This window comes from Bacillota bacterium (genome assembly GCA_012837335.1).
Classification (GTDB): Bacteria; Bacillota; Limnochordia; order Darwinibacteriales; family DTU012; genus DTU012.
Genome location: DURM01000058.1, coordinates 1 through 57,671, shown reverse-complemented (window position 1 = coordinate 57,671; position 57,671 = coordinate 1). Strand labels below are relative to the sequence as shown.

General features: G+C 46.8%; 58 protein-coding genes and 1 tRNA gene (1 of these 59 running past the window's edge). 12 read left to right on the top strand and 47 right to left on the bottom strand.

Annotated features, from left to right (window positions below):
- The 17 genes from GX019_08180 to GX019_08100 form a co-directional block, all read right to left on the bottom strand.
- Nucleotides 1-63: transfer RNA gene (locus tag GX019_08180), tRNA-Gln, on the bottom strand; it reaches 8 nt to the left of the window's first position.
- A gap of 82 nt (nt 64-145) precedes the next feature.
- Nucleotides 146-1,870, bottom strand: coding sequence for a DUF4445 domain-containing protein (locus GX019_08175; protein HHT37136.1), 1,725 nt, complete (start codon nt 1,868-1,870; stop codon nt 146-148).
- Between the two features lie 20 nt (nt 1,871-1,890).
- Nucleotides 1,891-2,595, bottom strand: coding sequence for a hypothetical protein (locus tag GX019_08170; GenBank protein HHT37135.1), 705 nt, complete (start codon nt 2,593-2,595; stop codon nt 1,891-1,893).
- Nucleotides 2,595-3,632 (bottom strand): uroporphyrinogen decarboxylase, encoded by a 1,038-nt coding sequence (locus GX019_08165; GenBank protein ID HHT37134.1) that lies wholly within the window; start codon nt 3,630-3,632, stop codon nt 2,595-2,597. Before GX019_08165 ends, GX019_08170 begins: the two co-directional genes overlap by 1 nt.
- A gap of 1 nt (nt 3,633) precedes the next feature.
- A complete protein-coding gene (purR, locus tag GX019_08160; protein HHT37133.1) occupies nt 3,634-4,473 on the bottom strand; it encodes a pur operon repressor in 840 nt (279 codons plus the stop codon).
- 1 nt (nt 4,474) lies between these two features.
- A complete protein-coding gene (locus GX019_08155; protein HHT37132.1) occupies nt 4,475-5,242 on the bottom strand; it encodes an NTP transferase domain-containing protein in 768 nt (255 codons plus the stop codon).
- A 13-nt stretch (nt 5,243-5,255) separates the two neighbouring features.
- Nucleotides 5,256-6,119, bottom strand: a complete 864-nt coding sequence (locus tag GX019_08150; protein ID HHT37131.1) for a 4-(cytidine 5'-diphospho)-2-C-methyl-D-erythritol kinase — start codon at nt 6,117-6,119, stop codon at nt 5,256-5,258.
- Between the two features lie 55 nt (nt 6,120-6,174).
- The gene (locus GX019_08145; GenBank protein HHT37130.1) at nt 6,175-6,606 is read right to left on the bottom strand and encodes a DMT family transporter; all 432 of its coding nucleotides are present in this window, start codon (nt 6,604-6,606) and stop codon (nt 6,175-6,177) included.
- Nucleotides 6,607-6,689: 83 nt separating this feature from the next.
- The gene (locus GX019_08140; GenBank protein ID HHT37129.1) at nt 6,690-8,282 is read right to left on the bottom strand and encodes a DUF3794 domain-containing protein; all 1,593 of its coding nucleotides are present in this window, start codon (nt 8,280-8,282) and stop codon (nt 6,690-6,692) included.
- A gap of 85 nt (nt 8,283-8,367) precedes the next feature.
- Complete coding sequence (locus GX019_08135) at nt 8,368-9,648, bottom strand: hypothetical protein (protein HHT37128.1); 1,281 nt, start codon at nt 9,646-9,648, stop codon at nt 8,368-8,370.
- Nucleotides 9,649-9,704: 56 nt separating this feature from the next.
- The gene (locus GX019_08130) at nt 9,705-9,971 is read right to left on the bottom strand and encodes a hypothetical protein (GenBank protein HHT37127.1); all 267 of its coding nucleotides are present in this window, start codon (nt 9,969-9,971) and stop codon (nt 9,705-9,707) included.
- A gap of 47 nt (nt 9,972-10,018) precedes the next feature.
- The gene (yabG, locus tag GX019_08125; GenBank protein HHT37126.1) at nt 10,019-10,900 is read right to left on the bottom strand and encodes a sporulation peptidase YabG; all 882 of its coding nucleotides are present in this window, start codon (nt 10,898-10,900) and stop codon (nt 10,019-10,021) included.
- Nucleotides 10,901-10,978: 78 nt separating this feature from the next.
- Nucleotides 10,979-11,851, bottom strand: coding sequence for a 16S rRNA (adenine(1518)-N(6)/adenine(1519)-N(6))-dimethyltransferase RsmA (gene rsmA / locus GX019_08120; protein ID HHT37125.1), 873 nt, complete (start codon nt 11,849-11,851; stop codon nt 10,979-10,981).
- 15 nt (nt 11,852-11,866) lie between these two features.
- The gene (locus GX019_08115) at nt 11,867-12,097 is read right to left on the bottom strand and encodes a hypothetical protein (protein HHT37124.1); all 231 of its coding nucleotides are present in this window, start codon (nt 12,095-12,097) and stop codon (nt 11,867-11,869) included.
- Between the two features lie 12 nt (nt 12,098-12,109).
- A complete protein-coding gene (gene dnaB, locus GX019_08110) occupies nt 12,110-13,489 on the bottom strand; it encodes a replicative DNA helicase (GenBank protein ID HHT37123.1) in 1,380 nt (459 codons plus the stop codon).
- Nucleotides 13,473-14,144, bottom strand: coding sequence for a DnaD domain protein (locus GX019_08105; protein ID HHT37122.1), 672 nt, complete (start codon nt 14,142-14,144; stop codon nt 13,473-13,475). The genes dnaB and GX019_08105 overlap by 17 nt, the downstream gene beginning before the upstream one ends.
- Nucleotides 14,144-16,021: an ABC-F family ATP-binding cassette domain-containing protein gene (locus tag GX019_08100; GenBank protein HHT37121.1), complete on the bottom strand. Its 1,878-nt coding sequence runs from the start codon at nt 16,019-16,021 to the stop codon at nt 14,144-14,146. The genes GX019_08105 and GX019_08100 overlap by 1 nt, the downstream gene beginning before the upstream one ends.
- Before the next feature lie 80 nt (nt 16,022-16,101).
- Here GX019_08100 and GX019_08095 point away from each other — a divergent pair, with 80 nt between their 5' ends.
- A complete protein-coding gene (locus GX019_08095; protein HHT37120.1) occupies nt 16,102-17,109 on the top strand; it encodes a peptidoglycan bridge formation glycyltransferase FemA/FemB family protein in 1,008 nt (335 codons plus the stop codon).
- On the opposite strand, the gene GX019_08090 is transcribed toward GX019_08095, so the two are convergent.
- Nucleotides 17,106-18,191: a D-alanine--D-alanine ligase gene (locus tag GX019_08090; GenBank protein ID HHT37119.1), complete on the bottom strand. Its 1,086-nt coding sequence runs from the start codon at nt 18,189-18,191 to the stop codon at nt 17,106-17,108. The genes GX019_08095 and GX019_08090 overlap by 4 nt on opposite strands.
- A 312-nt stretch (nt 18,192-18,503) precedes the next feature.
- Between GX019_08090 and galT the strand changes: the two genes are divergently transcribed.
- Together galT and GX019_08080 are read left to right on the top strand one after the other, a co-directional pair.
- Nucleotides 18,504-19,472 (top strand): galactose-1-phosphate uridylyltransferase, encoded by a 969-nt coding sequence (gene galT / locus GX019_08085; protein ID HHT37118.1) that lies wholly within the window; start codon nt 18,504-18,506, stop codon nt 19,470-19,472.
- A complete protein-coding gene (locus GX019_08080; protein ID HHT37117.1) occupies nt 19,469-20,632 on the top strand; it encodes a galactokinase in 1,164 nt (387 codons plus the stop codon). The genes galT and GX019_08080 overlap by 4 nt, the downstream gene beginning before the upstream one ends.
- A gap of 33 nt (nt 20,633-20,665) precedes the next feature.
- Here the strand turns inward: GX019_08080 and aroE are convergent, their stop codons facing one another.
- The 10 genes from aroE to GX019_08030 all read right to left on the bottom strand — a co-directional run bounded on the left by aroE (nt 20,666) and on the right by GX019_08030 (nt 28,450).
- Nucleotides 20,666-21,499, bottom strand: coding sequence for a shikimate dehydrogenase (aroE, locus tag GX019_08075; protein ID HHT37116.1), 834 nt, complete (start codon nt 21,497-21,499; stop codon nt 20,666-20,668).
- On the bottom strand, nt 21,499-23,430 hold the full coding sequence (lonC, locus tag GX019_08070) for an ATP-dependent protease, Lon family (protein ID HHT37115.1): 1,932 nt from the start codon (nt 23,428-23,430) through the stop codon (nt 21,499-21,501). The genes aroE and lonC overlap by 1 nt, the downstream gene beginning before the upstream one ends.
- A gap of 14 nt (nt 23,431-23,444) precedes the next feature.
- The gene (locus GX019_08065; GenBank protein ID HHT37114.1) at nt 23,445-23,891 is read right to left on the bottom strand and encodes a 50S ribosomal protein L9; all 447 of its coding nucleotides are present in this window, start codon (nt 23,889-23,891) and stop codon (nt 23,445-23,447) included.
- A 1-nt stretch (nt 23,892) separates the two neighbouring features.
- The gene (locus GX019_08060; GenBank protein HHT37113.1) at nt 23,893-24,843 is read right to left on the bottom strand and encodes a DUF2232 domain-containing protein; all 951 of its coding nucleotides are present in this window, start codon (nt 24,841-24,843) and stop codon (nt 23,893-23,895) included.
- 116 nt (nt 24,844-24,959) lie between these two features.
- Nucleotides 24,960-25,190, bottom strand: coding sequence for a 30S ribosomal protein S18 (locus GX019_08055; protein HHT37112.1), 231 nt, complete (start codon nt 25,188-25,190; stop codon nt 24,960-24,962).
- Between the two features lie 24 nt (nt 25,191-25,214).
- Nucleotides 25,215-25,598: a single-stranded DNA-binding protein gene (locus GX019_08050; GenBank protein HHT37111.1), complete on the bottom strand. Its 384-nt coding sequence runs from the start codon at nt 25,596-25,598 to the stop codon at nt 25,215-25,217.
- A gap of 19 nt (nt 25,599-25,617) precedes the next feature.
- The gene (locus tag GX019_08045; protein HHT37110.1) at nt 25,618-25,908 is read right to left on the bottom strand and encodes a 30S ribosomal protein S6; all 291 of its coding nucleotides are present in this window, start codon (nt 25,906-25,908) and stop codon (nt 25,618-25,620) included.
- Nucleotides 25,909-25,997: 89 nt separating this feature from the next.
- Entirely contained in the window at nt 25,998-27,080 is a 1,083-nt protein-coding gene (gene ychF / locus GX019_08040; GenBank protein HHT37109.1) for a redox-regulated ATPase YchF, read from the bottom strand.
- A gap of 32 nt (nt 27,081-27,112) precedes the next feature.
- The gene (locus GX019_08035) at nt 27,113-28,204 is read right to left on the bottom strand and encodes an ATPase (GenBank protein ID HHT37108.1); all 1,092 of its coding nucleotides are present in this window, start codon (nt 28,202-28,204) and stop codon (nt 27,113-27,115) included.
- 69 nt (nt 28,205-28,273) lie between these two features.
- Nucleotides 28,274-28,450, bottom strand: a complete 177-nt coding sequence (locus tag GX019_08030) for a DUF951 domain-containing protein (protein ID HHT37107.1) — start codon at nt 28,448-28,450, stop codon at nt 28,274-28,276.
- A gap of 135 nt (nt 28,451-28,585) precedes the next feature.
- Here GX019_08030 and GX019_08025 point away from each other — a divergent pair, with 135 nt between their 5' ends.
- On the top strand, nt 28,586-29,455 hold the full coding sequence (locus GX019_08025; protein ID HHT37106.1) for a hypothetical protein: 870 nt from the start codon (nt 28,586-28,588) through the stop codon (nt 29,453-29,455).
- A gap of 56 nt (nt 29,456-29,511) precedes the next feature.
- Here the strand turns inward: GX019_08025 and GX019_08020 are convergent, their stop codons facing one another.
- From GX019_08020 to GX019_07995, 6 genes are all read right to left on the bottom strand, one after another.
- On the bottom strand, nt 29,512-30,957 hold the full coding sequence (locus GX019_08020) for an aminomethyl-transferring glycine dehydrogenase subunit GcvPB (GenBank protein ID HHT37105.1): 1,446 nt from the start codon (nt 30,955-30,957) through the stop codon (nt 29,512-29,514).
- On the bottom strand, nt 30,957-32,303 hold the full coding sequence (locus GX019_08015; GenBank protein ID HHT37104.1) for an aminomethyl-transferring glycine dehydrogenase subunit GcvPA: 1,347 nt from the start codon (nt 32,301-32,303) through the stop codon (nt 30,957-30,959). The genes GX019_08020 and GX019_08015 overlap by 1 nt, the downstream gene beginning before the upstream one ends.
- 2 nt (nt 32,304-32,305) lie before the next feature.
- On the bottom strand, nt 32,306-32,689 hold the full coding sequence (gene gcvH, locus GX019_08010; GenBank protein HHT37103.1) for a glycine cleavage system protein GcvH: 384 nt from the start codon (nt 32,687-32,689) through the stop codon (nt 32,306-32,308).
- A gap of 21 nt (nt 32,690-32,710) precedes the next feature.
- A complete protein-coding gene (gene gcvT, locus GX019_08005) occupies nt 32,711-33,796 on the bottom strand; it encodes a glycine cleavage system aminomethyltransferase GcvT (protein HHT37102.1) in 1,086 nt (361 codons plus the stop codon).
- 240 nt (nt 33,797-34,036) lie between these two features.
- Nucleotides 34,037-34,552, bottom strand: a complete 516-nt coding sequence (locus GX019_08000) for a tetratricopeptide repeat protein (GenBank protein ID HHT37101.1) — start codon at nt 34,550-34,552, stop codon at nt 34,037-34,039.
- Nucleotides 34,553-34,574: 22 nt separating this feature from the next.
- Nucleotides 34,575-35,555 (bottom strand): hypothetical protein, encoded by a 981-nt coding sequence (locus tag GX019_07995; protein HHT37100.1) that lies wholly within the window; start codon nt 35,553-35,555, stop codon nt 34,575-34,577.
- A 143-nt stretch (nt 35,556-35,698) separates the two neighbouring features.
- Here GX019_07995 and yyaC point away from each other — a divergent pair, with 143 nt between their 5' ends.
- Nucleotides 35,699-36,217 (top strand): spore protease YyaC, encoded by a 519-nt coding sequence (yyaC, locus tag GX019_07990; GenBank protein ID HHT37099.1) that lies wholly within the window; start codon nt 35,699-35,701, stop codon nt 36,215-36,217.
- 31 nt (nt 36,218-36,248) lie between these two features.
- On the opposite strand, the gene GX019_07985 is transcribed toward yyaC, so the two are convergent.
- The 13 genes from GX019_07985 to rpmH all read right to left on the bottom strand — a co-directional run bounded on the left by GX019_07985 (nt 36,249) and on the right by rpmH (nt 47,985).
- Nucleotides 36,249-37,391, bottom strand: a complete 1,143-nt coding sequence (locus GX019_07985; protein HHT37098.1) for an AAA family ATPase — start codon at nt 37,389-37,391, stop codon at nt 36,249-36,251.
- A gap of 20 nt (nt 37,392-37,411) precedes the next feature.
- Nucleotides 37,412-38,245 carry a ParB/RepB/Spo0J family partition protein gene (locus tag GX019_07980; protein ID HHT37097.1) on the bottom strand — a complete coding sequence of 278 codons (834 nt, stop codon included), beginning with the start codon at nt 38,243-38,245 and terminating at the stop codon, nt 37,412-37,414.
- Nucleotides 38,242-39,006 (bottom strand): ParA family protein, encoded by a 765-nt coding sequence (locus GX019_07975; protein ID HHT37096.1) that lies wholly within the window; start codon nt 39,004-39,006, stop codon nt 38,242-38,244. The genes GX019_07980 and GX019_07975 overlap by 4 nt, the downstream gene beginning before the upstream one ends.
- Nucleotides 39,006-39,875 carry a nucleoid occlusion protein gene (gene noc / locus GX019_07970; protein HHT37095.1) on the bottom strand — a complete coding sequence of 290 codons (870 nt, stop codon included), beginning with the start codon at nt 39,873-39,875 and terminating at the stop codon, nt 39,006-39,008. Before noc ends, GX019_07975 begins: the two co-directional genes overlap by 1 nt.
- 148 nt (nt 39,876-40,023) lie before the next feature.
- Nucleotides 40,024-40,746 (bottom strand): 16S rRNA (guanine(527)-N(7))-methyltransferase RsmG, encoded by a 723-nt coding sequence (rsmG, locus tag GX019_07965; protein HHT37094.1) that lies wholly within the window; start codon nt 40,744-40,746, stop codon nt 40,024-40,026.
- Entirely contained in the window at nt 40,746-42,608 is a 1,863-nt protein-coding gene (gene mnmG, locus GX019_07960) for a tRNA uridine-5-carboxymethylaminomethyl(34) synthesis enzyme MnmG (GenBank protein HHT37093.1), read from the bottom strand. Before mnmG (GX019_07960) ends, rsmG begins: the two co-directional genes overlap by 1 nt.
- Nucleotides 42,595-44,466 carry a tRNA uridine-5-carboxymethylaminomethyl(34) synthesis enzyme MnmG gene (gene mnmG, locus GX019_07955; GenBank protein ID HHT37092.1) on the bottom strand — a complete coding sequence of 624 codons (1,872 nt, stop codon included), beginning with the start codon at nt 44,464-44,466 and terminating at the stop codon, nt 42,595-42,597. The genes mnmG (GX019_07960) and mnmG (GX019_07955) overlap by 14 nt, the downstream gene beginning before the upstream one ends.
- Before the next feature lie 7 nt (nt 44,467-44,473).
- Nucleotides 44,474-45,865: a tRNA uridine-5-carboxymethylaminomethyl(34) synthesis GTPase MnmE gene (mnmE, locus tag GX019_07950; protein HHT37091.1), complete on the bottom strand. Its 1,392-nt coding sequence runs from the start codon at nt 45,863-45,865 to the stop codon at nt 44,474-44,476.
- 68 nt (nt 45,866-45,933) lie between these two features.
- Entirely contained in the window at nt 45,934-46,566 is a 633-nt protein-coding gene (locus GX019_07945) for a protein jag (GenBank protein HHT37090.1), read from the bottom strand.
- Complete coding sequence (locus tag GX019_07940; protein ID HHT37089.1) at nt 46,567-47,190, bottom strand: membrane protein insertase YidC; 624 nt, start codon at nt 47,188-47,190, stop codon at nt 46,567-46,569.
- A gap of 23 nt (nt 47,191-47,213) precedes the next feature.
- Nucleotides 47,214-47,441, bottom strand: coding sequence for a membrane protein insertion efficiency factor YidD (yidD, locus tag GX019_07935; GenBank protein HHT37088.1), 228 nt, complete (start codon nt 47,439-47,441; stop codon nt 47,214-47,216).
- A gap of 26 nt (nt 47,442-47,467) precedes the next feature.
- Nucleotides 47,468-47,788, bottom strand: coding sequence for a ribonuclease P protein component (rnpA, locus tag GX019_07930; protein HHT37087.1), 321 nt, complete (start codon nt 47,786-47,788; stop codon nt 47,468-47,470).
- Nucleotides 47,789-47,850: 62 nt separating this feature from the next.
- A complete protein-coding gene (gene rpmH / locus GX019_07925) occupies nt 47,851-47,985 on the bottom strand; it encodes a 50S ribosomal protein L34 (GenBank protein ID HHT37086.1) in 135 nt (44 codons plus the stop codon).
- A gap of 618 nt (nt 47,986-48,603) precedes the next feature.
- Here rpmH and dnaA point away from each other — a divergent pair.
- The 7 genes from dnaA (at nt 48,604) to gyrA (ending at nt 57,354) form a co-directional block, all read left to right on the top strand.
- On the top strand, nt 48,604-49,971 hold the full coding sequence (dnaA, locus tag GX019_07920) for a chromosomal replication initiator protein DnaA (GenBank protein ID HHT37085.1): 1,368 nt from the start codon (nt 48,604-48,606) through the stop codon (nt 49,969-49,971).
- A gap of 252 nt (nt 49,972-50,223) precedes the next feature.
- Nucleotides 50,224-51,324 (top strand): DNA polymerase III subunit beta, encoded by a 1,101-nt coding sequence (gene dnaN, locus GX019_07915; protein ID HHT37084.1) that lies wholly within the window; start codon nt 50,224-50,226, stop codon nt 51,322-51,324.
- An 11-nt stretch (nt 51,325-51,335) separates the two neighbouring features.
- Nucleotides 51,336-51,542 carry a S4 domain-containing protein YaaA gene (gene yaaA / locus GX019_07910; protein HHT37083.1) on the top strand — a complete coding sequence of 69 codons (207 nt, stop codon included), beginning with the start codon at nt 51,336-51,338 and terminating at the stop codon, nt 51,540-51,542.
- A 1-nt stretch (nt 51,543) separates the two neighbouring features.
- A complete protein-coding gene (gene recF, locus GX019_07905) occupies nt 51,544-52,668 on the top strand; it encodes a DNA replication/repair protein RecF (GenBank protein ID HHT37082.1) in 1,125 nt (374 codons plus the stop codon).
- A 6-nt stretch (nt 52,669-52,674) separates the two neighbouring features.
- Nucleotides 52,675-52,920 (top strand): DUF370 domain-containing protein, encoded by a 246-nt coding sequence (locus GX019_07900; GenBank protein ID HHT37081.1) that lies wholly within the window; start codon nt 52,675-52,677, stop codon nt 52,918-52,920.
- 45 nt (nt 52,921-52,965) lie between these two features.
- On the top strand, nt 52,966-54,897 hold the full coding sequence (gene gyrB / locus GX019_07895) for a DNA topoisomerase (ATP-hydrolyzing) subunit B (protein ID HHT37080.1): 1,932 nt from the start codon (nt 52,966-52,968) through the stop codon (nt 54,895-54,897).
- A gap of 15 nt (nt 54,898-54,912) precedes the next feature.
- Nucleotides 54,913-57,354 carry a DNA gyrase subunit A gene (gene gyrA / locus GX019_07890; GenBank protein ID HHT37079.1) on the top strand — a complete coding sequence of 814 codons (2,442 nt, stop codon included), beginning with the start codon at nt 54,913-54,915 and terminating at the stop codon, nt 57,352-57,354.
- Nucleotides 57,355-57,671 lie beyond the last annotated feature (317 nt).

Genomic DNA, 57,671 nt, shown 5'->3' with positions numbered 1-57,671 from the left:
CCTGGATTCGAACCAGGGATCCCGGAGTCAGAGTCCGGTGCCTTGACCACTTGGCCACACCCCAATATCTACATATAAAGTATAGCAAATTGAATTTGTAAAATCAACTCAAAATATGAGATAAACTTAGAGGAATTATTCACCATTAATAATCGGGAAAGAACATGGCATCGGTAAAGTATTCCTGGAAATCAGCCCGTGCCGACAATTCGATGTATTTGATCCGCCGCTTGAGCTCTAATGCTTCCGCTTTAGCACTGCGGTCCAGCAGCCAGCGCTTAGCTCCCGCACCAGCACCATTGCCAATCTTCTCCACCCGCGCTAGCAGCTCTTTCGGAATCAAGCCAAGGGCGGCAGCGCTTTCAGGATTGATGTAGTTGCCAAAACCACCCGCCAGATAAACCCTGTCGACATCTGCCAATTCAATCCCGGACTCTTGAATCAGGATCCTGATTCCTGCCGCAACCGCACCGGCTGCCAGCTGATACTCCCGCACATCCCTTTGGGTCAGGAAAATATCATAGTTGGGAATAATTTGGTATGCGGGCTGCTCGCGGTATTCAACCAGCTCTTCCCTATTCTCGAAAGCTCCGGTAGGGGTCAGCCATCCGTTTGTGTACAGCGCCGCGATAATATCCACCAAGCCCGAGCCGCAGATACCGACCGGCTCTCTTCCGCCGATAGTCTCGTACTCAATCTGATTCTGGTTAGTGATCCGATAGGAAGCTACAGCTCCAGGCATTCCACTCATGCCGAAGGCAATTCGCGCACCTTCAAAAGCCGGACCTGCCGCCGCCGAGCAAGCAAATATCTGATCCTTGTTGCCCAGGACAATTTCGCCATTGGTTCCGATGTCCACCAAGAGCTTCCATCCATCGCAGTTAAAATCAGTCACCAGCAGATCCGCGATAATGTCAGCGCCGACATAGCTCGACACGGCCGGAAGGAGCTCTACGATACCATCTGGATTCATCGCTAGATTCAAATCTTTTGCTGCTAACTCCAGAGCATCGGTAAAGAACGGAACATAGGGAGCGTGGGCAATGCTGCCGGGGTTTACTCCCAAAAGCGTATGGAGCATCACCGTATTCCCAACCAAAACAGCATGATAAATCTGCTCCCGAGTGAGGCTGTGCTGATCACAAAGCTGGGAAATCCCGGTATTCAGGGCATTGACCAGCGCATCTGCTAACTTGGCGGTTCCATGCGGCTGATTAATCGCATGATCAATCCGGGTGATCACATCACCGCCAAAGCGGCTTTGGGGATTGGCGCAGGCATAGACGCCCACCTCCTCACCGCTTACCAAATCAATTAAATACATGACTAGCGTGGTGGTACCGATATCCACCGCAATTCCATAAGCTGGAGGGGGGGTTTTTGCTGAACATATATCGATGATTTTATCGCCAGCAGTTACAACGGATAAGTCAGTTTGCTGTTCTAGGGCTGACAGGCTCCTGAGAGCCGAAGGAACAGCTGTTCTTGTTCCTAACATGGAGTTAATCCGGCTGAGGTAATCTCGCTGATCATCAATTTGTGGGGGAGCTAAATAAATGGTCTCCAGTTTAATATAAGGATCAACCCGGAAGTCCTGCCCCCTATCCTCTGCTAAGATCTTCAGCTCTTGCTGGGGAATTAACTCCAGCTCTAAATCGCCGGTAACCTCGGTTCTGCATGCAAGCCGCAGCTTTGAATCTGATTGAGCTCCGATTATTTTCACCAGACACTTGCCGCAGCTTCCTCTGCCGCCGCAGGGACCATAGATATTGTAACCATTCTGATAGAGAACTTCGAGGAGAACAGCACCGGATTCACAATGGACCGTTTCTGTTCTCCCATCGAGATGGATCTTAATCCTGCATTTCACTCGTTCTGCTCCTTCCGACGTCACTCGCTCAAATCAAGATGAATGCCCCTGATTAAACAGTCAGTCATATCGCAGGCGGAACAGTCATGGCTGTATTTTGCCTGCGCGATGTTTCTGCCGTAACCGATTACCACAGACAGGGACTTAGATGGCTGCATCAAATAGGAAGCCGTTAAGCTGACTCCGATCTGCTCCGGGCGCAGGAATGCGAAAATCTGCTTCTGTTCCTCTAAAGGAAAAACAGCTGAACCGGGCGATACAAAACTAGACGTATTAAATCCCTGCTGCTTGAGCTCAGCGGTAAGCTCCTGCCACCACTGCTGCGCCACCATTTCCAAAACAAAGGAACCAATTACATCGAGAAGATAGCTGCCGAAAACATCCTGGTCAGAAACAGCTTTAATTCTTTTGTCCACATCAGCACCCAGGGTTATCAGACCAACCACCAGTCCATCGCATGCTTTGACAGTATCGTACAGCCGCTCGCTGCGGATGATCAGTTCATCCGCGAGCCGCACTTGATTTGGTTCCTCCACCCAAAAACTGCTCAGACGGTAAACCACCGCCGGATCGGCATACTCTACCGCAGCCTCAATGTACTCGTCAGTTAAATTAATCAGCTCCTGCGGAGCCAACTCAGCTTTGGGATAGCCGATCCCTTTTAGGACAATCTCCCGCGGCAGGCGGCGGCCTATACCGGGGTCAAATCTTTTGATTTTGACCATTAATACTTCCCGTATTCCTTAGCCATTCTGACGATCGTCTCAGCGTGCTCGAATCCTAAGTTAGCTGGATACTCACATCCGGTAGCCAGGATAAATCCACCGCCCGCTTTGTAAGTATCAATTTCTCGGCGGCATTCTTCCTCAAGTTCCTCTCGAGTGGCAGTTAAAAGCCAAGTAGGCGGAATATGTCCGATCAGGGTTACTTTGTCTCCATATTTCTCCTTAACTTCCTGGTGGGATTGACAGTCGTCGGGAATGTGGAGGTACGAGATCGCTGTTGGCTGCATGGTTTCAATTTGAGCATCAAAATAAATGCCGTTGCCGCAGTTATGGATCATGACCTGGCAGCCGTGCTTACGAATGCGCTCAGCAATCCGCTTTACATACTGGCCCTCAAATTCCAGCCACATGGCTTTGCTCATGATCGACTGAGAAGCGAAGAGGGTATCGAGCATAATGGCGTTTACACCTGTAGCAGCCAGAGCATCGACATAATCGAGCAGTGTTTCGGTAACAGCTGCCACACCATTCTTGACAGCATCAGGATCATCAAAGATATCCATAAACAGATTGCTCTGTCCCCGCATCATGCTTAATACGCCTAAAGGACCAAAGACAAACGCTACCACCGGTACTTCTTTCCCCTTGCTCTTAACTAACCGGTCGCAGAGCTGAACCATGCCGTTCATTCTGGTGGCATTTTTTAAACTGATCGGCTGCAGACTGCTGATATCAGCGATATTTTTCAACATATAGTTGTTATGATTGGGATGAGCTGCTTCGTTTTCCGGATAAATAATTTCTTGTCCAAAATCGGCAGCTTCTACCGAAAGGTCGATAAGTGTGCAGATAACATCTAAATCGAACTTCTCGGTAACCTTCTCATAGGCTTCAGCGCATACATCCATATCGGTGCTCCAGCGCGGATATGATGCATTCACCAGTTTTCTGGATACGCCGCATAAAAGCGGATAAACCGGAACTCGATCGGCTTCTTTATGCTGAAGTGTTAACGCTACTCTTTCAATCGGTTTCATGTTATTCCTCCCCACATTTCTTTTCTGTATTAGTGATAATCCAGGCCGATGGAGCGGCTTTAACTATGTGGTTGACTGGATCAACCTGCTTAAGGTTGATAAAAGAAACATAATCTTTAACTAGTTTTTCTGCGGGCCCCTCCATCTCAATCAACACACCCATACCCACAACTTCAGATTCAAATTCGGCCATCAGCTGCGTTAAGCCGCGCAGTGTACCGCCTGCCCGCATTAAATCATCCACGAGCAGCACCCGGGAACCCACGGGCAGTGCTCGGCGGGCTAGCGACATCGTCTGGATCCGATTCGATGAACCGGACACATAGTTGACTGTTAAAACCGAACCCTCGCTCACCCGCGATGTCCGCCTCACCACAACCAAGGGAACACTCAAATAGCGGGCGGTCATCACCGCTAGAGGAATCCCTGATGTTTCGACAGTTACTACATATTCCGGCTCCGCACCTGCAAACCGGTCGGCAAACATCTCGCCAATTTCCCCAATCAAGGTGGGATCTGCAGCTAAATCATTCAGATAAATAAAGCCTCCTGCCAGAATTCGCGCAGGGTCCTCCAGTTTTGCGCAGATCTTCTCCACCCGCTCCACAAGCGCAGCTTTGGACAGCTTTGGTATGTACCGCACTCCTCCGGCAGCGCCGGTAATGGTTTCAATCCTACCCAGTTTCATTTCGGCAAACGCTGATTTAATAACTGCTAAATCTTCACTGACTGTAGATTTAGCGGACCCGATCCCTGTGGCAATTTCATTGAGAGTAAATATTTGATTCGGATGATCAATCAGCAGTTTGGTAATGACTGCGATTCGCTGGCTCCGCCGCATGCTATGCCTCCTTGATCTGGTTTTGATGCAGAACTCGTTGGGCTAATTCCAAATCGGTGGGTTTATCAACGTCGGTACCGATCTGGGGATAAGCGGTGATAACTGCTTTAGCATTAATCCCAAAAAGGTTCTGAACCCGGCTCTCTACTTCGGCAATGGTCAACCGCCGCAGCACAAACTTGATTAAAAATCGCAGTCCCAAAAGCCTTACAATTTGAAACGGCTTTTTCCGCAGTCTGACTACATGGTGAATCACATGCCGGGCATCCCGGATAAACTCAGGCGTCATCAACACCATGTTCCCGCCTGTATAAATACCGTCCTTAAGCTGAACATAAGTTCTCTTTACACCCGGATATACTTGATCATTAGCGGTTTTGCTTACGATTGGGTAAAATAAATCTTCAGTATAGCCTTGACAGCGCTTGATAAAATCATCTACTGCCTCGCAAGTCAGCATCGGAATATCAGAGGTGACCACCAGCACATGATTCCGCGCTCCTAAATAATCCATACCGATTTCGATATTGTCCACCAGCGATTCGCCGCATTCCAGCAGGATAATATCCTCATCCAGGTAATCCCGGAATTCAGGATATCCGATCACAACTATTTTTCCGATCTGCGCTGATTTTTTCAGAGCACTGATCACATAGCTGAGCATCGGTTTGCTGTTAATCTCAATCAGTGCTTCGTACTGGCAAGAACTGATTTCCTGCAGCTTCCCATCATTTTTCGCACCTGCAAGGACGATCGCATCCACCCGCATTGATGTGCCACCTCTATTCCTTTACGACTGAAATCCCATGATTATACGGCTTTGTTACAGTCATCCAGCATTGGTGTTCCCAGTTCCGGATAAACTGCTCCGCCTTTACCAACGAGGTAAAAACGCCCACGGTCGTAGGACCGCTTCCAGACATAAAACTCGCGGAAGCACCGGCATCCAGCATGCGCTCGCGCCAGAGTTTGATCTCAGGTACAAATGCGATGCTGACCTGCTCCATCACATTGCCAAAGCAATCGGTAAAGTCCTGCTGATGCTGTAATGCCTGTACCATTCTGTGGCTGTAATTATCTCCAAAATGCTTTGGCTCCAGAGCCTGATAAACCTGCTTTGTACTGATCGACTGCTCTGGTTTCACCAAAACCAAATGATATTCGGGTATCTGAGGAAGCGGAGTTAACTTCTCGCCAATTCCTTCCGCCAGCTGAGTTCCACCCTGCAGGCAGAAGGGGACATCGGCTCCCAGCCTTTTCCCCAAGGACTGCAGTTCCTCAAGGACAAATGGCTCGCCGTGCAGATAATTTAAAGCCCAAAGCACAGCTGCCGCATCGGCACTGCCTCCTGCCAAACCGGCTGCTAAGGGAAGCTGTTTTTCCAAACGGATGCTCGCTCCTCCCTCAATCTTGGCCGCAGCAAAAAAGAGTTTGGCGGCTTGATAAGCTAGATTATCTTCGGGTTTGGCAAAGTTAATATTCACCTTGAGATCGATTCCGGCATCGGCTTTACCAACCTCCACCGTATCAGCCAGAGCTATCGACTGCATAATGCTGCGGATCTCATGGTAACCATCGCAGCGCCTTTTGAGCACATCCAGGGTTAAATTGATTTTGCCATGAGCTCTTACGACAATTGCTTCCATAAATTCACCCCATTACCATAGAAATATTCCGCACATGGGGGAATTTTCCTGCATTCTATTTATGCAGAAGCATCCAAGCGCTGGCTGCCATCAAGACTATACCAATACCTTTCCACCAATTAAAAGGAACTGCCTCCAGCCCAAACCAGCCGAAATGATCAACCAGGGCGGCCATCGATACCTGGCCAACAATGATTGCGGTGGTGGCTGCAGCCACTCCCACCTTATCTATGCTGGCAATAACACCGTACACAATGCCAACACCGATAACGCCTCCCAAGTAGTTATACCAGGAAACCTGAGACAGCATCTGCCAGCGGCTGCTGCCCAGGCCAAATAATAACAGAAGCAATGCAAATCCAGTGCCGATCAACTGGACTACAAAAGTCCCAGACAGCACCCCGATCTTTTTACTCAACGCTGTGTTTAATGAACCCTGAACCGCCATGGCAATACCAGCTACTGCTGCTGTAATTAGTGCCAGCATCTCTTCATCCTCCTTAACAAAATCTAGTTTAGTATTGCCCTTTTTTGGTAAATTAAAAATGGGTCAGTCGGTGACCCATTTTTTTACCAAACTTTCCGCGGTATGCAGAGCTTATCTCGCGGCAGCAGCCGCATCTGCTCCCTTTCTCTCAGCCAAGAGTTAGCTTCGAGAATCGCTTCCAGGGAAGTGTGGTACTGCCGAGACAGTTTCCACAGGGTGTCGGTTTCGTTGACAAAAACATAGGTAACTGTGGGCGGATCCTCCTCCAGGGGAGGCACTTCAATTGCTTCCACTACAATCTCCCGCTGCACCGGTTCAGTTACCTTAAGCCGCGAGCGGTAAGTAACATCTACTTCAATTGTTTCCCGGTTAATCAGATCGAGATTTAGATCGGTTACTTCGATCTCTAAATCAGCAATCATACCCGGCTGCACACCACCAATGGCGATTACCTGCTGGAATGGAACCGCATTATTGAATGCTGCCCAGTACAGAGGCTTGTGCTCATCTTCGATATGGGCTAGGTAGGCAAACTCAAGGCTGATCGAGCCTTCCACAAAAACTTTATCGTCATCAACACGGAAATCATAGTTGACAACTCTGCCTTCCGAGCCAACAATCTCTCTAATTGGCGGGTAGCTGCCGCTGAGTTCAAGCACACCCTGAGCAGACGCCTGCTGGGTCTTTTCATTAACCAAATGATCGAGCATTACCGGTTCAGTCCTGGTTTCCACTACGCACCCGCCTGAGCCGGCAAGATCAAACACAATCCGAACCTGCTTGGACTCAAATAAAGCCACTTTAAAGCGCAGATCGCCTGTTAAGGTAAAGCTGCCGCTGGAGGGGCTCAAGACAGTTTTGATCTCGGCTGTGACCTCCGGCTCAACCGCTAGATCGGTGATCTTTGTTTCATTGGGAACAGAAACCGTAAACGGGAACACATTTTTAAAAGCATTGGAGTGGATGCTGCCGTTTTCATCAAGATAAATTAAATTGACATTAAGATTGCCTGTTAAAGTAATCTGCTCCTGGTTTATTACGGTCTCTAATATTATCGGCTTTGGCTGGCAGTCTAAGATAAAATGAATCGGTTCCGCCGATTCTGGCAGGCTTAGTTCTTGGTTTACACCCAACGAAGTGAAAACTGGTTTAAGCAGTGAGCGAACCGTAAACACTCCGTCATCCACAGCCAGTTTGCGAGGCGGTTTTACACTCGCGCTGGTAACTGCCTGAATCCGGGACTGCTGTTTGACCTCTGCTGTTAACTGCACTAACACATCGACACTTACAGCCCGCTGATCAGACTGCAGCTCCCACTCTATCCCCAAGAGGTCGATTTTGGTGCTGACTCGCATGCCTTCTTCAGCACCGATTACTTCTACATAATCGCTGAAAGCAATCGCCTGGCGGTATGGAATCACCTGATAACTGGCAGGCCCTTCATCGAAATCCTCTGCGGCATAGATCAGAGTTAAGTCAATATATCCATCTAAATTAACTTTATCCGAAGCTGCCGCTGCATCACTGATCACGGCTGTGCCTTTTACCCACACAACTCTGCCAATACTCGGTGCTGAGCTGGACAAGTCCAGTGTGGTCTGGAGCACGGTCTGTGCTGTATTCTCACCTACTAAACTCTCAACATGTAAAATCTCCTCTTTTATTTTGAGACCCAAGTGTTCTCCCCCCTTATGTTTACACCGAAATTCAGTTATATATATGAGCAACCCCCGGGAAGTATGTTTCATTTTAGGTAGGCTTTTACAATTTTCTCCTAATCGAGAAATGAGACGCCAGCTTAGGCCACAAACGTTTATCCTCATCCCCAAGTCGATCGAGGACAATTCCGGCTAAGTTATAGCGGTTGACCAGAGCAATAACTTCATTCAGCTGGTCAAGGGATGTGATCTGCAGCCGCCATTCTTCCCCTTGATAGAAATACCGATAAAACGCTGCGCCCTCCTCATCCCGATCGGGACGGGCACCATGCCGAAAAATTGTGGTTAAAGCTTGACTGTGACTGAGCCGCTCCCACGCCGCAGGCTCCGTGGGATTCCAGGCAGCGCCCCAAACTGGAATTGACAGCAGAATCTTATAAGCCGGAACAGAGTTGAGCATGTGGTGGATCAGGTGCTCGTACCGATTTTTATCTACTCCAAACGAATTCGGATCAGAGGTATCAAGCTTAATCACAACCTGATCTACTGCGCGGCTCACTTGGGTAAAATCAATTCCGCCCAGCAGATTCCAGCGCGGCATCTTAAGTGTCAGGGCAATAAGCAGACGTTTGCTGCCCAGCTGCTTTTTTAACCGCCGCAGAAAGCGCAAATAGCGGAAGCCATCTACTCGAGAGATCTGCTCCCAAGCCAGATAGATCCCGTCAGTTACAGCGGAAACCTCTTTTATAAACTTAAAAAAGTTTTTCCTTACTTTCCGTTTGGTTAAGACGGTGTGTGTGCTGACCAGCTCTTCGCTGGCAAACTCGATCTGAGCTATTTTTGAACCGGGAATTGATTTCAGCCGGGACGGGATGCCTGCTTCTGGATTGATGGGAATAAACACTCCGGTCATTAAGTCTTGGTTTGTATCAAAAGAACTGCTGCCGGGCAGATCAAAAGGATGCACACCCCACACTTCCCGGTCAAAGAAAACCAGCTGCAGTCCAGGATAAATTGTTTTCTGATGATGATCAAAAAAGGCCTCCGGCCCAACTTGATATTTGCCAGCGATCTCCGCAAGAGTTTCACCCGGCTGAACAACATGCACGCGCCGGGTAACCGGCAGCTTATCCTGCTTTAACAGCTCAAAAACTTCTCGGCCGGCAATGCCATCGATTCTGAGGCGATAATCCCGCTGAAAGAACTCCAGCGCTTCCTGAGTTAAATAGCCGAATACATGATCAACCGGACCAGGCTCGTAACCGAAACTTTTAAGTTTTTGCTGCAGCTGTCCCACATCGGCACCCCGGGCGCCTATTTTTAAAACCCGGGAACCTAGACTAAGATTTCTTTTTCTGCTCAACACAGCTTCACGCCCTCTCATTTAAAATTATGAGCGAGCCATTAAAAAAAGCACCGTTTTCACGATGCTTCATAACTCTAAAGTCCTACTGTGCCAATGCGGTTGTTGTCGATGGTTAGTTCTACAGTCTCGGTCAGGATATCTGCGTAGGTGTAGGAAAGTCTTTTAATTGCGCTGGATTTATCCAGCTTAATCACAAAAATGTTTGGGTAGGTATTTTCCAGAATTCCTTCTGCTTCTACGATTTTCTTGCGCCCTTTGTTCGCCTTTAGTTTGATCTTTTTGCCAACACATGCATCCAGATTGAGCTTGATTTGATCGAGTTGATTCATATTTGTCTGCATTTCGCTCACCTTCCTGTAATGTGCTGTCGTATCCTGCTGCATCTGTTTTAATGCTGTTTTTCATAAGATTTTACAGGCAGCCATGATTTGATTCGGGGAAAACCCTGGCGCAGCTTGCCCCTGGTTTCTACTCCCCCAACACCGTCTTTGCCGCTGATCGTAGCATAGAACAGCTCCGGCAGATTGACAACCTGGGTAAAGGGGGTGTAGGCAATTTTCTCCGCAACAAAAACCGGATCGTAACAGTGAATCATCACCCGCTCCGGCGCACTGGCAAAATTTGCTCCGGCTTCAATCAAGCTTTCAAAATGGCTTTGGCACGCGCCGGCAATAATCACCAGTCCGTCGCGATTAGAATCGTGGAGGCGGGCCTGCTTCACAGTCTCGACGAAATACTGGCTGGAGCGGTAGTTGATCAAAAAATCGCGATTGCTGTTTTTGCGCAGCAGGCCATCATGCCCTGTTATAACTAATATATCCGGATTGTATTTTTCCAATACAGACCTGATTTTAACAGGCTGTTCCGGTTCTGGAATATGCAGGCCGATTACAGGAACATTCAGATTGCTGTACAGCGCCAAGCATTGGTTGAGATAATGCTCTTCTCCATCGACATGGAGAACCCGACCAGGAATAGCCACATAATCTGTTTTGGCCGCCTCCGGACGAGCATCAATTCTCGGCACCGGCTTGGTTCGCTGCAGCATGATCTGGGCGATAATAGCTTTAACAGCCGATGGGCTTGCCGGTTTCATGCGGTAGTCTAAGACTATTAAATCATCTAAAGGGCTGTCGGCTGCCAGCCGCACATTAACACCAATCAGCTGCGCAATGGGAGGATCAGCATCTAAAATCCGCCTGACATAAAAAACAATATCTTCACCATAAGACCGTCGAGTGACCATATCACCCACGCTAGTTTTTCTCATGGGGTCACCTCCGCCTTATCCTCAGTGTATGAAATCACAAAAAAAGTAGTGCCTTCCTGATGAGGAAATAGGAAAGCACTACCGATGTTCTGCGGTTAATTTCAGCGTCAGCTCTATAAACTGCTTAAGCGACAGCGATTCTCCCCGCACATCTTTGGGCAGATCCAATTCTGCTAAAATGCGGTCAAATTCTTCTGGCGCGGTACCCCACTCTTTTATTAAATCCTTCAAGTTATTCTTAAGCGTCTTGCGCCTTTGAGCAAAGGCCGCCCGCATTACTGCAAATAAAGCTTTGCGATCCGCCTCCCCATGAACAGGATGTGGTGTCAGTTTAACCACGGCTGAATCAACATCGGGAGCGGGTATAAACACTGTGCGCGGCACCTTGGTGACAATTTCAACATCGGCGTAGTATCCGACAGCGAGAGTCAGCAGTCCATAATCTTTAGTGCCTGGCTCGGCCTGCATTCTATCAGCAACTTCTTTCTGCACCATCACCACAATCGATTCAAAAGGTAACCCGCTCTCCAATGCTTTCATTATCAGGGGAGAAGTAAGATAATAGGGCAGGTTGGCAACCAAACTAACCCGCTCATCCTGCCAGCCGGATTCTAACAGCACTTCCCGCCAATCATACTTTAGGGCATCTCCGGCGATAAGCTGCACATTAGCTGCGCTCTGATTCTCCCGAAAAATTTGGACCAGATCATGGTCAATCTCAAAAGTAATTACTCTGCGGCACTGCTCTGCTAAGGCATAAGTCAAGGTGCCCAGCCCTGTGCCGATTTCCAGCACATAATGATCCGGCTTAAGCTCAGCGCTGTCAATGATTTTATTTAAGATATTGCGGTCAACGAGAAAGTTTTGACCAAACCGCTTCTTAAAGCGGATCTCGTAATCCCGCATCAGCTTTTTTACTGCGCGGGGGCTGGTTAACTGACTGTAATCCACACTGAACTTCCTTCCCTAATTTTGGTCGAAGAATGAATTCTGCTCCCAGAACAGTAAGTCCAGCTTGCCGCCGGTCAATTCATTCAGCTTTTGGTTTATATATTGTTGATCATAATCGTCGAGGTTATCCAAAAGGATCAAAATCTCGTCAAACTGCTCTCCGGTAATCAAATTCTCAGCGAGCATTCTTTCACAAACCGTAATAAATCTCAGCTTAACCCGCTCCAGGTCTTCAAATAAACCCATGGTTTCACCAGCCTATTGGACAAATTCATCAATAAAACGCGTGTATTCTTTGATAAACTTCAACTTCACCGTTCCGGTCGGCCCTTTCCTCTGCTTGGCGAAAATAATCTCCACCTCACCCTTGGTGCCTTCGGCTTCAGCCCGCTCCGGGTTGTAGTAATCATCCCGATAGAGGAACATGACTACGTCCGCAAATTCCTCAATATTTCCCGAATCCCGCAGATCCGACATCATCGGACGCTTGTTATCCCGGCTCTCCACCGAGCGATTCAGCTGCGAAATGAGAATGATCGGCACATCCAGTTCTCCGGCTAAATCCCGCAGTTCCCGCACGATTTCGCCCACGATTAAAGACCAGGTGCGACCCGATGAACCGGATGGCGGTTTAATCAACTGCAGGTAGTCGATGACGATCAGACCTAAATCAGGCTGATTAGCTTTGACTTTCCGGGCTTTAGCCCGAATTTCCGCGCATGATAAGCCCCTTTTATCTACAATAGTAATGGGCAGCTGGTACAGCTCGTTAAAGACGCTCTGCGCCAGAGCAAACTGCTCATCACTTAATTTTGTCTGATACTCAGCTGAGGTAATCTCAACATCACCCTGATCTTTATAGCTGAAGAACTCGGATAATACGATCCGGTCACCGATCTGCTCATCATCCATCTCTAAGCTGAAGATCAAGACTGGAATATTGCGCTTAGCCACATTAACAACCATATTCAGGGCAAAAGCTGTTTTACCCATACTGGGTCGAGCAGCCAGAATAATCAAGTCCTTTTTCTTGAATCCAGTTGTCATGGCGTCCACCGACGGAAAACGCACCGACAGCCCATAGGCACTGTCTAAGCCCTGACGCCTCTCAATCAGCTTTACATAGCATTTGTTTAATACCTCTAGGAGGGACTTTGCATCTGATTCTCCTTCTAGATGGCTTTCGGTAGCAGCAAAGATCAGCTCTTGGGCTGTGGCTTGAATCTCAGAAAGATCCTGACCTTCCTCCTTGGCTACCATACTTTCGATGGTATGAGCTGCTTCTAAAATCCTCCTCAGCCCGGCTTTGTATAAAATCAGCTCTACGCTGGGCTGCAGCTCGCTGATTGCTACAATCGATTCAGTTAAGCCCATCAGTACCTGCGCAGGATTGGCAAAGGCTTTGCTTTTTCGCAGTTCACTGTAGATCTGAGTATAGGAAATCCGCCCCGCTTGAGTGTATAAATTAAGAATTACTTCGTAAATCTTGCGGTGCTCAGGATAGTAAAAATGCTCCGGGCGCAGTCTTTCAATAATATAGTCTATTTCCTGCGGATATTTAATTAAAATGCCTAAGACCCGCTTTTCCGCCTCAATGTCTATGGGCAGGGTCTGTACTGTTTTAGGAATCGAACTCATCTGGGAATAACTCCTTCCACTTGCGCTCGGCTTCGGGGTGAATTTGCGCCTTGGTTTGCGCTTGCTGCAGCACTCTTGCTAGATAAGGTTTGTCCAGCAGCTGCTGATAGGTATAAACACCTTCCATAGTCCAATTGCGCAGTATTCCTTCCAGGTAACCCATATTGGGGTTATCGGTAGCAGAGCACATCTCTTCTACTGCCACCGCCACCACATCATGGGAAACCTGCTTTGTTTCTACCCAGAACAAAAGCGTCTGCATTTCTTCCGGACTGGGTGCTCCCACTTTGTTTGTCCAGAAATTAATCAGCCACTCAAAGCCTCTCTGCTGAGGGTCCAGCAGTTCAACATCGGGCTCAGCCGGTTTGGACTCTGGAATACAGAGTTTAATCTCATACCCCTCATCATTGATCCAGCCATAGTCCGCTAAGCGGGCTAAAGCCTTGTTAACATCTGTTTTTGTGATGTCCATTGCTTCGCTGATTAAAGCAATATTTACCGGCTGGTTCTGCTGTACAAACATAGCCATATTGATCCACACCATCACTGCAGTAATACCCAGAGTTTTCTGGGCAATCAAAAGTTCCACCGGTATTTGAAGCGGCAGCTTCTCTAACCCTTTAATCACAATGCCTTCCGAATGCCTGTCAGACATTATTCATCATCCTTTATTTGGATAGTATCAACAAGCTGTTCCCACTGTTGATAATAATCCTCCAGCTCAGTTGTTAGTTTTTGGTAAATTTGATTCACTCGTTTAACCTCATCAGGATCTTGGTAGAATTCCGGATCCGCCATTCTTGCTTCTAATTCAGATTTTTCCTGCTCGCAGCGGAAAATCTCTGCTTCAATCCGCTCTCGTTCCTGATTCAGTTTGCGATGGCTGGGCTGCGCAGCAGTTTGAGGTTTAGCCTTTTCTTTTTTTTCTTTGGTCCTCTGCTGCTGTTCGGCTCTTAAGTATTCACGGTACTGCGAGTAATTACCTGCAAACTCGGTGATCTTACCATTCTCCAGAATCCACAGCCTGGTAGCGAGCAGATCGACTAAATACCTGTCATGGGTAACAAATAGCATCGTGCCGGTGTATTCGCTGAGGGCGGATTCAAGCGCTTCCCGGGCATAAATATCTAAATGGTTGGTAGGCTCGTCCAAAAGCATAACGTTTGGAGCAGCAAGAAATAACTTAGCCAGCAGCAGACGGTTGCGCTCACCGCCGCTGAGAACCTGAACTGATTGAAAAACTTGATCCCCGGTAAATAAGAATCGCGCCAAAATATTGCGGAGCTGCCCATAATCCAAATCATAGGTCAAATACAGCTCGTCCAGGACAGTCTGGTTGTGTTCCAATTCCAAGTGCTGGTCAAAATAGCCCAGATCGATATTGGCACCCCACTCAATTGTACCGGAATAGTCAAGGCGGCCGGCAAGAATCTTTAAAAGCGTGGACTTACCTGAACCATTCGCTCCCAAAAGGGCAATCCGGTCTCCCCGGCGGATCTCGCCGCTGACATGATCCAAGACTACTTTATCATATTTCTTATAAATTTCGTCGAAATTCACTACTTTTACACCGGTTTGGCGCTGGGGACGAAATTGAAATTCGATGCTCTGGGGCTCACTGCTGACCGAAACAGGCTCCATTTTCTCCAGCTTTTTGGCCAGGCTCTTAGCCTGGGATGCGCGGGTTCCCGCGCCGAACTTCCGAATAAACGCCTCAATCTTAGCGATTTCTTCCTGCTGCTTTTCAGCCTGCTGCTGTGTCTGCTCCAATCGCTGCTGGCGCATAACCTGATAAGCGGAAAAACCACCCCGGTATTGATACAGAGTGTGATCCGAAAGTTCCCAAATCTTATTGGCAAAACGGTCAAGAAAGTAGCGGTCGTGAGAGGCAATTATTACTGCGTTGGGATAACTCTGGAGAAAATCCTCCAGCCACTCCAGCGCATCCAGATCAAGATGGTTGGAAGGCTCATCCAAAAGAAGCAGATCCGGGGCTTCCAGAAGCAGCCTGGCCAACTGCGCCCTGACCCGCTCCCCACCGCTTAATGCAGTGAGCGGTTTTTCTAAATCATCAAGGCGGAGGCCTAAACCCAAAACTGTGCTGTTGATCTGCGCCTGATAAGTATAGCCGCCTAAAGTTTCCCACTGCTGCTGAATTTCAGCGTACTGCTGCATTTTTGTATCCAGAAGCTCAGGATTCTCATAGACTTCCGGAAAAGCTAATTCCTGCTCCAAGCGGCGCATCTGGTCTTGAACCGATAGCAGCTCAGCATAAGCCTCTTTTAGATACTCCAGTACACTAAGTTCTGTTTCAGGCAGCATCTGCTTAAGATAACCGATGCGGTAGTTCTGCGGTTTAATTAACTCACCTTCGTCTTGGAGTACTTCACCAGAAATAATGCGCAGCAGGGTAGTTTTTCCTGTGCCGTTAGCTCCGACTAAACCGATTTGCTCACCTTTATTTACTACAGCTGAAACCTGCGCGAAGATCAGCTGATCTGCATAATATTTTGTAAGATTGATTATCTGCATGGTGAATCCTCCTGCCTACTTAAATACAACATTGTTCGGTTTAATTCCTGTTACATACTATATGGGAGGGAGGTTATGCAATGTTTACCTGCGAGATTATCGAAAATAGAAATCGCGAATACGATCACTACATTATTTCCCATCCCTACGGCCACCTATTTCAGTCCTCCGCCTGGGGAGAATTCAAACGCTTCTATGGATGGCAGCCAATCCGCCTGCTAATCCGCAGCCGCAGTCTAATTACAGCATCCGTGTCTCTTCTCAATCACCAGCTGTTCAATAATTACACATTTTTGTACGCCCCCCGGGGACCGGTGATGCATTTTGACAGCAGTCAGCTGCTGGATTTCCTCCTTGATAAAATCGCAGGAATTGCTGACACTACTAATGCGGTTTTTCTTAAAATAGACCCGGCACTGCCCAAAATCGCGGGAAAGGCCAAAACAAGATTGGTTGAAAAGGGCTTTAAACAGATCTGGGGCGGAAAACCCCAAAAAAGTCTGCAGCTAGCCCAAGTTTACCGGATCCACCTGCCGTACCAAAACAAATCCCATATTACTTTAATTAAAAGTATGGGAAAGCTCAATAAATTGACGGTTGAACACTCCACATCCATGGAAAAACTAAAGCTTTTTTACGCGCTGCTGTTGGAATACGGAGAACTTACTGATGTAAAGGTTAGGGCTTTCGACTATTACCTGCGGATGTGGCAGCTGATGGAAGAGTTCGGTGTGCATTTATTTCTGGTCAGGCAGAAAAACTATGTAATCGGCGCCAGTCTGCTGGTCAGCTTCGGTCCCACCTGCTACAGCCTTTACACAGTTTATCGCCAGCGGCATCTTGGTTTGTATCCGGAATCATTTCTGCACCTTGCCATTATGGAATGGGCCGCCGCTGCCGGTTATAAGAACTATGAGATCATGGATACCCTGCTGACAACAAAACAGACGAGCGGTGACACTCGTCTGTTCAGCTTCCCAGTAGAACCTTACACATATTTAGGTGAGTTTGATTTAGTTTACCGCCCCTGGCAGTATCAGCTCTGGAATCTTCTCTTTCCAGTGTATAACTGGTCTGTAAAAAACTAAAAAACTGAAACACGCCGGCGCTTGCGATCTCGATAACGCTCAAGGGCCAGCTCAATCAAGCGATCCAAAAGTTTACTGTAGCCTAAGCCTGATGCTTCCCATAACTTCGGATACATGGAGATTTTGGTAAAGCCGGGAATTGTATTAATCTCATTGACATAAATTTGACCGTCCCGCGCCAAGAAAAAGTCCACCCTTGCCATACCAGCGCAGTCTACTGCTTTAAAAGTTCTGATGGCATAGTCCTTAATAATCTGCTCCTGCTCAGCTGTAAGCTCAGCGGGAATGATCAGCTGTGATTTTTCATTGATATACTTGTCTTCATAATCATAAAATTCGCTGCCGGGAATAATCTCACCAGGAATGGAAGCGATGGGATCATCGTTGCCCAAAACGCTGCACTCAATTTCTCGCGGAGCAGCCAGAGCCTCTTCAACCACAACTCGGCGGTCAAATTCGCAGGCATAGTTGACTGCTTGAATCAACTGCTCCCGGTTAGAAGCTTTGGTTATCCCCACGCTCGAGCCGAGGTTTGCCGGTTTGACAAAACAGGGATAGCCGATTTCTGCCTCAATCAAACTGATAATCGGTTCTGGGTCGGCTTCCCATTTGCTGCGGAGAATTGTCTCCCATTTTAACAGCGGCAGTTCCGCTTGGGCGAGCACCGTGCGCATAATTCCCTTATCCATGGATACGGCTGAACCTAACACTCCGGCTCCCACATAGGGAATATCCGCCAGCTCCAGCATCCCCTGAATAGTCCCATCTTCCCCATGCGGACCGTGCAGGACCGGAAAAATTACATCGACGTAATCACTTTTAAGGTTAGGATCGGGGATCAAAGGAAAATTGCCACCGTCATCAGGAAAGCTGGTAAAACTCAGCTGAGGCAGATCGGCTGTGCCCAACAGCTGGCACGCTTCGCCATTCAGCACCCACCGGCCATCCTTGGTAATGCCGATGGGAATGATATCATATTTTTGGGGGTTTAGAGCTGAAATAATTGATTTAGCCGACATCAGCGAGACTTCATGTTCGCCGGATCGGCCCCCAAAGATTACCCCCACACGCAGTTTAGACATTAAATATCCTCCCCTAGATGATTTTTACAGCAGATGGATCGTTTGTTACTGTATAATAATCCAACATCTTAAGTATTATTCGGATATAAGCACCGCGGCTCCTGTTAAAACTTACCGTTGGATGCAGGATCCATCAATTAATATGTAGAAGAAAGCTAAAGTTATCACGATATCGCGATATATCGATATAGCGATGCGATTGGTTAAGGAGGTCGTACCGTGAAAGCGAAAATGAATAAAACAGTCAAGCAAAAAGAAGATGGTCGCTACATCATTTTCTATACTTTTACCAAGAAAAAGGAGAAATAAACTATGTCAGAACTAAGATGGAATCCTCAACTCCAGCAGTGGGTGATTGTTGCTACCCACCGCCAAGACAGAACTTACAAACCGCCGGCGGAATTCTGCCCCCTCTGCCCTACTAAACCGGGCGCATTTCCCTCAGAAGTTCCAGCTGAGGACTATGAAATTGTAGTATTTGAAAACAAATTTCCTTCGCTGAAAACACCTCCGCCGGAACCGGATGTGGAATCCTCCGATTTATATCCGGTCAAGCCAGCTGAAGGAATCTGTGAGGTTATCTGCTACTCACCCAACCATACCCTGACCCTGGGAGAGGCACCGGTAGAGCACATCCACAACTTAATTCAGGTGTGGACCGACCGCTACCAGGAACTGGGCTCGAAACCCGGTATCAACTATGTGTTCATCTTTGAAAATCGGGGTGAAGCGGTAGGTGTAACTCTGCATCATCCCCACGGGCAGATTTACGCATTTCCATTTATTCCACCCACACCGGAAAAGGAATTGGCTGCGGCAAAACAGCACTTTGATGCGAAGGGCACCTGCTTATACTGCGATATCCTGAAAAAAGAGCGGGAGGACAGCGCTAGAATCGTCTGTGAAAACGACAGTTTCACAGCCATGGTACCTTTCTACGCTCGCTATCCATATGAAGTGCATATCCTAGCCAACCGCCATGTAGGCGCCTTGACTGATTTAACCGATGAGGAGCAGCAGGATCTGGCCAAGGTCTTAAAAGAGTTGATTACCCGCTATGATAATCTCTTCGGTTTTCAGCTGCCGTACATAATGGTACTGCACCAAAAACCTACCAAAGGAGATTATCCAGAGTACCATTTCCATTTTGAATTCTACCCCTTCAACCGCACCGAAACCAAGCTCAAATTCCTAGCCGGTGTGGAGTCGGGCGCAGGTACTTTTATTACCGATATGAGTCCAGAAGATCAGGCTGAACGTCTGAAAGGTGTGAAAATATGAACCCTGTAGCAATCACTGCTGCTTTTCGCAAGCAGTTCCCGGATGCAGCAGACCCGATCGTGGTGCGGGCACCGGGCCGGGTCAATCTAATCGGCGAGCATACTGACTACAACGACGGTTTTGTGATGCCCATGGCCATTGACGCCCAAATTATTCTGGCTGGTTCAGTGCGCGATGATCAGGAAGTGCACATCTACTCCTTGGATTTCAAACAAAAAAACACCTTTGACCTGACAGATTTTACTAAAAGCAAGAATGCATCATGGAGTAATTATATTCGCGGAGTATGCGCCATGTTCCTCGAATCTACACCGCTGAAGGGAATGAATATTGTCCTTTCCGGCAATGTGCCCCAGGGCGCAGGTTTATCCTCTTCTGCCGCTTTGGAAGTGGGCACTGCCCTTTTGATTCGAGAACTTAATGAGCTGGATACACCGCCAGTTGAATTAGTAAAATTAGCTCAGCGGGCGGAAAATGATTTCGTGGGTGTCGCCTGTGGAATCATGGATCAGTTTGTGTCCATGCTCGGCAAAAAAGACCATGTTCTGTTTTTGGACTGCCGCTCTTTGGACTACGAGCTTGTTCCGGCTCCATTCGCTGCCAACGATGCGAGCATTGTTGTCATCGACAGCGGCGTAAAGCGCGGACTGGTTGATTCCGAATACAACCTCAGGCGCAGGCAATGTGAAGCAGCGGTTAAAGAACTGCAGGCAAAACTGCCCAATATCCGCGCCCTAAGAGATGTCAGTATTGAACATCTCGACCTTATCGAGGAGCTTGAACCCGACCTTAAGAAACGCGCCCGCCATGTCGTAACCGAAAACCAGCGAGTTCTGGATGCCGGCAAACTGCTGCGGGAAGGTCGAATTGCAGAATTTGGCCAGCTGATGAACCAATCGCACGCAAGCTTACGAGACGACTATGAAGTCAGCTGCCGCGAGCTGGATCTATTGGTGGAGATTGCCCAGTCAGTACCGGGAGTCTATGGATCCAGGATGACTGGAGCGGGGTTTGGCGGCTGCACCGTAACATTAGCAGCAAACGACAGCATTGACCAGCTTAGGGCTGCGGTAGAGGAGCAGTATCCAAAACAGACCCAATACACCCCTCGGATCTTTATTTTTAACGCCAGCGAAGGGGCCGAAAGAATCAAGAACTAGTACCACAAATATTTAAAGCCTCCTATCTTTAGCTCAAGATAGCGAGGCTTTAACTGCTTTATACATAATATCTGCCGGTGGTGTTATCCCCCACCAGAATTCCCACGCTTTCACAGCCTGCCAAACCAGCATGCCGACACCATTTTGAATTCGGCAGCCGAGTTTTTCGGCTTCCTTTAAAAGCCGGGTTTTTTCCGGATTATAGACAATATCGATCACAAGCTGCTGTGGTTTTAACAGACCTGGATCGATCGGTGTCTGTTCGATGGAATCAGTCATACCCACGGAAGTAGTGTTGATCACAACCTCAACCTGCTCCATAATTGGCGCCAGCTGAACCGGTTCAAGGGGCACGACCGAGATCTGCTCTCCAGCTGCATCGACAGCCGCTGCCAGCTGCTCTGCTCGCTTTTGGGTCCGATTGGCAAGATAAATCCGGCACTCTTTTTCTACCAGGGCAGCCGCTATCGCCCTAGCCGCCCCTCCGGCACCAACCACAAAGGCCGTTTTTCCCTGAAAGTCAAAACCCAGCTCATCTGCGGCGGCTGCGGTAAACCCTTCTCCATCTGTGGTATGTCCGATAATCCGATCTCTGCTGAACTTAATTGTATTCACTGACCCCACTGCCTGAGCCTGCGGGGTGAGATCTGTCAAATACGGCAGCACCTTTTCTTTATATGGAACTGTAACGTTTAGACCGGCAAAACCGAGAGCTTGGGCTCCATAGATAGCTTGAGCAAGCTGCTCTTGTTCAACCAAAAGCGGCAGATAAATACCTTTCATGCCCACAGCCTGAAACGCGGCGGTGTGCATTATCGGTGACAGCGAATGAGCAATCGGATTGCCGATAACTCCTAAAAGCTCCATCAGCCCACCTCACGTTCATAAGCAGTTTGTGAGAAAAGCTTTTGCAAGAGTTCATCTACATCAGATACACCTATTACCTCGATATCGCAGTTAACATTGGCAGCAGCATCTAAATTCTCCGCCGGGATAAACACCCGTTTCATCCCTGCCCGCTTCGCGCCATAGATCTTTTCAGGAATACCGCCTACAGGCTTAATCCTTCCCTGAAGGGATATCTCGCCAGTTATGGCCGCATCTTGCGGCAGTGGGACTTCTTTAACCGCAGAATAGATTGCCAGCAAAATTGCGGTTCCTGCCGAAGGTCCGTCGATATTGCCGCCGCCAACAATATTGACATGCAGATCATAGCTGCTCAGCTCTTCGCCAGTTAAAATTCTAAACACGCTGGCCGCATTAAAGACACTGTCTTTAGCCATGCTGCCGGCTGTATCGTTAAACCGAACGACTCCTTTATCTTTCTGGACTGCAGGGAAAGCTGCCGCTTCGATTTCAATAACCGAGCCCACAAATCCGCTCACTCCCAAGCCGAACACTCGTCCAATTTCCTGCTTCTGTGACGCTTTAATATGATTCATCGGCGTTAAGCGTGAGCCGTTAATAACAGTCAGGAGATCATCCTTGGTAATCTCAACATTATCGGTGCTTCTGCCTGCCTCGCAGCTGCGGAAAAGAGCCGCGCTATAAGCATCGGCCAGCAGCCGCACAGCCTGCCTGCCCTCAATTGTGTACTGGGCGATCATTTTCGTAAGCTGCGGATCCAGATCTAGCTCCAGTCGCTCAGCAGCAGCCGCTACAATATTCTCAATGTCTGTTTCAGACAGGGGCTCAAAAAAGATTTCCGCGCAGCGGGAACGAAGAGCAGGATTGATCTCGCTCGGATCTTTTGTGGTAGCGCCGATCAAGATAAAATCTGCCGGAGCTCCGTCAGTAAACAGCTTCTTGATCCATTTCGGCACCCGCGGATCATCGGGATCGAAGTAGGCGGAATCAAACTGCACCCGCTTGTCCTCCAGTACCTTTAACAGTTTATTCTGGAGGAGCGAATCCAGCTCCCCGATTTCATCAATAAACAGCACTCCTCCGTGAGCTTTGGTTACCAAACCCAGTTTAGGCTCAGGAATAGCGCCATCCGCCAAATCCCGCTTAGCCCCCTGGTAAATCGGATCGTGAACGGATCCTAAAAGAGGATTCGTGATCTCGCGCGGATCCCAGCGAAGAGTAGTGCCATCGACTTCCACAAACGGCGCATCCTCTTCAAAGGGGGTGTAAGGCCGAGCTTTGGCATAGTCTAAAGCTAACCGCGCCGCTGTGGTTTTACCCACTCCCGGTGGTCCATAAATAATGATGTGCTGCGGAAATGGTGAGCTGAGTTTGCTCACCAGCGCGGTAAGAGCACCTTTTTGGCCCACAATTTGCGACAGCTGTTTGGGCCGCATCAATTCCACCGCCGAAGCTGACAGCTTTTTTGCTTCCAGCAGTTCTAACTCTGCGTATTTTTTCAGTGTCTGGGCATTATCAGGGCCCATCTCCTGCTTAAGTACTTCAGCCTGGATTTCCTGCAGATATTCTTGATGGCGCTCCTGCATTAGAGCCGCTACTTTGGCTTCCAGTTCCTTTTCAATGGTCTGTTTAGCCAGCATCTGAGCAATATTATTCTTAAGATCATCCATCACTGAATCAAACTCAGCTTCAGAATAGTCTTTTTCAATAGTGGGATCCTCGTACACCAGTCTCGCCAGCGCCGTAAGGCGTTCTGAGATCTGATTTGAATCCATTAATTGCAGTGCGTTCAGCTTACCGGCTTTCAGCACCAACTGCTCAGAACCATGCAGTTCACTTAGCAGATCAAACATTACCGATATCTTGTTACTGATGCTGTTTTCATCGAACTCTGGTTTATCCAAGCTCTGGTTCTTCGACTTCACAAACATGCTAACTAATCTCCTTAACCTTCGATAACTTGCACAATTACCTCTGCCTTAACTTTAGGGTGAATGCGCACTGTTACAGGGTATTTACCTAAGCTTTTGATTGGCTCTTCCAGCTCGATTTTCCTTTTGTCAATTTCCACCTTATACTGACGCTTGAGCCGGTCAGCAATGTCCTGGTTGGTAATTGAGCCAAAAAGCTTACCGGATTCTCCAACTTTGGTTGCGATCTGTAATTTCTGCCCATCCAACTTGGCTGCAATGTCCTGGGCTTCCTTTAATTCCCGCTCCCGCTTTTGCTTTTTAGCCTTATTCTCTAAACTAACCTGCTTGAGGTTCCCTGCTGTAGCTTCTACGGCTAAACCTCGCGGCAGGAGAAAGTTGCGGGCATAACCCTCCGCAACATCAACAACTTCACCTTTTTTCCCTAAATTCTTCACATCTTTTTGTAGAATAACTTCCATATTACTTCGCCTCCTTATCTACCCTATTCAGTTTGCGTACGTCAAACCAGGTATCTAAGACCCCCAACATAACCAGAATATTATAGATTAATACATTCCCTGTCAACAGCAGAAAAATAGTAATCAGGATCCTGAAGCTCTTCCTAATCTCTGCCTGGGTGAGATAGAACCAAAGAATTGCTAAACCCTGGATAAAAAAAGCTCCCGAGAAGAAAATATCGATATTTACCACAACTGCTTGGAATACTTGATTAGGAAAATATGCGTGGACAATGGTTAACGCTTTGCTGATGATGTAGCCCCAGACAAAATACCACGGCAGTTTCCAGTGAATAAATGGGGAAAACTTTGGCATCGCCACGCCAAATCGCTTCATAACTATGTTGAGAACCAATAAACAGAGTATCGTTTCCAGCAAGCTGGAAACCAAGATATAGATGGGAATCAGCATGGCAAACAAGCTCGGCATGCTGGTGAACACCTCTTTGTACTGGGCAAGCAGATCAGGAGACATCTCCATATGCTGCCACATGGACAGCATCTGCTCAGACATATTGTTCCACAGCTGAGTAAAATCTGCAATCAGGTTGTAATCAGCGATCAGCGCCAGTGCAGTTAACCGCAAAATCAAGGACAGCGCTGCAGCACCGACCCCAATAAGAAAGATGCGGGTAAAACTGAAATTCTCCTTCACTACCAAACCCAGGACGATACCCATAAACCCGACAATCAAGATATCCAGTCCGATCAAAGGTGTCACAAATACCAGTGAAGCAACCGCGGCTGATGCAAATGACACCAGCATTCCTGTCCGGAGATTATGGCGAAAAACAATTACTGCCAGCGGCACCGGTATTAAAAAACTGAAAAATCCGAAAGTAAAATTAAGCAAACTCAACAGCACAATTATTACGGCTGTCATTGCTCCTTCAGTTACCGCTCTAGTTTTCAACTGCCCTTCACCATCCCACCTGAATCTAGTTCTTTTCTACTTCTCTATGCGTAAAATATAGTCCTGCCGATCTAATCTTCGGTAAAAAAAGGGAGCAGCTTTGCTGCTCCTCTCTTTTACTCTACTGTATAAGGCATCAGTGCCATTTGACGCGCGCGTTTAATCGCGGCTGTCAGCTGACGTTGATGAATAGCGCAGTTACCGGAAATGCGGCGCGGTAAAATCTTACCCCGCTCAGTAACGTACTTGCGCAAGCGGCCGGTATCTTTATAATCGACCTGCTCAATTTTATCAACGCAGAAGGCACAAATCTTTCTTCTGCCTCTACGACCTCTATCTCTGGCCATTATCCTGCCTCCAAATCTATTTGATTAAAATGGTACATCATCAAATCCTGATTCGGACGGACTGGTCATTGTCATGTCTTGATCTCGATTCGGCCAATCCAGGAACTGGACCTGTTCAGCCACTACTTCGGCTGCCTTGCGGCGAATGCCGTCTCGATCATCGTATGAGCGGATCTGCAGTCTTCCTTCAACTGCAACTAATCGACCTTTATTGAGATGATTGGCACAAGTTTCGGCTAATTTCCGCCAAGTGACAATATCAATAAAATCTGTCTCGCGTTCACCATTTTGGGAAACGAATGACCTATCTACAGCGATCGTAAAAGAAGTAACAGCAAGTCCACTCTGAGTGTAACGCAATTGGGGATCTGCGACCAACCGCCCAATAAGGATTATTCGATTCAACACCTAAAAATCACTCCTTCGCTCATTCTTGATCTGTACGAACGAGCAGAAAACGAAGTACTTCTTCGGTAATCTTGAGAACACGATCGACTTCTGTAGTCGCTTCGTTATCTGCTTTAAACTTGATTACCACATAGAAGCCTTCGGTGTGATCTTGTACCTCGTAGGCAAGTCTGCGCTTGCCCCACTTGTCGATATTAGTGATTTCACCGTTTCTAGATGTTACAATCTCAGTAGTTCTTGCTAGCAAAGCTTCAACTGCTTCTTCTTCCAATTCTGGACTCAGCAGCAGCATTAATTCATAGGTACGCACCGTCGGCTCACCTCCTCCCTATGGACTAGCGGCCCTAGACTAATCTAGGGCAGGGCCGGTATTATTATAACACTCTCTGGCAAGATAAGTCAAACATTGAAATGAAATAGAATTACATCGCCGTCCTGTACCTGATAGTCCTTACCCTCCAAGCGAACTGCACCCTGTTCCTTCGCTTTCGCGAAAGAACCAAACTCGAGCAGCCTGTCCGCTTCGATCACCTCAGCCTTAATAAATCCCCGTTCCATATCCGAATGGATTTTACCAGCTGCTTGAGGAGCGGGTGTTCCACGGGGAACAAGCCAGGCCCGGGTCTCTGCTCCTTTGATAGTATAAAATGTCACTAAGTTCAACAGCTGCCGTCCAGCCTCAATTATCCTGGTCAAACCGGATGCTTCCAGCCCATACTCAGCAAAATATTCTTCCGCTTCATCTGGACTTAAATCTGCCAAATCTGCTTCTAAATCTGCGCAGACTAAGAGCACCTCGCTGTTTCGGGCAGAAGCTTTTTCTTTTAGAGGTGCCAGCTGCTGCTCCAGCTGATCCGGTTCGCCAAGCTGTTCCTCATCTACATTGATCACAAACAAAACCGGCTTGACCGAAAGCAGTCTCAGATCATTCGGCAGTCGTTCAACATCGATTAAATCGACTCTGCCGTTATTGAGATGCTGGCTTGTTTCCTTTAGAAGTTCCAGCTCCTCAGCGTATTTTCTCTCTCCCGTTTTCAGCATGCGGGTAACCCGCTCAATGCGATTCTCTAGTGTCTGGAGATCCGCAAGAATCAACTCGGTTTCTACTATTTCCAGATCCCTTAATGGATCCACACTTCCCTCTACCGCGCTCACATTCGGATCAGCAAACGCCCGGATCACATGAATCACAGCGTCCACTTCCCGGATGTGGGACAGAAACTTATTTCCCAAGCCCTCGCCCCGGCTTGCACCGCGCACCAGGCCGGCAATGTCCACAAACTTAATTACAGCTCCGGTAGCCTTCTCAGGCTTAACTAAATCAACCACATCCATAAAGCGCTGATCCGGAATCATTACCACACCGACATTCGGTTCAATTGTGCAAAACGGATAATTGAGGGCAGGTACATCCGCTTGGGTTAAGGCATTAAATAAAGTTGATTTCCCCACATTAGCCAAGCCAATTATTCCTATTTGCATCAGCTCTGACACCTACCCTTTAAAAGTATAAGTTATCTATTACTTTGTTCTGCTAAAATATCAGCGATAATCTGTTCTTGTATTTCGTCAAATTTGGTGAAGTCCATAAAGCGGACGTAGTTCAGCTCCAAGTCATCATGAATTGCCTTCGCCCGCCTCAGCTGCCCGAGCGCCAGGTTAACCAGCTCCTCAAATAAAACAAAGTTTTTGTGGAGCGTGTACTGGTAATGGCTCCGCCGATAATGATCCAAGTAATCGTTGAGATTAACTACCTCGGCTCCCCGCTTCTCATAAATATGCGGCGGATAGGATGAAATAAGCGCGGTGCCTAATTGGGGCAGCGCCAGGTGATCAATGCGGGTCGGATCAAGAGGGCAGTGATAGGCCTCTACATCACAGCCTCGGGCGGAGGCGTAATCGGCAATCCGCTCCATAACCAGATCTCTGCCGGCACCGGGCTCGCCCTTAATAATAAACTGAATCGGAAAGTCTTCCATAATACTGTGAAGCTCATTGACCTGTCCCTGCGGCGTATAAGCCGAGGCAAATAGGCGTCTTATCCGACCCAAACGGCCTTGGTCTTCCCAATTACCAAAAATCTCAAGGACTAGATTCTTGATAACCTGGTTCACCTGGGCGAAGTCCATGCAGCTTTTATTAATCTCGCACATATCATTATGAAGCTCCTTAGCAGCGCGGAGATAACGATAAGCCCTGGGATAGCACGCTTTGTTTTCATCTGTAAGCTCAATAATCTGCTCCCGCCTTGAGGCAATTTGGTCCGCGTCCCAAAATTCACCGAGATTAATCACCCGCTCTACACAGCCGGGATACTTCGGCTCAATAATATGGGGAGCTGTGCCGTCAACCACGGCAGCCTTCAGGGCCGGAACAGCAACTCCATCGAGAGAATCCGCGTCCGAACTGCAGTGGAACTGCTCGATATCATAACCTAATGCTGACATGCGCTCGGCTATTTTCATCATTAAAGTCGACTTACCTGTCCCAGGTCCGCCCTTAAGGATATAAACGCGGTAGGGCACACCAGCTGCGATTTGATCAAAAAAAGAATGAAATCCCTGCGGTGTAATACCGCCTGCAAAAAACTTTCTAACTCGACCCATTTTCTTAACCCCTTTCGCCAAGATCACATAGTAGTATATGCGATCAGAGAGTAGGCGTGCAGTTCTGTTTTAAGGGGTTTTGACTTCCTTAACCTGTTTAACCAGCTTAACGCGGGGAATCAAAATCACCCGCCCGCAGGTCACGCATTTGAGGCGCATATCTACTCCAGATTTTAATACTTCCCACTCGTCGCCTCCGCAGGGATGTTTTTTACGCAGCTGCAGAATATCTCCAACATTGTACATCTAGATCCCCCCCGCTTCAATTATAGCTGATAGTGTGAGCGGATTCAAAAATAATTGCGTCAACAGGCAGGTTTTTACCTGCTGTCAACGAATAGTTTACTAAGCATTTAATAATGGAGAAGGGAAGATGATTCTTTGAAATTTCACAAACTACCGATTGTATTGATTTTAGCACTGGTGCTGTCCAGCGTACCGGTTTTTGCCGCTGGCAGCGACGAAGTTGTCGCAACTGTAAACGGAAAAGCAATCACCCTAGCCGCATTTTATGATGCTTTGGAGAAAGAGTTCGGAGCTTACGTTTTAAGCCAGATGATTATAAAAGAGCTGGTTGCACAGAAGCAGGAAGCCTTGGGTGTTTATCTTGTTCCCGAAGATTTTCAATTCGTCTTCGCCAGCATTATTAACCAGCTGGGCGGAGAAATGGGTTACATAAATTATCTAGCTCAGGTTGGCATAACTGACCAGGAATTCAGAGAGCAGCTCGAGTTTGAGCTGACAGTAAACCTTCTGGCGTATGAAGAAACAACAGTTACTCCAGAACAAGTGATCGAGTTTTTCCTGCAAAACGAAGAATACTTTAATCAGCCTGAAATGGTCAGAGCAAGCCACATTCTCGTGAAGACAGAAGCAGAAGCAGATCAGCTGCTTGAACAGCTTAAAAATGGCGCTGATTTCGCCGAGCTGGCTGCGCAGCATTCCTTGGATACCAGCAATAATTATCTCGGCGGAGACTTAGGATACTTTGAGAAAGGAAGAATGGTTCCTGAGTTTGAAAACATGGCTTGGTCCCTGCCGATCAACAGCTTTAATAAGGTGGAAACAGTTTATGGCTGGCATATTGTACTAGTTACCGACAAGCTGGATGCTCAGCCTGCTGATCTCGATGCACAGTGGGATTATGTTGAGCAGACTTTAATCGACTATCTTGCCAGCGACTTAAATTCCTATATTTACAAACTGGAAGAAGAAGCAGAGATCGAGATTTTAAGAGAAGGCTACAGATAAAACAGTACAGAGATTTAAAAGGCATCAACTGCGCACAGCGGTTGATGCCTTTTTGATTAAGTATTTTTCTGATACTTCAAGATCGGCTTGCGCGCCGCTTGTGTTTCATCGAGCCTTTTCAAAGGCGTCTTGGTCGGCGCTGCCTTTACTGTTTCCGGATTGTTTCTGGCTTCTTCAGCAATTGCTTTCATGATCTGAATGAATTTATCCAGCGCTGACTTCGATTCAGTCTCCGTAGGCTCTATCATCAGTGCCTCTTCGACAATCAGCGGGAAATAGATGGTTGGCGCGTGAATGCCGTAATCCAAGAGTCGCTTGGCGATATCCAGGGTAGCAACGCTCTGCTCTTTCTGCCATTTTCCAGAGAGAACAAATTCATGCATGCAGATCCGGTCGTACGGCAGGAAGTAGTCTTCCTTGAGCTGATTCATTAAATAATTGGCATTAAGTACCGCGTTTTCACTGACTCTTTTCAATCCCTCCGCACCTAAGCGGCGGATATAGGAGTAAGCTTTGACCATTACCCCGAAGTTGCCATAGAATGCTTTAATCGGTCCGATACTCCGCTTAGGATAAGCGAAGTGATATCTTCCTTCTGTGCACTCCACTGTTGGCGAAGGCAGAAAATCAACGAGCTTTTCACAGACCACAATCGGACCGGCTCCCGGACCGCCGCCGCCATGGGGAGTGGAGAAAGTTTTGTGCAGGTTAAAGTGAACGATATCAAAACCACAATCGCCCGGTCGGGTTATGCCCAAAATAGCATTGGCATTTGCCCCATCAAAGTACAGCAAACCCCCTGCCCCATGAATAATCTCCGCAATTTCTTCGAGATTCTCATCAAACAGCCCCAGCGTATTTGGGTTTGTCAGCATTAAACCGGCTGTTTGAGGGCCAACCATGGCTCTAAGAGCAGCTGTATCCACACCGCCGCGATGATCTGATGGAACTTCTCGAACTGTAAAGCCCGCCATGTGGGCACTGGCCGGATTAGTGCCGTGGGCTGAATCAGGAACTATGATCTCCCGCCGCTGCTCCCCTTCTCCATTCGCCTCGTGATAGGCTTTAATGATCAAAAGGCCAGCTAGCTCGCCATGAGCTCCGGCTGCCGGAACTAGAGACGCTTTAGCCAAGCCGGCAATCTCAGCCAGGCATTGATCTAGCTCATACATCAGCTGCAGCGCTCCCTGCGCTGTATCTTCAGGCTGCCGAGGATGAATGCGGCTGAATCCGGGCATCGCGGCAATATCCTCATGTACGCGCGGATTATACTTCATAGTACACGAACCCAGCGGATAGAAGCCCACATCGACACCGTGGTTCATCCGGGAAAGTCCAGTAAAATAGCGGATAACTTCGGGCTCGCTTACTTCCGGCAGCATAGGTTCAGAACCGCGTAGATATGAATCGGGTACCAGTTCTGCGAGGGGAATTTCCGGAACGTCAAGCTCCGGCAGGGCATAGCCCCTACGTCCGGGTTTAGACATCTCCAAAAGCAGCATCAACGACACCCCCTCAAAAGTTCAGCGAATTGATCTAATTCCGCGCGCGTGCGCGCTTCTGTCACAGCGATCAACACGCTGTCAGCTAGATCCGCATTTACAAGCTTGAGCGGAAAACCACCGATATAACCGTGTTCAAGCAGCCTTTCGTTCACCCGCTCCCAATCCAAATCGGCCTGGAGAGCGAATTCTTTAAAGACCGGTGCGTTAAAACGCAGTTTAAACCCAGCGTCGATCAGTTTATGCCGCAGATAAGCGGTTTTCTGCAGACACTGGTAAGCAACCTCTCTGATTCCGTTTTTGCCCAACAGAGCTAGGTAGATGGTAGCCGCCAGGGCATTTAAAGCTTGGTTAGTGCAGATATTAGAAGTCGCTTTTTCTCTTCGAATATGCTGTTCCCTTGCCTGCAGAGTCAGAACATAGCCGATCTTTCCATCCCGATCAGTGGTTTGTCCCACAATTCTGCCGGGCATTCTCCTCACCAGCTTCATATCATTAACTGCAAAATAGCCTACGCTTGGTCCGCCGAAGCTGATAGGGTTACCCATGCACCCGGCATCTCCCACGACAATATCGGCTCCGTACTCCCCAGGAGACTTCAGCAGACCGAGACTGATGGGGTCAACGGCCATCACTAATAATCCGCCACGGCTCTTAATCCACTCAGCGATACCAGCAATGTCATCAAGTACACCGAAAAAGTTAGGCTGGGCAGCAATCACACACGCTAGTTCAAAGCCTAGTTTCGGATCAACTGCATCCAAATCGATCATTCCCGTGGTCTGATCATAAGGCATGATAATTAACTCAATATTTTGACTGCTTAGATATACCTGCAGAATGTCCAGCCATTGGGGATCAAGATTAGCTCCAACAGCTACCTTATCACGGCGGGTAACATTACATGACATTAAGGCTGCTTCTGCCAGCGCTGTAGCCCCATCGTACATGGAGGCATTAGCAGCTTCCATATCTGTTAAATTGGCAATCAGAGTTTGAAATTCGAAAATCGACTGCAGCACACCCTGACTGATCTCGGCCTGATAGGGCGTATAGGCAGTTAGAAACTCACCCCGGCTGATTAGATGGGAAATTGCCGCCGGGATAATGTGGTCATAAGCGCCTGCACCCAGAAAAGAAACATATTGGTCAAGATTGACATTTTTTTGAGCCAACCTGCCCATATAGCGGAGGAGCTCAGGTTCTGTCAGAGCTTCAGGCAGGTCAAGCGGTCTTGTGAGGCGCAAATTTTCAGCTATATCAACAAACAAGTCTGCTATTTGAGTCATTCCAAGTGATTGCAGCATCTCCTGCTGCTCTTCAGGAGTGTTGGGTATGTAGGGCACAGCTATACCTCCTTCAAATAGCGCTCATACTCCTCGGCAGTCATTAAATTGGAGAAATCGAATTGGTTTGATTTAACTTCGATCATCCAGCCATCATCATAGGGCGACTCATTTACTAACTCTGGGCTGTCTTCTAACTTTTCATTAACCGCTGTAACTGTCCCAGACACCGGAGAATAAACATCCGATGCTGCCTTAACCGACTCTACGACTGCAAAGGATTCTCCTTCAACAACTTCAGCGTTAACTGCTGGAAGCTCTATGAAAACGATATCGCCTAGCTGATCCTGCGCATATTCTGTAATCCCTACTCTAACAACCGTATCACTTACCTCTTGTACCCATTCATGTTCCCTGCTGTAAAGCAATCCTTTTCTGACTTCCATTAGAAAGTACCTCCTTTGAAATTATTGCTTTTTAGTAACAAACCTGCCTTTTACAATCTCAGCAGGTACTCTGCGGCTGCGGATCTCAATTTCGATCATGGTTCCTGCTTTGGCATACTCGGCCTTAACATAGCCCATTCCGACTGCCTGCTGCGTACTCGGGGAGATGGTACCGCTGGTAACGTATCCAATTTCTTGGTCTTGATTTACTATCTTATATCCATGGCGTGGAATTCCTTTTTCTTTGAGAATAAATCCGACCAGACGCTGTTTAATTCCTGCCATTTTAAGATTCAGCAGAGCCTCGCGGCCGATAAAGTCTCCTTTATCAAAATCAACAAAGCGGCTTAAACCGGCTTCCAACGGGGTTATGCTCTCCGTTAATTCATTTCCATACAGCGACATCCGCATTTCCAGTCTTAGTGTATCCCGAGCTCCCAAGCCAGCCGGTTGGATCCCATAAGGTTTACCCACTGCGAGCAGCTCTTCCCACAGCTGTGATGCCAAATACAGTGGCAGATAAATCTCAAAACCATCTTCCCCTGTATATCCGGTCCTTGATACGCGAATACCTTCATTTTTATAGAGCAGATCGGCAAAGGCATAGTAGCGCATAGATTCTAATTGATAGTCCAGCGCTTTCTCAGTGACTGGCAGAGCATTTGGACCCTGAACAGCGATCAAAGCTGTAGAAGGCGACAGATCAGTGACGGCTGCGTTCTCAGGCTTGTGCTCTAACAGCCACTGGTAGTCCTTATCTTTATTGGCTGCGTTGACCACCAGATAGAACCCTTCTGGCACACGATAGATTAGGATATCGTCAATGACGCCGCCGGCCTCATTGGTCAGCAGAGAATACTGAATCGCACCTGTTGTTAGTTTTGACACATCATTAGTAGTCACATAGTTGAGAAAGTCCTGCGCCCCAACTCCAGTCACAAGAATTTCACCCATATGACTCAAGTCAAAGATTCCTACTGCGGTGCGAACAGCCTGGTGTTCCTGGACAATGCCTGCGTACTGCAGCGGCATCAAATACCCTGCAAATTCCGTCATCTTAGCCCCCAGCGCAAGGTGATAATCGTAGAGCGGTGTTTTTTGTGCCAATTAAACCCCTCCCTTAAGTTTGTGAAGATCTCTTAATTACCATTTGTCACCAAAGTGTGATTTCCTTCATACCATACAACACCAAAGCTTTTTACCGGCAAAGGGGGAATGACATGTTTAGTATCCTGAAAGCGATCCTCGACCCGATTTTAAAAGCGCAAAAACGAACTGTTATTCTGATTTGGAAACCGGTTAAACGCAGTTAAGATAAAACCCTAGCCTTCAAGCTGGGGTTTTATCTTATCGCGACCTAAAAATAAGGAAAATCAAGAAGGCAATGATCACCCACAGAAGCATCCGCATATTCGCCAGCTTTGGCGGTTCTGCATCCTTCCAAGGTCGACGGTTGTTCAATTTAGCACCCTTTTTCAGATATTTTACCCCTTCTGCTATATTTCCCTGCTGCTTATAAAGCACTCCGAGATTGTGATAAGCATTGCCGTATTCAGGATCGGCTTCAATAGCCCGATGGTAAACAGCTATTGCCTCTTCATACCGCTCCTGTTCAAAATAGATGTTGCCCAGATTACTGTATGCCACAGCCAACTTGGGATTATGAAAAACTGCGGTTTTAAAGCACTCTTCTGCCTCCGGCAGGTTTTTCTGATAGACATAAGTAACACCCAGCTTGTTCCAAGCCTCGGCTTGCTTAGGATCTGTTTCAATAACTGCTTTAAAACATTTTTCTGCTTCATCATATTCTCCCATATCAAATGAGCGAATTCCTTGTTCAAATAGAGAAAGCTGGTTATCCATCATCGATTCCCCCCAAGAATCCTTAAAGCTTATGCATTTTATAGATTAGATACAAACCAATAAAACCAAAAGCCGGATAGCTGTACTTAATCAAAGGAACAAAACCAATCTGAGCAACTACCAGCGCTGCAATCAGCACCAGCGCAGTTACTTTCCACCACTGCTCTGAAATAGTTGGATAAAGCCGCTGCGACAAAGCAAACGCGTGAGCTAAGGCAGTAGTGTACATGGCAATCCAAATAATGACAGTATAAATCATTCCTAGTTTCGGATCAATCATCTCCGCCAGGGTAAGCATCGGCAGGGCCGTATTCATCGCTGCAGGTGGGGCACATAAGAGAGCTGCTGACGCTAGCAGAAGCAGGAAACCCAAAATTATGCCGCCCATCCATCCTCCCCGCTCTGCCTCCTCTTTTCGCTCCACATATCTGCCGATACCAGCGAAGATTGCCAGCGAAAACCCATAATTATATCCAGCGTACAAGCACCCCGCAGGCACAGCCGAAAGTAAAGGCGGGTGCAGATTAAATTTACCAGTGACGATTGTCGCCACGGAAACCCAGGTCATGAACAAAACCAAGATCGGTACAAGAATGCTGTTCAAGTTTAAAACCTGGTCTTGCCCAAATATCAGCGGAATCAGCACCAACAACGCGGTTATAAACATACCTCCATTAACATTCGTCAGGCGAGCCAGGGCTTCCTCTGTACCCGCAAGCATAACCGCCAGTCCCAGCATAATAAACAGAGTGTAGAGCAGATCAAAAAATGGCGCCGCTTTATTTGTCAATGCTGCTATTAACTCATTGTAGCTGCTGAGTTTCAATTCTGCGCATTTGCGCAGTGCTGTTCCGCCGCAGCGACTCAGCAGTACAGCGCTGATCAATACACCAATGAAACCACTGGGACCGAATTTGGCAAAAAACTGAACGATTTCCTGACCTGACGCAAAACCCGCCCCAATCACAGATGCCGTGTATAAGGAGGCTATTTTCCAGGTCAATGCATCTCCTCCCCCTCTGTAAAAAATGGTCCGCGATACATATTATGCTTGAGTTCTGCGTATATTAGTGGCAAGATCAAATACTTTGAGGGGAGGGAGCTTCGATCATAGCTCGAAGTAATGAAAGCATCGCCCGACTTCACATGGATGATCCGTTCGCCTCAGAGACACTAGCCCTCTCTATAGCGAGTATTACTCAAAATCAGCACTTAGTCATTGTCTGTGTTGGCACCGATCGTTCCACAGGCGATTCCCTTGGCCCACTGATAGGAACAAAGCTGCAGGAAAGCGAACTGCGGAACATAACTGTATATGGCAGCCTGGACGAGCCTGTTCATGCCTTAAATCTCGATCAATTTGTTGGTCTTATCAAACGCAAACATTCTGATTCCCTGATTCTAGCAATCGATGCCTGCTTGGGAAAATCTGAAAGCGTTGGCTATATTTCTTTAAAGAAAGGTCCCTTAAAACCAGGAACCGGGGTCAACAAATCACTGCCAGAAATAGGAGACTACCATATCATTGGCATTGTCAATGTAGGGGGTCTGATGGAGTACTTTGTTCTGCAGAACACTAGGCTCAGCTTGGTAATGCGGATGAGCGATGTCATCGTACGAGGAGTAATGATGAGTATTCAGCAGATGAGTATAAATAGAGCTTAATGTTCCACGTGGAACATTAAGCTCTTGCTGTTTATGCTCGCCTGCCGATGTTTTTAATGCGGGCAATCAAGCCACCTTGGGTTTTTTCATCACCCGCCTGCGGGGATTCACTGAAAATATATCGGGCAATCTCTCGATAGTTCAAGCTTGAGGACGCCGACTGGTCATAATCGATAACTGCTTTCTGCTTCATATTTGCTTCCCTAACCCTTGGGTCTTCAAACACAAACCCGGCGTAGCCCAGTTCAAAATCAAGGAACTTCTTGGCAGCAAACCGCAGTTTGCCTACGGTATTCTCCGCCTCTTCGCGATACTGAACTCGGTTGACAACTAAGTTCAAGTTTAAACTACTTGCCTCCACGTTCACCAGCGTCTTTAATAGTGCATAAGTATCGGTAATCGCGTGCGGCTCCGGCGTTGTAATCAAAAAGCCGCCTTTTGCTGCAGAGATAAAATTGGTTGTTACAGCAGCAATACCGGGGCTAGTGTCGATAATGATGTAATCAAAATAGGGAAAGACCTGTTCCAGCTCATCCGCGAGGAGATTGTATTGATAATTACTCAGTTCTGTCAGGGGCTGCACTCCCGAACAGCCCGGCAGTATATGCAGATTGGGCTTAACTTCTGCTATTATATCCAGAAAGCCACACTTTCCTGAAAGCACATGCCCGATATGATACCGCGGGGCAATATCCAGCAGCACATCAACATTTCCGGTACCCAGGGCAGCGTCAAGAATGCACACCCTCTCTCCAAGCTCAGCAATGGCAAAGGCCAAATTCACAGCAAATGTGGTTTTTCCTACGCCTCCTTTGCCGGAACATACGCTGAGCACCCTGGTATCCTGTGGCTGTTTAAGGTTTACTAATCGATTAGCAACACCGGTGCTTTTTTTAAGAACCAAACACCTAGTTTCTCCCCCTGTCCGATCAATTACCATGAATTTCTCATCATGATTTTTTGGGGGTTCTGCCTTTACTATCACTGCAGTTCCTACGGGAATCAGCACCAGCTTGCCATCTAATTTTGGGAACCTGATTTGGATGATACCATAGCGGGGATTAATTCCCACAACCTCACTGGTAAACGTTCCCTCAAATAAACCGGACTCAACTACAAAGGTGATTTGGTCACCAATTTTCCAGTTAAAATCCTGTTTTATCCCGCTTGACATGAACTGACCCTCCAGACATGCTAGCCCCGCATTAAATCTAGAATTCTCTCCAGTTCCTCATCCGAGTAGTACTCTATTTCAATTTTTCCTTTGCCTTGATGGTAGTCTAATCTAACTTTTGTACCCAGCACCCGCTGCAGCTCCTCCTGAAGCAGCTCTACCTCTGGATCTTTCCGCCTCGTTTTCTCCGTTTTTTTCTTAGGCCTGTCCTTGACCAGACGCTCCAGCTGGCGGACACTGAGGCCTTCTTTGACAACCTTTTCTGCCAACTGCTGCCTCAACTTCACCGAATCTACACCAAGCAGCACCTTAGCGTGACCACGGCTCAGCGCACCGGATGCAACCATCTCTTTTACCTTATTATCCAAGGTAAGCAGGCGCAGTGCATTGGCCACAGATGAGCGTTTTTTTCCAACCGACTGGGCCACTTCCTCCTGAGTCATTGAGAATTCCTCGATCAGAACCTGGTAGCCTTCTGCTTCCTCAATTGCGTTGAGGTCTTCTCTCTGAAGGTTTTCGATCAACGCCAGCTCTGTCATCTGCCGATCTGTCAACTCCTTGACAACAGCCGGAACTGTATCTTTACCCGCAAGCATGCTGGCCCGCCACCGTCGCTCTCCTACCACAACCTGATACCCCTCATCAGTTTTGCGGACTATAATCGGCTCCAGAACCCCATGCTCTTTGATAGATTGAGCTAACTGTTCCAGTTTTTCAGTGTCAAAGTATCGGCGCGGCTGGAAGGGATTCGCCGTAATCTTGTCAACTTCAATCTGGCTTACCTGGTTGCGGTTAACGACTTCCACCTGGGGTATCAGCGATCGCAGTCCTTTTCCAAGAGCTTGTCTACTCAAGAATCAAGCACCTCCTGCGCTAAACTTTCGTAAGCCAATGCTCCTTTAGATTTCGGGTCGTATAATGCGATGGGTTTACCAAAGCTCGGCGCTTCACTGAGTTTAATATTGCGGGGAATAATTGAGTCGTATACTTTAACTTGAGATTGGAAGTAGTTCTTCACATCTTGAATGACCTGCTGCGAGAGATTAGTGCGGACATCAAACATAGTCATGACCACACCCTCCCAAGCTAAATCTGGGTTAAGGTGCTCCTGCACCATCGCAATTGTACTGACCAGCTGGCTCAAGCCTTCTAAAGCATAGTACTCACATTGAATCGGAACAATGAGAGAATCCGACGCAGTTAATCCATTAATCGTCAGCAAGCCTAAAGAAGGCGGACAGTCAATAATGACGTAGTCGTACTTACTGATAACTAAATCTAAAGCTCTTTTGAGGCGAAACTCCCTGGAAATTGTGGAAACCAGCTCAATTTCCGCCCCAGCCAATTCGATCGTCGCAGGCGCAATAAACAGGCTGTCGATCTCTGTAGGCAAGATAATTCGCTCAATCCGCTCGCCTTCAATCAGTACAGAATACATGCAGCGCTCTATTGCTCTTTTATCTACACCAACGCCGCTTGAAGCATTTCCCTGGGGATCGATATCTACCAGGAGCACTTGTTTGCCTGCTAACGCAAGGTAAGCACCTAAATTGACAGCTGTTGTACTTTTACCTACTCCGCCTTTTTGGTTGACAATTGAAATGATTCTGCCCATTATTGGTCCCTCCTCTCAGGCTTTTTAATTGCAACTGTAATTCGATAAAATTCATCATCTTCGTCTTCTTTATAGTCTATTTCTAATCCACTATCAGTGAGGGAATTTGTCAATTGTTTTAAACTATTTGTAAACAAGCGAATGTCTTTAAATACTATCTTTCTTTTTGGTTTTGACTCTGCTTCCTCTGCCTGCTTTATGCGGCTGTTGACCAACTCCTCTGTCTGCCGCACACTCAACTTTTTAGCAATTATCTCATTCAAAACCTCAAGCTGGGCCTTGGAAGAAGCTAATCTCAGCAGAGCTCGCGCGTGCCGTTCCGTGATCATTTCCCGGGAAATAATGTCCCTTATTTCCTTATCTAACTTCAGCAAACGCAGTCGGTTCGCTATGCTGGATTGACTCTTACCAATTCGTTTAGCCAGTTCCTCTTGAGTGAGCTGAAACTCAGCCAGCAAGCGCTCATACCCTTCAGCCTCTTCCAAAAAATGGAGATCGCGCCGCTGTAGATTTTCGATCAGGGCCATCTCTGCTGCTGTTCGATCGTCCATTACACGAACGATGGCAGGAATACTGCCCCAACCTAAGAGCTTGCAGGCCCTGAGCCGTCGCTCTCCAGCGATAACTTGGTAGCCATGTTCCGCCGCTCTAACTATAATCGGATGAAGCAGCCCGTGGGCAGCAATGGAATTTGCTAGTTCCTGCAGAGCTTCTTCATCAAATTGGATTCTCGGCTGAAAAGGATTGGGCTCGATTTGATTGATCGGCAGGGAGGTTACTTCTTCTCTGCCTAATTTCGGTATTTTATCAGCCTGTGTCGCAAATTTTGGCTCTGCTGCTTCCGATTGCCTATTCCGTGCCCGCAGCATATCCGTCAATTTCACCTTATCACCAACCTATGTATTGCTAAGTATACTATACCTATTCGTTAACAGAACTGCCGTTCCTTCCGGGAAATGGATTTTATCCGAAAAACAATATGAAAAAAACCGCTGTAAAACGAGATTAAATCTCGAATTACAGCGGCTTTTTGCTGGGAATACCGGCTTTTCTCGGATATTTTTCCGAAATGGCGGATTCTTTTTTGAAAGTGATTATTGACCGCCCTCCCATGTCAAAGGGAAGTTCAAACTCACGCTGATCAACTATGCTTAAATTCAAGAGCTTGATTGCATTGGCTGCCTCTTCCAACTCTGACTCGACATTGCTTCCCTTCATCGCAACGAAATAGCCACCAACCTCGATAAATGGAGCGCAGTATTCCAGCAGAACCGGCAGAGGAGCTACAGCCCGCGCTGTAACCCACTGGAACTTCTCCCTGTAATCTGGGTCCCTTGCTGCGTCTTCAGCTCTACCGTGGATACAGGTAACATGGTCTAGGTTAAGTTCGTCTGCAACGTTTTGTAAGAATTTTACCCTTTTTTCTAAAGAATCTAATAAAATGATTGGATCCCGGGTCAAACAGCTGGCAATCACAATTCCGGGAAATCCGGCACCGCTGCCGACATCAATTCCCCTGCCTGTAAAGTCCAGGCCTGTGATCTGCAGAGCAAGGCAGTCCACTAAGTGCTTAACCGCAAAATCTTCTTCAGAAGTAATTCTTGTTAAATTCATCTGCTGGTTTGCTTCTTCAATTAAATCAGCAAACTTAAGCAGCTGCTCGACTTGATGGGAGTTAATTTCGATTTTTAAAAGCGAGCAGCCGCGAATTAGTGTTGTACGCAGTTTTTCTTTATCCATCAGCTTTTCCCTTCCAAGTATACTAGCAGCACAGAAATATCTGCTGGTGAAACCCCTGATATCCGCGATGCCTGCCCTAAGGTAAGGGGCTTTACACGCTCCAGCTTTTCCTGGGCTTCTCTTGATAAGCCTGGAATCTGGCGATAGTCGATTTGATCTGGAATGCGCCGGTGCTCCAATTTCCTGAACCGGGCGATAGCAGCTTCCTGCTTCTCAAGATAACCGCGGTATTTAATCGATATCTCCACCTGCTCAACTACAATCGGATCCAAATCCGGCAGCTCCTCAAAGCGGGCTAGATCCTGATATTGGATCTCAGGGCGTCTTAAAATCTCCGCCAGGCTGAAACCGTGCTTGATCGGAGCTGTTCCCAGCTCGCGCAGAATCTCGTTAGTTTCTGCAGTTGAGCCCAGCTTGTAGTTTTCCAGGCGGTCGATTTCCTTGTCAATAGCTTCCCATTTCTGCTCAAATTTCCGGTATCGCTCTTCCGAGATTAAACCGAGCTTGTATCCTAAGGGAGTCAGTCTCTGATCGGCATTGTCAATGCGAAGGTTCAGCCGATACTCAGCATGGGAAGTCATCAGCCGATACGGCTCTTTAGTGCCCTTGATTACTAGATCATCAATCAATACCCCAATGTAGGCTTGCGAGCGATCGATTGTAATCAAATCCTTACCCTGCAGATAGAGCGCAGCGTTAATTCCAGCCAGCAGACCCTGCGCCGCAGCTTCTTCATAGCCGCTGGTGCCGTTAATCTGCCCTGCGGCAAACAATCCTTCATATTCTTTAACCTGAAGATAGCTGTTGAGCACTGTCGGATCCAGACAGTCATAATCAATAGCATAGCCAAACCGCATAATTTCCACATTCTCCAAGCCGGGAACGGTCCTGATCAAATCAATCTGAACATCAGCGGGAAGTGAGCTTGACAAACCGCTTAAGTAACCTTCGTTGGTATCCCACCCTTCCGGTTCAACAAAGACCTGATGGCGGTCGCGATCTGGAAACTCCACAACTTTACTTTCAATTGATGGACAGTAGCGGGGTCCGACCCCTTTTACCGCTCCGGTATACAGCGCCGCCCGATGGAGGTTTTCCCGCACAATCTGGTGGGTTTTTTCGTTAGTGTAAGTCAGCCAGCAGGGAACCTGCTCAAGATCCAAACCCTGTGTTTCAAAGGAAAAACCCTGAAAATGCTCGTTGGCCGGTTGAATGATCATTTTGTCATAGTCAATCGAGCGCAGATTTACCCGGGCTGGTGTCCCGGTTTTAAATCTTACCAACGGGAGCCATTTTTCTAAAGCATGACCAAGGGCAACAGCAGGCAGCTGGCCCTGCGGCCCTGAAGAAAACGAATCTTCCCCGACAAAAATTACCGACCGGAGATAGGTACCAGTTGCCAGTATCACAACCTTACCCCGGACACTAGTATTTCCAATCTTCACCCCATAAACACGGTTGTTATTAACCAGCAGATCGCTGACTGTTCCTTCCTTTAAGTACAGATTAGGAGTAGTCTCGAGAATATATTTCATCCGCCGCTGATATAACTTCCGATCAATCTGGGCACGCAAAGCCTGAACAGCAGGACCCTTACGAGTATTGAGGCGCCGCATCTGCATTAATGTTGCATCAGCTACTTTAGCCATTTCTCCACCTAAGGCGTCGATTTCTCGGATTAGATTCGCTTTAGCTGGACCACCTAAGGAAGGATTGCACGGCAGAAGCGCCACATTATCCAAATTCAAAGTTAACAGCAGCACCTGCTGTCCCATTCTGGCCGCAGCCAACGCAGCTTCACAGCCGGCATGGCCCGCGCCGACTACTATAACGTCATATTCTGATGTGCTATGCCGATACATGCTTTTCTCCCTTCAGTACAACAAGTAACACATTAATATCTGCCGGAGATACCCCAGAGATCCGCGCTGCCTGCCCTATCGAAGCAGGTTTAATCGCTGTTAAGCGCTCCACTGCTTCGCTGCGGAGTCCCTTAATCTTAAGGTAATCCATATCTTCAGGAATAGCAATATCCTCCATTTTATTGAACTCCTCAATCTGCCGCAGCTGGCGCTCGATATAGCCCTTAAACTTGCATTCGATCTCCACTTGTTCGATTACCTCCGGATCTAAAGCCGGTAGAGGTGCAAAGAATTCTAAATCGCTGAATTTAAGTTTGGGACGCTGGAGAATCTCATGGAGTGTAACTGCTTTCTGCAGATCCCCTGAGCCCATTTCAATTAGATAATCCCGCACTTCCCGGGTTGGAGAAACCGGAGTTTCCCGCAGCCACTTCAGCGTATCTTGAATAGCTTTTTTCTTAGCCTGGAGTTTTTGGTAGCGCTGTTCATCGATCAAACCGATTTTATAGCCAAGTTCCCTCAGACGCAGATCCGCGTTGTCCTGACGCAGGATCAAGCGATACTCGGCTCTGGATGTCATCATCCGGTACGGCTCGTCGGTACCTTTAGTAACTAAATCATCAATTAAAACACCGATATAAGCTTGAGACCGAGATAAAATCAATGGCGGTCTGCCCATTACTTTATGGGCAGCGTTTATGCCCGCAATCAACCCCTGGGCAGCCGCTTCCTCATAGCCGGAAGTTCCATTGATCTGCCCCGCCGTATACAAACCCTTAACCAATTTAGATTCTAGAGTTGGATAGGTCTGCTCCGGAAGAATATAATCATACTCAACAGCATAACCGGTACGCATAATCTGCACATTTTCCAGACCCGGAATAGTTTTGAGGATTTCGCTTTGAATTTGCTCCGGCATACTAGTAGTCAGCCCTAAGCAGTAAAGCTCTTTGGTATACTCCCCTTCCGGCTCTAAAAAGATCTGATGATCCGCTTTATCCGGAAAGCGCAAAACTTTCCGGTCAATCGACGGACAGTAACGGGGACCTTTCCCCTGGACCGTGCCTGTTTGAATCGGCGATAAATGGATGTTATCACGGATTACTTGAATAGTTTCCGGTGTTGTTCTTGTATACCAGCAGGGAACCTGCTCGCGAACAATCCGCGGCGTATCAAACGAGAACCGCAGAGGTGTTTCTGAGCCATGCTGGCAGTTCAGCTTGCTGTAGTCTACACTGTCAGCGTGAATTCGCGGTGGGGTTGCAGTTTGAAATCTGGCTAATCTCAGCCCTGCATCCCGCAAACTCTGGGACAGCTCATCGGCGCTTGGCTCACCCTGGCGCCCGCCGGGATAGCGAACATGACCGATCACCACTACGCCCCGCATAAAAGTACCGGTTGTGAGAATAACTGTTTCAGCAGTTATTTTAGTGCCGGTCTTAAGCTGCACTCCGTATACTACACCATCTTCATGGAGAATATTGGTAACTACTCCCTGGAGGACCCGGAGATTTGGCTGTGATTCTAAAGTCATGGTCATCACAGCCCGGTATTTGACTTTATCTGCTTGGGCCCTTAGAGCGTGCACAGCCGGACCCCTGCTGAGATTCAGCATTCTAATGTTCAGATAGGTCTGGTCAATTACTTTGCCCATTTCGCCGCCTAAAGCATCGATTTCCCTTACTAAATGGCTCTTGGCAGCCGGTCCCCCAATCGCAGGATTACATGATAACTGTGCTATTGTATCTAAATTCATAGTGATCAGCAGCGTTTTACAGCCAAGCCGCGCTGCCGCTAAAGCTGCTTCACAGCCGGCGTGCCCACCGCCAACCACTATTACTGCATATTCCTTACTCATGCTTTTCCTACTTTCCAATACAAAATTGAGCAAAAATCCGTTCGATAATATTTTCCCGGACTGTCTCGCCGGTAATTTCACCTAAATGCTCTAAAGCTCCATTTAAGCCAATCGAGATTAAGTCTAATGGCAGTCCCTGGTCCAGAGTTTCCATGGCCTGTTCTAAATCTGTGCGAGCTTCAATTAACGCGTGCTTGTGTCTGCTCCGCGTAATAATCGCATTTTCCCGCTCAATCTGCACAACTCCACCCATGATTAAGCTGATAATGCAGTCTAACAGCGGTTCCAGATCATCTTCCGTCAGCGAAATTTCCACCACAGGCACACCATCATCAATGTAACCGGAATTGAGGAGATAGGATCTGGAATCCCACTGGCGCGGCAGATCGATTTTATTAATGATAATCACACGTTTGCGGTCTTTTAGCTGAGTCAGCAGCTGAATGTCTTCAGATTCTAATTCTCGGCTGATATCCAGCACATGCAGGATTAGATCCGCTTCTTTTACTAGTTCCAGTGCCCGCTTAACTCCGAGCTGTTCCACCTGGTCTTCGGAGCTGCGGATTCCCGCGGTATCGATTAATCGCAGGGGAATGCCGTTGATATTTAAGACCTCTTCGATAGTATCTCGGGTCGTTCCGGGAATATCTGTTACCAAGGCGCGGTTCTCATCAAGGAGGCGGTTCAGCAGGCTGGATTTACCCACATTGGGTTTTCCGGTAATCACCGTTTTAAGGCCTTCCCGCAGCACCTTACCGTTATCAGCAGTGTCAATCAGCTTTGTGACCTCATTTACAGCATCAAGAATTACACTTTTCATTGTCTCAATGCCGATCTCCGGAATATCATCTTCCGGAAAATCGATAGCTGCTTCAACCTGAACCACCAAATCATAGAGTTTTTCCCGCAGCGACTGGATCCTGCGGCTTAAGCTGCCTTCCAGCTGGTTAACTGCCACATCTAAACTGCGGTCAGTTTTAGAGCGGATGATATCAATTACCGCTTCTGCTTGAGATAGATCCATGCGGCCATTTAAAAAAGCCCGTTTGGTGAACTCTCCCGGCTCAGCCAGGCGCGCACCTAGCGATAATAACAGCTCTAGAATTCGCTGCTGCACAACTACACCGCCATGGCACTGCAGTTCCACCACGTCTTCGCCGGTATACGAATTCGGTCCCCGCATAACTAAGGCCAATGCTTCATCAATAGTTGCCCCATTGCGATCAACGATTTTACCATAACGGACAGTAAAGCCCGGCAGCTCGGCAAGCTTCTTGCGGCCCTTGCCCTTGAAAACCTGATCAGATATTTTTATGGCATCCTTACCGCTGACGCGGATAATACCGATACCTGCTTCACCTAATGCAGTTGAAATAGCTGCGATAGTATCACTGAACATAGTTGTTTCCCACCATTTCCTGTAAATCTGCTCTGTAAATAAAATAAGCGTACCAGCGGCACGCTCATTTATCTTTTCGGAACGATAATCACTCGGCGATATGGTTCTCGCCCCTCACTGTGGGTCTCCACATCAGGATTTTCTGACAGCTCCGTATGGATTATTCTGCGCTCTAAAGGCGTCATTGGATCGAGAACCACTCTTCTGCCGCTGTCTACTGCTCGGGCAGCTAATCTTTGTGCCAGAGACTTTAATGTATTCTCTCTGCGGCTCCGATATCCTTCTACATCAATAATAATTCTAACCCATTTACCGCCCTCGCGGTTTGCTACCATACTGACTAAGTACTGGAGCGCATCTAAAGTTTGCCCACGTCTTCCAATCAATAATCCAAGATTTTCACCATACATGGCCAATCTGACATTTTCCTCATCACTGACATCAATATGGATATCAGCTTCAACATTCATCAAACGCAGAATTTCCTGGAGATAATTCTTGGCGACTTGGCTTTTATATTTGGCGTTAATAATTAATTCCAATCTGACTTTTGCCTGTCTGGAGCCTAGAATTCCAAATAATCCTTTGGATCCCTCTTCCAAGACAGTAACTTCCACATCTTCCCGTGTCGCACCCAATTTTTCTAAACCCTCGTTAACAGCTTCCTCAACGGAACGTGCGGTTATCTCTACAGATTTCATTTAACTTTGTCCCCCTTGTGGCGCAGTTGGAAACTTTTTGCTGATCCATGCTTGCTGTAGAATCGTAAAGATATTTCCTACAACCCAATACAATACCAAACCTGCAGGCAGCCTAGTACTGATCCAGCCAATAAAGAGCGGCATAAACATCAGCATTCCGCGCTGCTGAGAACCAGCAGAAGTCTGCCAGACGTTAATAAATTGAGTTAGTACAGAAAGCAGCGGCAAAATATAGTACGGATCAGGCTCGGTCAAGTTCAAATAAAAAAACTGAGCTAAGTCACTCTGGGGCAGATCCCTAAGTACTGCAAAAAATGCCCATAATATCGGGAGCTGAACCAACAGCGGCAGACATCCACTGAAGGGATTGTATTTATAATCCTGGTAAAGCTTCATTGTCCTGTTTTGGAGTTCTTGAGGATTATCCTTGTATTTTTTCTGCAGTTCCTCTAACTTAGGTTGGATTTCCTTCATCAACTGCATGTTTTTCGCCTGTTTAAATGTTAGAGGCAGCAGTACCAGTCTGATCAGGATTGTAACTAGAATGATTGCTATACCGTAGCTGTTTGAAAACCCGACAATTAAATCAAATAACCATCGTAATCCATCCGCAAGCCAAGCCAAATTAAATGTCCCCCTTAAATCGCTTATGGAACTGGATCATAACCGCCGGGATTCCATGGATGACAATGCAAAATGCGGCGTAATCCCAACCATAATCCTTTAAATCCATAACGTATGATCGCTTGTTTTGTATATTCTGAACAAGTAGGTATAAAACGGCATCTTGCCGGCAGGAGCGGAGAAATCAGCTTTTGATAGATGAATATGACAAATAGGGGAATCGATAGAACAAGCTTCGAAATAGTTTTCATAGTATCCCCTTCTTCTATTAACCTTTTTATACCTTTAATAGCTGGTGAAAGTCTGCCTGCAGCTGCTGGTGACTGGCATATCTGCTCTTGGCTTTAGCTCCGAATACTACATAATGCCTTTCAGGCAGCTGCTCCCAATTTAACCTCACAATTTCACGCAGACGGCGCTTTACCCGATTGCGAACCACCGCATTACCAACTTTTTTGCTCACAGAGATTCCAACCTTTGTACTGCCATCCGTTACGGGAAGAAGGTGCACCACGAGATATCGCCCAAATTTAATGGATCCATTTCGGTAGACTCTGCGGAAATCTTCTCGGCGCGTCAAACGCTGTTCCCTCTTCATGAGTACGATTTTTCCTCCAATCTCCGCCGTAAAAGAGAGACCCGTTTCCGGGTCATAGGCTTTTATGCAGTTAAGGTTTTTCTACCCTTTCTTCTGCGAGCAGCAATAACTCTGCGGCCGCCTTTGGTTTTCATCCGCGCTAAAAAGCCATGGTTTCTTTTGCGCTTTCTATTATTAGGTTGAAATGTTCTTTTCACTGCCACTACCTCCTTCCACTACCATCCCATATACATACCTGCCTTATTTTAACTTATTTTTAATAGCGGTGTCAACCGTAAAAACAAGGCGAACACTTTTCCACATTTTCCATAGTAGTATATCCACAAAGATGTTGATAAACCAGGGTTTGTCTGTTACAATACCCAAGAATTCTGATAAATAAGGGTTTTTTTATTCACAGCCTGTAGATAAGTTTGTGGATTACTTGTCGAATTGGGGGTTGTGAATAATCCTCAGCTGGTAAAATCTGATAAAAACCGATAAATGCCTACCCCGATTGACTTATCCACCACTTTTAAACAAAATATCGCTTGTGGATTGTTTTGTGGATGATGTGGGTATCGAACAGGGATAACTCGTAATCCTTGTTGATAACTGTTTCTGTGGATATCCTGTTGATACTGTGGATATTTTTTAAAAAACCCGCATCTACAACGGGTTTAGGAACCGTGGATTATGTGTAAAACCAGCTGATTTTTATGCACATAACTGTTATCCCCAAAAATGGTTGGGGGTTGTTTTATTTTGTCGAAGCAGGATCCTGTGGATTAAATAAAGAATGATTAGATCAACCATAATTGTAGGAGGAAGTTGTAATGGACCAGTTGAGGAGTATTTGGAACGAAGTACTAAAGGTCATGACAAGCGAAGTTGCCCAGGCATCATTTGATGCTTGGCTAAAACATACTAAGCCCAGCCGGTTAGAAGGCTCCACGCTTTATATCACCGTTCCAAACGAATTTACTCGCGACTGGGTTGAAGCGCGTTATACTTTGGCATTACGCAAAACGCTGCGCCATATTATCAATGAAAACTGGGAACTGCGTTTTGAGGTAGATGCACCTCAGCAGGCCCCGGAACAGCCAGAACGGCGCGAAGTGTTACCGGAAAAGAAACCGGCCAAACCAACCAGCGATCAGCATCCAGAACCAAAAGATGCGAGTATTCTGAATTCTAAGTATACTTTTGATACTTTTGTGGTCGGTAATTCCAACCGTTTTGCACATGCAGCAAGTTTAGCAGTAGCAGAAGCCCCAGCTAGAGCTTATAATCCTTTATTTTTATATGGAGGAGTCGGACTAGGTAAGACCCATCTAATGCATGCCATCGGTCACTATGCCCTGGAAAAGGATCCCGATATCCGCGTTATTTATATTACCTCCGAAACATTTACTAATGATTTAATTAAAGCTATTGGAAATAAATCCATGGTTGAATTTAGGGCAAAGTACCGCAATGCCGATATTCTTTTAATTGACGATATTCAGTTTGTGGCCGGTAAAGAATCGACTCAAGAAGAATTCTTCCACACCTTTAACGCTTTATACGAAGCCAATAAGCAGCTGGTTATTTCCTCAGATCGGCCGCCAAAAGAAATTCCTACCCTAGAAGAGCGACTGCGCAGCCGGTTTGAATGGGGATTGACTACCGATATTCAGCCCCCTGATCTGGAGACCAGAATCGCAATCCTGAGAAAGAAAGCCGATATGGAAGGAATCGATGCCCCTGCTGACGTTTTGGCTTACATTGCTAATCACGTGCAGTCCAATATTCGCGAGCTGGAAGGAGCCTTTGTAAGGGTTGTGGCTTACGCAAACCTAAACAGAGCACCGATTTCTCAAGAAATTGCCGTTGAAGCCTTAAAGGATATTATCGGCACCCAAAAACAAAAATTGATTACTATCGAACTGATTCAGCAGGTGGTGGCTAACCACTACGGCATCAAGGTTTCTGATATGAAAGCCAAAAAAAGAACACGGTCAATTGCTTATCCGCGCCAGGTAGCCATGTACCTTTCTCGAGAGTTGACGGAGAACTCGCTGCCGAAAATTGGTGAAGAGTTTGGCGGACGCGACCACACAACTGTAATGCACGCCTGCGATAAAATCGGAAAAGAGATCCAGCAAGATCCATCTCTGCAGTTAACAGTGAAAGAGCTGATTGATGCTATTCAAAGCTCTTAATCTGTGGATAACCTCTTTATAGGCTTGTTTGTTAGTTGTGAATTCAAAAAATCAGGTTTTTGGCCTTTTTGGACTTTGTGGATAAAAATGTTTAACTAACCACAAGTTGTCATTGTGGATAAACTCAATCATCATCCTGCTTTGCAGGCTTATCCACATCGCTCACATGCACTACTAGTACTACTACTAAGATCTTTTATTCTAATAGATTACTTACATCACTTTGTATAAACATCCACAGGAGGAATAATTATGCATTTTCAATGCTCGTTATCAGATTTACTGCCAGCAGTAAACTTAGTTGAAAAAGCAGTAGCTAGTCAAAACGATGTACCAATCTTAACTGGTATTCATATCGCTGCAGCTGACAGCCAAGTAATCTTAACAGCTACTAACCTTGAGCTGGGTATTAAATCAGAGTTTGAAGCTTATGTTAATAGAGCAGATAAAACCGTAGTTGATGGAAAACTCTTAGCAGCTATAATCAAAAAACTGCCTGATCAGCCAATCATTTTTGAAATCATTGATAACCAACTGATAATTACAGCTGGCAATGTTGAATTTGCACTCAATGTTTTGACTGAAGAAGATTTCCCTGAACTTCCGCAAGCAGAGCAAGTACAGTTTTCTCTGCCGGCGAACAAATTGTTAAAAATGATCAAAAACACGATTTACGCGTGCGGCAAAGACGATCGCCGCCCATTCTTAAATGGAATTTTATTTGAAACAATTGACAATCAGCTGAATTTTGTGGCTACAGATATTAATCGCTTATCCTATTACGCTGTAAAACTTGACACTAATGTTCCTAATACTGAAATGTTAGTCCCTATGAAAACTATGCAGGAGCTGCAGCGGAGTCTGCCTAATGACACCACACCGATAAACATCTCGTTTGGAGAAAAGTACTTAATTTTTGAATACGGAGCAAATAAGATCACAACCAGATTGATCGAGGACCGCTTCCCTCAGTACAGAGGCTTGTTTCCTAATCATGAACCGATTCAGATTACCGTTAACAGGCAGATGCTGATTGCAGCGGTAGAAAGAGCAGCTTTGATTGACAGCGACGATGGTACACAGGTGGTTATTTTTGAAGCTGTTGACGGTGTTCTCGAAATCAGTACTCCAACCGGCAGTAAGGGTAAAAGTCAGGAAAAACTTAATGTCGAACACCAAGGGGAAAATGGCAGAGCTGCTTTTTCAGCCAAGTATATTTTGGATATGCTGAAAGCAGCAGATGCAGAGCAGATCTTTTTCCACTTCAACTCCGACCTGCAGCAGTGTTTAATGCAGGCTGATAACGACGAGGATCAGAAGTACATTTTAATGCCGGTTCGTTTGAGTCAATAGGGAGGAAAACAATGGAAAAAATCGAAATAAAGACAGAATCGATCAATCTCGATCAACTGCTAAAATGGGCAAATATAGCAGCCAGCGGTGGGGAAGCTAAACAGTTAATTCAAAGCGGCGAGGTTCTGCTCAATGGTGCTGTTGAAACCAGACGCGGTAAAAAAGTATACCGCAATGATATTGTGACCGTAGGCGACCGGACAATAAAGGTAATCTAGGATGGTTATCAGAAAGCTGCACTTCTCAAACTTTCGCAATTACCAAAGTTTGAGTCTAGATCTAGATCCGAAAGTTAATATTTTTGTGGGCCATAACGCCCAAGGAAAAACCAATATTCTCGAGGCAGTTTATCTTTTGGCAGCAGCCCGGTCTTTTCGTGCCGCCAAAGATGCGGAAATGATTCAGCACGGTCAGAAATACAGTTTGATATCGGGCGAGGTTACCATCGAAGCAGTTCATAACCTCGAAGTTGTGCTGCAGAGAAATGCCCCAAAAATTCTTAGGTTCAATAAAAAAGAAACGCCGCACCGCCAGTTTGTGGGTATTTTTAACGTGGTTTTATTTACTCCGGATGACTTATATTTGATTAAAGGGACTCCGGGAGAGCGGCGCCGCTTTCTTGATTTGGAGATTTCCCAGGTCGATCCTGGATACCGCAGTCTGCTCCTCGATTACCAAAAAGTGCTGCAGCACCGCAATTCCCTTCTTAAGGTTGCTGCCTTCGGAAACAAAGATGCTGGCATGCTGGAAGTTTGGGATCAGCAGCTGGTCGAACTGGGCAGCCGCTTAATTGTTAAACGAGCACAAATGATCCACAAATTAGGCCTTTTAAGCAGATTGATGCATCGCAGGCTCAGTGATGGCAGTGAAGAGCTGATGCTGCGCTATCTTCCCTTTTTTGCATCAGAACCGGATGTTGATCAGGAGTACAGCTTAGAAACAGTTAAAGAGCGTTTTGATCAAGCTTTAAAATCAGTGAAAGCAGCTGAACTCAAACGAGGCTACTCGCTGGTTGGGCCTCAAAGAGATGACTTTCAGTTTTTAATCAATCGAATGGATGCGAGGATATACGGCAGTCAAGGACAGCAGCGCACAGCAGTCTTAGCCTGCCGTTTAGCTGAATTGGAATATATGAAATCGGAAACAGGAAAATACCCTGCTATTTTACTTGACGATGTAATGTCAGAACTTGATGAACTGCGCAGGCATTTTTTGGTGGAAATATTACACAAAAAAGTTCAAACAATTATAACTACTACTGATATATCAGATTTCGAGTCTAGCTTAGTAAGAGGTGCAGCAGTTTTTGCGGTTAAAGCAGGACAAGTCCAGGAAAGGCGCTGATGAGATATGTTCTTGCATATTGGCCAGGAAGAGTCGATTTTGATGAAAGATATTGTAGCAATCATCGACATTAAGGCTGAGAAAACCTCCGTCTACACTAGGGAATTTTTACGAACAGCGGCGGAAGAGGGCTTTGTTAAAGGGGAGCCTGAAAAGCCGAAGTCGTTTGTCGTGACAAATAACCGAATTTATCTGTCGCCAATCTCAGCCTCAACTCTTAAAAAGAGAGTTTCTGATTTTCTTAATTTGTAGTCAATTTGGTTATTGTGTTATAATAACTAAATGGGAAGTTAATTTATGCAGGGAGTAGATGTAATATTGAAGAATAACGCGAACACATCAAATTATACTGCAGATAAAATTCAAGTACTTGAGGGGCTGGAAGCGGTAAGGCGCCGCCCTGGAATGTATATCGGCAGCACTGACAGCAATGGTCTGCACCATCTTGTAGTTGAGGTGGTGGATAACAGCATTGATGAGGCGCTGGCGGGTTTTTGTGATTTTATCAGTGTTGAAATTTTCACGGATGGCTCAATTCGGGTAACCGATAACGGCCGGGGAATTCCGGTCGGTATTGTTGAGAAAACCGGCAAGTCTGCAGTAGAAACCGTACTTACTAAACTACACGCTGGAGGCAAATTCGGCCAAGAAGGCGGCGGTTATAAGGTTTCCGGTGGACTGCACGGCGTAGGAATTTCTGTCGTCAATGCTTTGTCGGAGTGGCTGAAAGTTGATGTTTTTACTGATGGGAAGCACTATTCCCAGCGCTATCAGCGGGGAACTCCCGAGACAGAACTGCAGATTGTGGGAGCAACAGATAAGCAGGGAACCCAGATCACATTTAAGCCCGATGCAGCGATCTTTGAAACAACAGAATTTCAAGCAGATACAATCACTTATCGCCTGAGAGAACTGGCATTTTTAAATAAAGGTGTGAAAATTCATTTTATTGATCACCGGGATAATAAAGAAGTTACTTATCACTACGAAGGCGGGATTATCTCCTTTGTTGAGCATTTAAACAGAAATAAAACCGCACTGCACGATCCAGTTTATTTTCAGGATACACGGGAGTGCGAACTGGAAGTAGCCCTGCAGTACACTGATGGCTACAGCGAAACCATCTTTACTTTCGCCAACAATATCAATACCCAAGAAGGCGGGACGCATTTAAGCGGTTTCCGATCAGCTTTGACACGTACTCTCAATGATTACGCCCGCAAAAATAACCTGCTCAAACAAAATGAAGACAATTTAAGCGGTGAAGATGTCCGCGAAGGACTGACCGCTGTAATCAGCGTTAAGATTTCCGAACCCCAGTTTGAAGGTCAAACCAAAACAAAACTCGGCAACAGTGAAGTGCGGGGAATTGTTGAGTCAATCGTAAGTGAGCACCTCAGCACTTATCTAGAAGAACATCCAACCGAATCGAAAAGAATTATTGAGAAAGCAATTTCTGCATTTAGGGCGCGGGAAGCGGCCCGCAAAGCAAGGGAGCTGACCCGCAGAAAGAGCGCTTTGGAAGTTTCGTCGCTCCCTGGTAAACTAGCGGACTGCAGCTTTACTGATCCAAAGCTGTGCGAGCTGTTCATCGTGGAGGGAGACTCGGCGGGCGGTACAGCCAAGCAGGGGAGAGACCGGCGGTTCCAGGCTATTTTGCCGCTAAGAGGCAAGATTCTTAATGTGGAAAAAGCGAGGTTGGATCGGATTTTGAGCAATGCAGAAATTCGCTCTATGATTACCGCATTCGGCACAGGCATTTCCGAAGAGTTTGATCTTACTAAGCTCCGCTATGACAAGATTATTATCATGACGGACGCCGATGTGGACGGAGCACACATCAGAACTCTTCTCCTTACTTTCTTCTATCGCTATATGCGGCCGCTGTTGGAATATGGACATGTTTTTATTGCTCTACCACCGCTGTATAAGATAGAACAGCGCAAAAACGTATATTACTGCTACTCAGATGAAGAATTGGATAAACTTCTGGAAGAAATCGGACGAGTTGGCATAACCATCCAGCGCTATAAGGGTCTGGGAGAGATGGATAAACAGCAGCTGTGGGACACCACTATGAATCCGGAAACCCGCATCATTCAGCAGCTGCGTTTAGATGACGCTATCGCAGCTGACGAGATATTTACAACGCTGATGGGAGAAAAGGTTGAACCGCGGCGCGAATTTATTGAAGCTAATGCTAAACTGGTTACTAACTTGGACGTGTAGAAGGAGTTAATAGGCATGAATTCAGAGTTTCGGGAAGGAAAAGTAGTTCCGGTCAGACTCGTAGAAGAAATGAAAACATCATATATCAATTATGCCATGAGTGTAATTGTAGAACGAGCTCTGCCCGATGTGCGGGATGGTTTGAAGCCGGTGCAGCGCCGGATCATCTACGCCATGGGCGAGTTGGGCATGCGTCATGACCGCCCCTATAAGAAATCAGCTAGAATTGTGGGCGAAGTCATGGGTAAATTCCATCCGCATGGCGATTCAGCGATCTATGATGCTATGGTCCGGATGGCGCAGGATTTTTCATATCGCTATGAACTAATCGATGGGCATGGCAACTTCGGCAGTGTCGATGGCGATCCTCCGGCTGCAATGCGTTATACGGAAGCGCGGCTGTCACGGTTAGCAGCGGAAATGCTGCGGGATATTGATAAAAATACCGTTGATTTTGTGCCCAACTTTGACGAAACAGTTGATCAACCAGCGGTGCTGCCGAGCAGGTTTCCAAATCTGCTGGTAAACGGCGCATCAGGTATTGCGGTGGGAATGGCTACAAATATTCCGCCCCATAATTTAGGCGAAGTGATCGACGGAATCATTATGCTGATCGATAATCCCGATGTGACGATTAAAGAGCTGAGCCGCGTGATTGTTGGTCCGGACTTCCCAACTGGAGGACTGATTCTGGGTAGGGAAGGGATTAAAGAAGCCTATGAAACGGGCCGTGGCCGCATTTTTGTCCGCGCTAAAACTCAAATTGAGCAGATGAACAGCGGTAAGCATCGGATTATCGTTACTGAGCTGCCTTACAATGTCAACAAGGCTAAACTGGTCGAAAAGATTGCAGATTTAGTCAGAGATAAACGAATTGACGGCATTACCGACCTGCGGGATGAATCTGATAAATCTGGAATGCGGGTTGTAATTGAACTCCGCAGGGATGTTGATCCGAGAGTGATTTTAAACCAATTGTACAAGCACACTCAAATGCAGGATACTTTTGGTGTTATTATGCTGGCCTTGGTTGACGGTGAACCGAAAGTCCTCAATCTAAAGCAGGTGCTCCACTATTATGTTGAACACCAAAAAGATGTTGTAATTCGCCGCTGCAGACATGAGCTGAAAAAGGCAGAAAATGATGCTCATATTCGGGAAGGACTGCTGATTGCCCTCGATCACATTGATGAGATTATCAGCATCATCAGAGGGTCCCAAAATGATCAGGTTGCTAAACAGACGCTGATGGAGCGGTTTGAACTAACTGAGCGTCAAGCTGTAGCGATTCTCGATATGCAGCTGAGAAGATTAACTGGCTTGGAACGAGAAAAAATCGAAGCAGAGCACGCGCAGCTGCTCCAGACAATTCAGAGACTGAGAACAATCTTAGGCGATATGAATTTAGTTTATAATATCATCAAAGAAGAGCTGATGGAGATTAAGGAGCGTTTTTCCGATTCTAGAAGAACGATGATCGTGAGAGATGATTCTAATCTGGATATTGAAGATCTAATTGCCGAAGAGGATCTGATTGTCACTCTCACACATCAAGGCTACATTAAACGCCTGCCGGTTGATACCTATCGGTCCCAGAGAAGAGGCGGAAGGGGCATTACTGCTATTAGTAACCGCAACGAAGATTTTGTGGAACAGCTGTTTGTTACCAGCACCCATAATTATGTGCTGTTCTTTACCAATAAAGGCCGGGTTTACCGCTTAAAAGGCCATGAAATTCCGGAAGCCGGACGCAATGCAAGAGGTGTTGCGGTAATTAATCTCGTCCACTTAGAACCAGGTGAGCGGATCGAAGCTACGATCCCAATCCGCGAATACGCTGATGATTGGTATCTGGTTATGGCTACTAAGCAGGGCATGGTGAAGAAAACTGCTTTAATCGAGTATGACAGCACTCGCACTGGCTTAATTGGTATCTCCCTGCTTGAAGATGACGAAGTAGTCAGCGTAAAATTAACCGATGGTCAGCAGGAAATTATTCTAACTACAGCTGAAGGCCAGACTATTCGGTTCTCAGAAGATCAGGTTCGAGCCATGGGCAGAAATGCTCGCGGGGTCAAAGGAATCACTCTTGACGAAAACGATTATGTCATCGGTATGGATGTAGTATCAAACGGTGAGGATCTGCTGGTTGTAACTGAAAAGGGGTACGGCAAGCGGACCGGTATTGATGAATACCGGATTACCAATCGGGGCGGAAAAGGCATTAAAACCTTGAATAAGACCGATAAAACCGGTCGGATTGTTGGAGCTAAGATGGTCTATGAGAATAATGAGATCATGCTTATTTCCCTCGAAGGTATTATGATCCGGATGGCCGTTGCTGATATTTCCCGCCTTGGACGCAATACTCAAGGAGTTATCTTGATGAAACTCCAAGAAAATGATAAAGTTGTAGCAGCTGCCCATTTAGTTGGCAGGGATGAGGAAAAGATCTAAAAAAATCCTTAAAAAAAGTAAGAAAACATCTTGACACAGCTTGTTTAGGGTGTTAAGATAGATTGTGCCGCTAGGGTTTTCTGCTAGCGGCATTACAATCTCACATTTTATTTTCAAAAAATGTGTTGACAAACTTTTTTAACCATGCTATGATAAAAGTGTTGCGCTCAACGAACAAGCGCAATGAACCTTGAAAACTAAACAGCAGAAGTGCGGGTAACTTTTTAAAAGTTATCAGCTCTGTCAAATAAGAGCAAAGATTAAACTTAACCATTTTTATTGGAGAGTTTGATCCTGGCTCAGGACGAACGCTGGCG

Coding starts and splice junctions, on each gene's coding strand:
- GX019_08170 (HHT37135.1), bottom strand. CDS start 2,595: ATGGTCAAAATCAAAAGATTTGACCCCGGTATAGGCCGCCGCCTGCCG.
- GX019_08165 (HHT37134.1), bottom strand. CDS start 3,632: ATGAAACCGATTGAAAGAGTAGCGTTAACACTTCAGCATAAAGAAGCC.
- purR (HHT37133.1), bottom strand. CDS start 4,473: ATGCGGCGGAGCCAGCGAATCGCAGTCATTACCAAACTGCTGATTGAT.
- GX019_08155 (HHT37132.1), bottom strand. CDS start 5,242: ATGCGGGTGGATGCGATCGTCCTTGCAGGTGCGAAAAATGATGGGAAG.
- GX019_08150 (HHT37131.1), bottom strand. CDS start 6,119: ATGGAAGCAATTGTCGTAAGAGCTCATGGCAAAATCAATTTAACCCTG.
- GX019_08145 (HHT37130.1), bottom strand. CDS start 6,606: ATGCTGGCACTAATTACAGCAGCAGTAGCTGGTATTGCCATGGCGGTT.
- GX019_08135 (HHT37128.1), bottom strand. CDS start 9,648: ATGAGAGGGCGTGAAGCTGTGTTGAGCAGAAAAAGAAATCTTAGTCTA.
- GX019_08130 (HHT37127.1), bottom strand. CDS start 9,971: ATGCAGACAAATATGAATCAACTCGATCAAATCAAGCTCAATCTGGAT.
- yabG (HHT37126.1), bottom strand. CDS start 10,900: ATGAGAAAAACTAGCGTGGGTGATATGGTCACTCGACGGTCTTATGGT.
- GX019_08115 (HHT37124.1), bottom strand. CDS start 12,097: ATGGGTTTATTTGAAGACCTGGAGCGGGTTAAGCTGAGATTTATTACG.
- dnaB (HHT37123.1), bottom strand. CDS start 13,489: ATGAGTTCGATTCCTAAAACAGTACAGACCCTGCCCATAGACATTGAG.
- GX019_08105 (HHT37122.1), bottom strand. CDS start 14,144: ATGTCTGACAGGCATTCGGAAGGCATTGTGATTAAAGGGTTAGAGAAG.
- GX019_08100 (HHT37121.1), bottom strand. CDS start 16,021: ATGCAGATAATCAATCTTACAAAATATTATGCAGATCAGCTGATCTTC.
- GX019_08095 (HHT37120.1), top strand. CDS start 16,102: ATGTTTACCTGCGAGATTATCGAAAATAGAAATCGCGAATACGATCAC.
- GX019_08090 (HHT37119.1), bottom strand. CDS start 18,191: ATGTCTAAACTGCGTGTGGGGGTAATCTTTGGGGGCCGATCCGGCGAA.
- galT (HHT37118.1), top strand. CDS start 18,504: ATGTCAGAACTAAGATGGAATCCTCAACTCCAGCAGTGGGTGATTGTT.
- GX019_08080 (HHT37117.1), top strand. CDS start 19,469: ATGAACCCTGTAGCAATCACTGCTGCTTTTCGCAAGCAGTTCCCGGAT.
- aroE (HHT37116.1), bottom strand. CDS start 21,499: ATGGAGCTTTTAGGAGTTATCGGCAATCCGATTGCTCATTCGCTGTCA.
- lonC (HHT37115.1), bottom strand. CDS start 23,430: ATGTTTGTGAAGTCGAAGAACCAGAGCTTGGATAAACCAGAGTTCGAT.
- GX019_08065 (HHT37114.1), bottom strand. CDS start 23,891: ATGGAAGTTATTCTACAAAAAGATGTGAAGAATTTAGGGAAAAAAGGT.
- GX019_08055 (HHT37112.1), bottom strand. CDS start 25,190: ATGGCCAGAGATAGAGGTCGTAGAGGCAGAAGAAAGATTTGTGCCTTC.
- ychF (HHT37109.1), bottom strand. CDS start 27,080: ATGCAAATAGGAATAATTGGCTTGGCTAATGTGGGGAAATCAACTTTA.
- GX019_08035 (HHT37108.1), bottom strand. CDS start 28,204: ATGGGTCGAGTTAGAAAGTTTTTTGCAGGCGGTATTACACCGCAGGGA.
- GX019_08030 (HHT37107.1), bottom strand. CDS start 28,450: ATGTACAATGTTGGAGATATTCTGCAGCTGCGTAAAAAACATCCCTGC.
- GX019_08020 (HHT37105.1), bottom strand. CDS start 30,957: ATGCTGCTTTTGGAGATGTCTAAACCCGGACGTAGGGGCTATGCCCTG.
- gcvH (HHT37103.1), bottom strand. CDS start 32,689: ATGGAAGTCAGAAAAGGATTGCTTTACAGCAGGGAACATGAATGGGTA.
- GX019_08000 (HHT37101.1), bottom strand. CDS start 34,552: ATGGATAACCAGCTTTCTCTATTTGAACAAGGAATTCGCTCATTTGAT.
- yyaC (HHT37099.1), top strand. CDS start 35,699: ATGGATGATCCGTTCGCCTCAGAGACACTAGCCCTCTCTATAGCGAGT.
- GX019_07985 (HHT37098.1), bottom strand. CDS start 37,391: ATGTCAAGCGGGATAAAACAGGATTTTAACTGGAAAATTGGTGACCAA.
- GX019_07975 (HHT37096.1), bottom strand. CDS start 39,006: ATGGGCAGAATCATTTCAATTGTCAACCAAAAAGGCGGAGTAGGTAAA.
- noc (HHT37095.1), bottom strand. CDS start 39,875: ATGCTGCGGGCACGGAATAGGCAATCGGAAGCAGCAGAGCCAAAATTT.
- rsmG (HHT37094.1), bottom strand. CDS start 40,746: ATGGATAAAGAAAAACTGCGTACAACACTAATTCGCGGCTGCTCGCTT.
- mnmG (HHT37093.1), bottom strand. CDS start 42,608: ATGTATCGGCATAGCACATCAGAATATGACGTTATAGTAGTCGGCGCG.
- mnmG (HHT37092.1), bottom strand. CDS start 44,466: ATGAGTAAGGAATATGCAGTAATAGTGGTTGGCGGTGGGCACGCCGGC.
- mnmE (HHT37091.1), bottom strand. CDS start 45,865: ATGTTCAGTGATACTATCGCAGCTATTTCAACTGCATTAGGTGAAGCA.
- GX019_07945 (HHT37090.1), bottom strand. CDS start 46,566: ATGAAATCTGTAGAGATAACCGCACGTTCCGTTGAGGAAGCTGTTAAC.
- yidD (HHT37088.1), bottom strand. CDS start 47,441: ATGAAAACTATTTCGAAGCTTGTTCTATCGATTCCCCTATTTGTCATA.
- rnpA (HHT37087.1), bottom strand. CDS start 47,788: ATGAAGAGGGAACAGCGTTTGACGCGCCGAGAAGATTTCCGCAGAGTC.
- dnaA (HHT37085.1), top strand. CDS start 48,604: ATGGACCAGTTGAGGAGTATTTGGAACGAAGTACTAAAGGTCATGACA.
- dnaN (HHT37084.1), top strand. CDS start 50,224: ATGCATTTTCAATGCTCGTTATCAGATTTACTGCCAGCAGTAAACTTA.
- yaaA (HHT37083.1), top strand. CDS start 51,336: ATGGAAAAAATCGAAATAAAGACAGAATCGATCAATCTCGATCAACTG.
- recF (HHT37082.1), top strand. CDS start 51,544: ATGGTTATCAGAAAGCTGCACTTCTCAAACTTTCGCAATTACCAAAGT.
- GX019_07900 (HHT37081.1), top strand. CDS start 52,675: ATGTTCTTGCATATTGGCCAGGAAGAGTCGATTTTGATGAAAGATATT.
- gyrB (HHT37080.1), top strand. CDS start 52,966: ATGCAGGGAGTAGATGTAATATTGAAGAATAACGCGAACACATCAAAT.
- gyrA (HHT37079.1), top strand. CDS start 54,913: ATGAATTCAGAGTTTCGGGAAGGAAAAGTAGTTCCGGTCAGACTCGTA.